This window comes from Pseudonocardia sp. TRM90224 (assembly GCF_021245725.1).
In the GTDB taxonomy this organism is placed as follows: domain Bacteria; phylum Actinomycetota; class Actinomycetes; order Mycobacteriales; family Pseudonocardiaceae; genus Pseudonocardia.
Genome location: NZ_JAJGSX010000041.1, coordinates 1 through 57362, shown reverse-complemented (window position 1 = coordinate 57362; position 57362 = coordinate 1). Strand labels below are relative to the sequence as shown.

Annotated in this window: 51 protein-coding genes, 1 pseudogene and 1 riboswitch (1 of these 53 running past the window's edge); of the genes and pseudogenes, 29 read left to right on the top strand and 23 right to left on the bottom strand. The window is 71.9% G+C overall.

The features are described from left to right. Positions 1-368 carry the 5' end (the start) of an FAD binding domain-containing protein gene (locus LL648_RS35820; protein ID WP_232667275.1) on the bottom strand. 523 nt of this gene lie to the left of the window's left edge, so only the first 368 of its 891 coding nucleotides appear in the window; the start codon lies at positions 366-368; its stop codon lies beyond the left edge, outside the window. A gap of 165 nt (positions 369-533) precedes the next feature. Here LL648_RS35820 and LL648_RS35815 point away from each other — a divergent pair, with 165 nt between their 5' ends. Beyond that, on the top strand, positions 534-1184 hold the full coding sequence (locus LL648_RS35815) for a GntR family transcriptional regulator (RefSeq protein ID WP_232667274.1): 651 nt from the start codon (positions 534-536) through the stop codon (positions 1182-1184). A 75-nt stretch (positions 1185-1259) separates the two neighbouring features. Here LL648_RS35815 and LL648_RS35810 read toward each other — a convergent pair whose 3' ends face one another. Beyond that, positions 1260-1958 carry a ribonuclease activity regulator RraA gene (locus LL648_RS35810; protein WP_232667273.1) on the bottom strand — a complete coding sequence of 233 codons (699 nt, stop codon included), beginning with the start codon at positions 1956-1958 and terminating at the stop codon, positions 1260-1262. 94 nt (positions 1959-2052) lie between these two features. Between LL648_RS35810 and LL648_RS35805 the strand changes: the two genes are divergently transcribed. Then, the gene (locus LL648_RS35805) at positions 2053-3357 is read left to right on the top strand and encodes an Nramp family divalent metal transporter (RefSeq protein ID WP_232667272.1); all 1305 of its coding nucleotides are present in this window, start codon (positions 2053-2055) and stop codon (positions 3355-3357) included. A 357-nt stretch (positions 3358-3714) separates the two neighbouring features. Then, entirely contained in the window at positions 3715-5436 is a 1722-nt protein-coding gene (locus LL648_RS35800) for a polysaccharide biosynthesis protein (protein ID WP_232667271.1), read from the top strand. Between the two features lie 133 nt (positions 5437-5569). Here the strand turns inward: LL648_RS35800 and LL648_RS35795 are convergent, their stop codons facing one another. From LL648_RS35795 to LL648_RS35775, 5 genes are all read right to left on the bottom strand, one after another. Next, entirely contained in the window at positions 5570-6367 is a 798-nt protein-coding gene (locus LL648_RS35795; RefSeq protein ID WP_232667270.1) for a polysaccharide deacetylase family protein, read from the bottom strand. Positions 6368-6464: 97 nt separating this feature from the next. Beyond that, on the bottom strand, positions 6465-6656 hold the full coding sequence (locus LL648_RS35790; protein ID WP_232667269.1) for a hypothetical protein: 192 nt from the start codon (positions 6654-6656) through the stop codon (positions 6465-6467). 217 nt (positions 6657-6873) lie between these two features. Then, complete coding sequence (locus LL648_RS35785; protein ID WP_232667268.1) at positions 6874-9843, bottom strand: BTAD domain-containing putative transcriptional regulator; 2970 nt, start codon at positions 9841-9843, stop codon at positions 6874-6876. Between the two features lie 41 nt (positions 9844-9884). Continuing rightward, positions 9885-11048: an MFS transporter gene (locus tag LL648_RS35780; protein ID WP_232667267.1), complete on the bottom strand. Its 1164-nt coding sequence runs from the start codon at positions 11046-11048 to the stop codon at positions 9885-9887. A gap of 81 nt (positions 11049-11129) precedes the next feature. Next, positions 11130-11693, bottom strand: coding sequence for a dihydrofolate reductase family protein (locus tag LL648_RS35775; protein WP_232667266.1), 564 nt, complete (start codon positions 11691-11693; stop codon positions 11130-11132). Between the two features lie 128 nt (positions 11694-11821). On the opposite strand from LL648_RS35775, the gene LL648_RS35770 reads away from it, so the two are divergent. Both LL648_RS35770 and LL648_RS35765 read left to right on the top strand, forming a co-directional pair. Further along, a complete protein-coding gene (locus tag LL648_RS35770) occupies positions 11822-12817 on the top strand; it encodes a sigma-70 family RNA polymerase sigma factor (RefSeq protein ID WP_232667265.1) in 996 nt (331 codons plus the stop codon). Positions 12818-12821: 4 nt separating this feature from the next. Beyond that, positions 12822-13361, top strand: coding sequence for a putative immunity protein (locus LL648_RS35765; protein WP_232667264.1), 540 nt, complete (start codon positions 12822-12824; stop codon positions 13359-13361). A gap of 9 nt (positions 13362-13370) precedes the next feature. Here LL648_RS35765 and LL648_RS35760 read toward each other — a convergent pair whose 3' ends face one another. Continuing rightward, positions 13371-14240 (bottom strand): sigma-70 family RNA polymerase sigma factor, encoded by an 870-nt coding sequence (locus LL648_RS35760; RefSeq protein ID WP_232667263.1) that lies wholly within the window; start codon positions 14238-14240, stop codon positions 13371-13373. 83 nt (positions 14241-14323) lie between these two features. Between LL648_RS35760 and LL648_RS35755 the strand changes: the two genes are divergently transcribed. Together LL648_RS35755 and LL648_RS35750 are read left to right on the top strand one after the other, a co-directional pair. Then, on the top strand, positions 14324-14773 hold the full coding sequence (locus LL648_RS35755) for a carboxymuconolactone decarboxylase family protein (protein ID WP_232667262.1): 450 nt from the start codon (positions 14324-14326) through the stop codon (positions 14771-14773). A gap of 96 nt (positions 14774-14869) precedes the next feature. After that, complete coding sequence (locus tag LL648_RS35750; protein WP_232667261.1) at positions 14870-17581, top strand: ATP-binding protein; 2712 nt, start codon at positions 14870-14872, stop codon at positions 17579-17581. A 155-nt stretch (positions 17582-17736) separates the two neighbouring features. Here the strand turns inward: LL648_RS35750 and LL648_RS35745 are convergent, their stop codons facing one another. Next, positions 17737-18885 carry a GDSL-type esterase/lipase family protein gene (locus LL648_RS35745; protein WP_232667260.1) on the bottom strand — a complete coding sequence of 383 codons (1149 nt, stop codon included), beginning with the start codon at positions 18883-18885 and terminating at the stop codon, positions 17737-17739. Positions 18886-18953: 68 nt separating this feature from the next. On the opposite strand from LL648_RS35745, the gene LL648_RS35740 reads away from it, so the two are divergent. Continuing rightward, positions 18954-19502, top strand: a complete 549-nt coding sequence (locus LL648_RS35740) for a YdeI/OmpD-associated family protein (protein WP_232667259.1) — start codon at positions 18954-18956, stop codon at positions 19500-19502. Between the two features lie 202 nt (positions 19503-19704). Beyond that, on the top strand, positions 19705-20634 hold the full coding sequence (locus LL648_RS35735) for a TIGR04222 domain-containing membrane protein (protein WP_232667258.1): 930 nt from the start codon (positions 19705-19707) through the stop codon (positions 20632-20634). A gap of 3 nt (positions 20635-20637) precedes the next feature. Here LL648_RS35735 and LL648_RS35730 read toward each other — a convergent pair whose 3' ends face one another. Next, positions 20638-21300, bottom strand: a complete 663-nt coding sequence (locus LL648_RS35730) for a GntR family transcriptional regulator (protein WP_232667257.1) — start codon at positions 21298-21300, stop codon at positions 20638-20640. A gap of 56 nt (positions 21301-21356) precedes the next feature. Between LL648_RS35730 and LL648_RS35725 the strand changes: the two genes are divergently transcribed. From LL648_RS35725 to LL648_RS35690, 8 genes are all read left to right on the top strand, one after another. Then, positions 21357-22598: an ABC transporter substrate-binding protein gene (locus tag LL648_RS35725; protein ID WP_232667256.1), complete on the top strand. Its 1242-nt coding sequence runs from the start codon at positions 21357-21359 to the stop codon at positions 22596-22598. A gap of 1 nt (position 22599) precedes the next feature. Next, entirely contained in the window at positions 22600-23541 is a 942-nt protein-coding gene (locus tag LL648_RS35720) for a carbohydrate ABC transporter permease (RefSeq protein WP_232667255.1), read from the top strand. Then, positions 23531-24373, top strand: a complete 843-nt coding sequence (locus tag LL648_RS35715) for a carbohydrate ABC transporter permease (protein WP_232667254.1) — start codon at positions 23531-23533, stop codon at positions 24371-24373. Before LL648_RS35720 ends, LL648_RS35715 begins: the two co-directional genes overlap by 11 nt. Then, positions 24363-25478: a mandelate racemase/muconate lactonizing enzyme family protein gene (locus LL648_RS35710; RefSeq protein ID WP_232667253.1), complete on the top strand. Its 1116-nt coding sequence runs from the start codon at positions 24363-24365 to the stop codon at positions 25476-25478. The genes LL648_RS35715 and LL648_RS35710 overlap by 11 nt, the downstream gene beginning before the upstream one ends. A 62-nt stretch (positions 25479-25540) precedes the next feature. Continuing rightward, positions 25541-26356: a hydrolase gene (locus tag LL648_RS35705; protein WP_232667252.1), complete on the top strand. Its 816-nt coding sequence runs from the start codon at positions 25541-25543 to the stop codon at positions 26354-26356. A gap of 94 nt (positions 26357-26450) precedes the next feature. Beyond that, entirely contained in the window at positions 26451-27662 is a 1212-nt protein-coding gene (locus LL648_RS35700) for an MFS transporter (RefSeq protein ID WP_232667251.1), read from the top strand. Then, positions 27662-28465, top strand: coding sequence for an amidohydrolase family protein (locus LL648_RS35695; protein WP_232667250.1), 804 nt, complete (start codon positions 27662-27664; stop codon positions 28463-28465). The genes LL648_RS35700 and LL648_RS35695 overlap by 1 nt, the downstream gene beginning before the upstream one ends. A gap of 14 nt (positions 28466-28479) precedes the next feature. After that, a complete protein-coding gene (locus LL648_RS35690) occupies positions 28480-29472 on the top strand; it encodes a lactonase family protein (RefSeq protein WP_232667249.1) in 993 nt (330 codons plus the stop codon). 91 nt (positions 29473-29563) lie between these two features. On the opposite strand, the gene LL648_RS35685 is transcribed toward LL648_RS35690, so the two are convergent. Both LL648_RS35685 and LL648_RS35680 read right to left on the bottom strand, forming a co-directional pair. After that, the gene (locus tag LL648_RS35685; RefSeq protein ID WP_232667248.1) at positions 29564-30010 is read right to left on the bottom strand and encodes an SRPBCC family protein; all 447 of its coding nucleotides are present in this window, start codon (positions 30008-30010) and stop codon (positions 29564-29566) included. Continuing rightward, on the bottom strand, positions 30007-30339 hold the full coding sequence (locus LL648_RS35680; RefSeq protein ID WP_232667247.1) for an ArsR/SmtB family transcription factor: 333 nt from the start codon (positions 30337-30339) through the stop codon (positions 30007-30009). Before LL648_RS35680 ends, LL648_RS35685 begins: the two co-directional genes overlap by 4 nt. Before the next feature lie 67 nt (positions 30340-30406). Here LL648_RS35680 and LL648_RS35675 point away from each other — a divergent pair, with 67 nt between their 5' ends. Together LL648_RS35675 and LL648_RS35670 are read left to right on the top strand one after the other, a co-directional pair. Continuing rightward, positions 30407-31135 carry an amidohydrolase family protein gene (locus LL648_RS35675; protein WP_232667246.1) on the top strand — a complete coding sequence of 243 codons (729 nt, stop codon included), beginning with the start codon at positions 30407-30409 and terminating at the stop codon, positions 31133-31135. After that, complete coding sequence (locus tag LL648_RS35670) at positions 31132-31887, top strand: amidohydrolase family protein (RefSeq protein WP_232667245.1); 756 nt, start codon at positions 31132-31134, stop codon at positions 31885-31887. The genes LL648_RS35675 and LL648_RS35670 overlap by 4 nt, the downstream gene beginning before the upstream one ends. Before the next feature lie 104 nt (positions 31888-31991). On the opposite strand, the gene LL648_RS35665 is transcribed toward LL648_RS35670, so the two are convergent. The 5 genes from LL648_RS35665 to LL648_RS35645 all read right to left on the bottom strand — a co-directional run bounded on the left by LL648_RS35665 (position 31992) and on the right by LL648_RS35645 (position 39444). Then, positions 31992-33098 (bottom strand): acyltransferase family protein, encoded by a 1107-nt coding sequence (locus tag LL648_RS35665; RefSeq protein WP_232667244.1) that lies wholly within the window; start codon positions 33096-33098, stop codon positions 31992-31994. After that, a complete protein-coding gene (locus tag LL648_RS35660; protein ID WP_232667243.1) occupies positions 33095-33739 on the bottom strand; it encodes a TetR/AcrR family transcriptional regulator in 645 nt (214 codons plus the stop codon). The genes LL648_RS35665 and LL648_RS35660 overlap by 4 nt, the downstream gene beginning before the upstream one ends. Before the next feature lie 224 nt (positions 33740-33963). Continuing rightward, positions 33964-35037 (bottom strand): ribonucleotide-diphosphate reductase subunit beta, encoded by a 1074-nt coding sequence (locus LL648_RS35655; RefSeq protein ID WP_232667242.1) that lies wholly within the window; start codon positions 35035-35037, stop codon positions 33964-33966. Then, positions 35034-38003: a ribonucleoside-diphosphate reductase subunit alpha gene (locus LL648_RS35650; protein WP_232667241.1), complete on the bottom strand. Its 2970-nt coding sequence runs from the start codon at positions 38001-38003 to the stop codon at positions 35034-35036. The genes LL648_RS35655 and LL648_RS35650 overlap by 4 nt, the downstream gene beginning before the upstream one ends. A 40-nt stretch (positions 38004-38043) precedes the next feature. Further along, positions 38044-38295: riboswitch (cobalamin riboswitch) on the bottom strand. 123 nt (positions 38296-38418) lie between these two features. Beyond that, positions 38419-39444 (bottom strand): hypothetical protein, encoded by a 1026-nt coding sequence (locus tag LL648_RS35645; RefSeq protein ID WP_232667286.1) that lies wholly within the window; start codon positions 39442-39444, stop codon positions 38419-38421. 174 nt (positions 39445-39618) lie between these two features. Between LL648_RS35645 and LL648_RS35640 the strand changes: the two genes are divergently transcribed. Beyond that, positions 39619-41157, top strand: a complete 1539-nt coding sequence (locus LL648_RS35640) for a flavin-containing monooxygenase (protein ID WP_232667240.1) — start codon at positions 39619-39621, stop codon at positions 41155-41157. Positions 41158-41385: 228 nt separating this feature from the next. Here the strand turns inward: LL648_RS35640 and LL648_RS35635 are convergent. Beyond that, positions 41386-41712, bottom strand: a pseudogene (locus LL648_RS35635) (histone-like nucleoid-structuring protein Lsr2); the annotation flags it as partial. A 194-nt stretch (positions 41713-41906) separates the two neighbouring features. On the opposite strand from LL648_RS35635, the gene LL648_RS35630 reads away from it, so the two are divergent. Then, a complete protein-coding gene (locus LL648_RS35630) occupies positions 41907-43064 on the top strand; it encodes a serine hydrolase domain-containing protein (RefSeq protein ID WP_232667239.1) in 1158 nt (385 codons plus the stop codon). 11 nt (positions 43065-43075) lie between these two features. After that, the gene (locus LL648_RS35625; RefSeq protein ID WP_232667238.1) at positions 43076-43699 is read left to right on the top strand and encodes a VOC family protein; all 624 of its coding nucleotides are present in this window, start codon (positions 43076-43078) and stop codon (positions 43697-43699) included. A 75-nt stretch (positions 43700-43774) separates the two neighbouring features. Here the strand turns inward: LL648_RS35625 and LL648_RS35620 are convergent, their stop codons facing one another. The 5 genes from LL648_RS35620 to mptB all read right to left on the bottom strand — a co-directional run bounded on the left by LL648_RS35620 (position 43775) and on the right by mptB (position 50682). Then, entirely contained in the window at positions 43775-45811 is a 2037-nt protein-coding gene (locus LL648_RS35620) for a prolyl oligopeptidase family serine peptidase (protein WP_232667237.1), read from the bottom strand. A gap of 41 nt (positions 45812-45852) precedes the next feature. Then, complete coding sequence (locus tag LL648_RS35615) at positions 45853-46824, bottom strand: quinone oxidoreductase family protein (protein WP_232667236.1); 972 nt, start codon at positions 46822-46824, stop codon at positions 45853-45855. A 534-nt stretch (positions 46825-47358) separates the two neighbouring features. Beyond that, complete coding sequence (locus LL648_RS35610; RefSeq protein ID WP_232667284.1) at positions 47359-48075, bottom strand: ABC transporter permease; 717 nt, start codon at positions 48073-48075, stop codon at positions 47359-47361. A 65-nt stretch (positions 48076-48140) separates the two neighbouring features. Then, positions 48141-49070, bottom strand: coding sequence for an ABC transporter ATP-binding protein (locus tag LL648_RS35605; RefSeq protein ID WP_232667235.1), 930 nt, complete (start codon positions 49068-49070; stop codon positions 48141-48143). A 37-nt stretch (positions 49071-49107) separates the two neighbouring features. Next, positions 49108-50682 (bottom strand): polyprenol phosphomannose-dependent alpha 1,6 mannosyltransferase MptB, encoded by a 1575-nt coding sequence (gene mptB / locus LL648_RS35600; protein ID WP_232667234.1) that lies wholly within the window; start codon positions 50680-50682, stop codon positions 49108-49110. A gap of 292 nt (positions 50683-50974) precedes the next feature. Here mptB and LL648_RS35595 point away from each other — a divergent pair, with 292 nt between their 5' ends. From LL648_RS35595 to LL648_RS35565, 7 genes are read left to right on the top strand one after another with little or no spacing between them, the layout of a single operon-like run. Further along, positions 50975-51628, top strand: a complete 654-nt coding sequence (locus LL648_RS35595; RefSeq protein WP_232667283.1) for a helix-turn-helix transcriptional regulator — start codon at positions 50975-50977, stop codon at positions 51626-51628. Further along, a complete protein-coding gene (gene sufB / locus LL648_RS35590; protein WP_232667233.1) occupies positions 51625-53052 on the top strand; it encodes a Fe-S cluster assembly protein SufB in 1428 nt (475 codons plus the stop codon). The genes LL648_RS35595 and sufB overlap by 4 nt, the downstream gene beginning before the upstream one ends. Next, a complete protein-coding gene (gene sufD, locus LL648_RS35585) occupies positions 53049-54233 on the top strand; it encodes a Fe-S cluster assembly protein SufD (protein WP_232667232.1) in 1185 nt (394 codons plus the stop codon). Before sufB ends, sufD begins: the two co-directional genes overlap by 4 nt. Positions 54234-54262: 29 nt before the next feature. Beyond that, the gene (sufC, locus tag LL648_RS35580; protein WP_232667231.1) at positions 54263-55021 is read left to right on the top strand and encodes a Fe-S cluster assembly ATPase SufC; all 759 of its coding nucleotides are present in this window, start codon (positions 54263-54265) and stop codon (positions 55019-55021) included. Beyond that, positions 55021-56301 (top strand): cysteine desulfurase, encoded by a 1281-nt coding sequence (locus tag LL648_RS35575; RefSeq protein WP_232667230.1) that lies wholly within the window; start codon positions 55021-55023, stop codon positions 56299-56301. Before sufC ends, LL648_RS35575 begins: the two co-directional genes overlap by 1 nt. Further along, a complete protein-coding gene (gene sufU / locus LL648_RS35570; RefSeq protein WP_232667229.1) occupies positions 56301-56762 on the top strand; it encodes a Fe-S cluster assembly sulfur transfer protein SufU in 462 nt (153 codons plus the stop codon). Before LL648_RS35575 ends, sufU begins: the two co-directional genes overlap by 1 nt. Continuing rightward, positions 56755-57156 (top strand): metal-sulfur cluster assembly factor, encoded by a 402-nt coding sequence (locus LL648_RS35565; RefSeq protein WP_232667228.1) that lies wholly within the window; start codon positions 56755-56757, stop codon positions 57154-57156. Before sufU ends, LL648_RS35565 begins: the two co-directional genes overlap by 8 nt. The last annotated feature ends 206 nt before the right edge of the window (positions 57157-57362 follow it).

Genomic DNA, 57362 nt, shown 5'->3' with positions numbered 1-57362 from the left:
GGCAGCTCGGCAGCAGGATCGGCGTGGGCGAGCGAACCGCACACCGTGCCGCGGGTGCGGATCTCGACGTGCCCGATCCGGGCGAGGCAGCTCCTGATCAGCGGGTGCACGCCGGGATCCGTCTCCAGCGTGCGGGTGGTCACGGCGGCGCCGACGGTCACTCCGCCGTCGTGCACCTCGTGGTGGCGCAGGTCCGCTGCCGTGCTGATGTCGACGAGCACCTCCGGCACCGACATCCGCAACGCCATGAGCGGCAGGAGGCTCTGGCCGCCGCCGAGGACCCTGGCCTCCGGCCCGTGCACGGCCAGCGCATCGACGGCGTCGGCGAGCGAATCCGCGCGGTGGTAGGCGAAAGCGGGCAGCTTCACGACACGCGTCCTCCTTGACGGGTCTCGCTGTGTTCGAGATGCGGAACAGCGTGCGGCGTTTCGAACGGGAGGGAGTCTTTGGGAGACCTGGTTGCGGAGTCAACCGACCGGGCGGTCGAACCTGTCCGTCGGGTGAGGAAACGGACGAGTGGTATACCAATCGACGTGTCGCTCTCCCTGCCGCCGCTGGGCCGGTCCACCACCCGGTCCGATCTCGTGGCGGCCTCGATCCGCACGGCGATCCTGTCGGGGCAGCTGAAGCCCGACGAGGTGCTGGTCGAGCGCAAGCTCGCCGACCTGCTGGGGGTCTCGAAGACGCCGGTGCGGGAGGCGCTGATCGCGCTGACGTCGTCGGGGCTGCTCACGCCCACCCGTGGCCGCGGGCTGGCGGTGCGCCGGCTGGAGGACGCCGATGTCCGGCGGGTCTACGAGATGCGGGTGCTGCTGGAGCCGTGGGCGGCCGGGCGGGCCGCGGAATCACCGACCACGGACGTCGAGGAGGCGGCGCGGGCGCTCGACGAGGCGGCGCGCTGCGCGCAGGCGGGCGACCGGCTGGGCCTGATGCTGGCCAACCGCCGGTTCCACCGGCACCTCTACGCCGGGTGCGACAACCCGCTCGTCGTCACGGCGCTGGACGACCTGCAGGATCTCACCGCGCTCGGCATCGTCACGCTGCTCTGGGAGCAGTGGCCGACGTGGCAGGTGGAGGCCGGCGAGCACCGCGACATCCTCGCGGCAGTGAAGGACCACCGCCCGGAAGCGGCGGAAAAGCTGCTCCGAGAGCACATCGAGAGCTCGATCAAGCGCCTGGCCTGACCGGGTAGACCGTCGACAACGACGTTCTGGTCGTTTGTTAGCGCTAACAACAGCCAAAACGTCGTTGTCGACGCTTCAGCGGGTGCGGTACTCGCGCAGCGTGTCGGCGTCGGGCGGGTAGGTGCCGCGCAGCGGGGCGCCCGCGTCGATGCGGTCGAGAACGAACTCCTCCAGCCGTTCCTGCTCGACGGCGTCGGCGGCGACCTCGTCGGCGAGGTGGCGGGGCACGCAGACCACGCCGTCGGCGTCGCCGATCATGATGTCGCCGGGGTAGACGGGCACCTCGGCGCACCCGATCGGCACCTGCATGTCGACGGCGTGGTGCTGCGCGAGGTTGGTGGTCGCGCTCGCGCCGGCGGCGAACGAGGGCAGGTCGAGCGCCGCGAACCCGGCGCTGTCGCGCACGGCGCCGTCGGTGACGACCCCGGCGGCGCCGCGGCGCAGCAGCCGGGTGGCGAGGATGTGCCCGAGCGACGCCGCCCTCGTCCGGCCGCGGGCGTCGACGACGAGCACCTGTCCGGGCCCGACCGACTCGACGGCTTTGCGCTGCGGGTGGTCGTAGTCCTGGAACACCGAGAGCACGTCGAGGTCCTCGCGCGACGGGATGCAGCGCAGCGTGAACGCCTCACCGACCATCCGCGCGCGTCCGGGGTTCAGGGGCGTCAGGCCGTGCAGGAACGTGTTGCGCAGCCCGCGGGCCATCAGCTGTGTCGTGACGGTCGCCGTGCTCACCACGGCGAGCCGCTCGAAGGTTGCGGGGGAGAGCGGTGTCATGGGGGTGCCTCGCACTTCTGGTCTCGCGTGTTGTCGACAACTTTGGTATACCAATACACCAAGATACCGCAGACCTCGACGGCGAGGAGTGACGATGAGCGACCCGGCGCGTCCCGAGGCACCGGCAAGCGCCCCACCGGCGGCGAGCTTCCTCGGCTACCTGACGGCATTCGGGCCCGGCATCGTCGTGGCGCTGAGCTGGGTCGGGACCGGCGACCTGATCGACAACTCGGTCGCGGGCGGCAACTACGGCTACGCGCTGCTCTGGGTGCTGCCGCTCTCGCTGGTGTTCCGGTACGTGTTCGTCAACGCGCTGGGCAAGTACCCGCTCTACAACGTGCAGCGCGACCCGAGCATCGTGCGCGGGATCGCGCGGGCGCACCCGGCGTTCGGCTGGCTGATGCTCGTCTCGTTCGTGATCTACACCCACATCCTGATGGCCTTCACGCTCAGCGGCGTGGGAGTGGCCCTGGAAGGGCTCTTCGGCGGGCTGCCGTCGTTCTGGTGGGCCGTCGTGGGCGCGCTCTCCGTGTTCGCGGTGACGCTCAAGGGTGCGTACCTGCTGGTCGAACGGATCTTCAAGGTCATCCTCGTGGTGATGGTGCTGACGTTCGTAGTCGGCATGATCATGGTGGGGATCAACTGGGGCGAGCTGGTCAAGGGATTCGCGTTCGAGCTGCCGGCGCAGCAGGGGCTCTTCGACTCGGGGCTCGTGGCGTCGAGCCTGGTGCTGGCGACGCTCGGCTCGATGGCCAACCTGTTCTACCCGGAGTTCCTGCGCGAGAAGGGCTGGACGACCCCGGCGCACCGCAAGGTCCAGCAGTACGACCTGCTCTTCGGCACGGTCGTCGTGCTGTTCCTCGGCGTCGCGATCTGGGCGATCGGAGCCGAGGTGCTCTTCGGCAAGCAGGGCGTGAGCGACGCCGGCGACATCGCCGGAGCGCTCGGCACGGCCGTCGGCCCGGTCGGTCCGTACATCTTCTACCTCGGCCTGCTCGGCGCTGCGTGGACGACGGTCGCCGGCTCGATCTTCGCGCTCGGCAAGATGGTGGTCGAGTCGCTGCACGTCGTGCGCCCGCACCGTGCCGAGCGGTACCCCGGTGCCCCCGCGAAGGACCCCATCTACCGCTGGATGATCGTCTGGGGCCTGGTCGCGGTGCTGTGGTCGCTGCCCGGCGCTCCGGGCTTCATCGCGCTCGTCGTGGTCTCCCACGTCCTCACGTCACCGTTCCTGCTGCTCATCGTGATCGCGCTGATCGTCGTGCTGAACCGCGCCGACATCATGGGTGTGCACCGCAACAGCTGGAAGGAGAACGTCGGGCTCGGGCTCGTTGCCCTGTTCGTCGCCGCGGCCGCGGTGCAGGGGATCACGAAGGCCATCACGACGATCGCGGGCTGATCACCCCGCGCCCATTCCGGTCGGTGTCGGAAGAGACACCCAGAGTGGTCGCTAACGCGCGTCCGCGCGGAAGCGACTCTCCACACGGGCCGGGAAGAGGCACCCCCGCACGGGGCCGCCGCAGCAGTCGTATGCGGCGGGCGGGGCGAGGAGGGGAACGTCCGTGTCACTTGCGGGCAGATCGGATGGCGCTTGTTGTACTCCTTCGACCATGCGCCGCTGAGGCGTCGCTACCGCGAAATTCTGTTGCCTGCACTTGACGCCGTCACCTGGGCTGTTGCCCTATTCGTCGGCACCTGGTCGCGATTCGACGGCGACCTTTCCGCGATCGATCTCAACGCAATCCTGCTGGCATTGGTGATCGCTGTTCCGGCCCAATGGGCGGGCGGTGTGCTGTCCGGCGCCTACCGCGGGCGGCACTACCCGGGCAGCGCCGAGGAGGCCGTCACGCTCGCGCTCGTCGCGGCCGGCGTCGCCGTCGTGCTCACGGCCGTGGCGGTCGCCGCACCGCTGCAGCTGCCCCGATCGGTGCCCTTTGCCGCCGCGCTGGTGATGATCCCGCTCGCCGTCGGGGCGCGGGTGCTCTGGGTGATGGCGAAGGAGGTGCGTGGCCGCAGGGCCCGCACGCCGATGCGGCCGGTGATCGTGTTCGGGGCCGGCGACGCCGGCCGCCAGCTGATCCGGGCGATGCACGCAGACCCGCGAGGCAGCTACCGACCGGTCGCCGTGCTCGACGACGACCCGGCGCTGCGCCACCGCAAGGTCGCGGGCATCGCGGTCGGCGGCGGCAGAGCGGACATCGCGGAGGTCGCCGCCCGGACGGGAGCCGGGCGGTTGGTCATCGCGATGCCCAGCGCCGATCCGTCCACGGTGGCCGAGATCGCGGAGGCCGCCGCGCAGGCCGGGCTCGGCGTGCAGGTGCTGCCACCGCTGAAGGAGCTGTTCAAGGACTGGGTCGGGCTCAGCGACCTGCGCGACCTGGACGTCACCGCGCTGCTGGGCCGCCGGCCCGTCGACACCGACGTCAGCGCGATCGCCGGCTTCCTGCGGGGACGCAAGGTGCTCGTCACCGGGGCCGGGGGCTCCATCGGGTCCGAGCTCTGCCGCCAGATCGACCGGTTCGGGCCGGCCGAGCTGATGATGCTCGACCGCGACGAGTCCGCCTTGCACGCCGTGCAGCTCTCGATCAAGGGACGGGCGCTGCTGGACACGTCCGACGTCGTGCTCGCCGACATCCGCGACATCGGCGCACTGCACGACATCTTCCAGCTCAGGCAGCCGGACGTGGTGTTCCACGCCGCCGCGCTGAAGCACCTGCCGATGCTGGAGCAGTACCCGGAGGAGGCGTGGAAGACCAACGTGCTCGGCACGCAGAACGTGTTGGAGGCGGCGCTCGGCGCCGGTGTCGACCGGTTCGTGAACATCTCGACGGACAAGGCGGCCGACCCGATCAGCGTGCTCGGGCGGTCGAAGCGGGTCGGCGAGCGGCTCGTCGCGAGCGTCGCGACCTCGACCGGCCTCCCGTACATGTCCGTGCGGTTCGGCAACGTGCTCGGCAGCCGCGGCTCGGTGATCACGACGTTCGCGGAGCAGATCAGCAGCGGCAAGCCGCTCACGATCACCCACCCCGACGTCACCCGCTTCTTCATGACTATCCCCGAGGCCGTCGAGCTGGTCGTGCAGGCCGGTGGGATCGGCCGCCCCGGCGAGGTCCTCGTGCTGGACATGGGTGCGCCGGTGCGGATCGTCGACCTCGCGGAGCAGCTGATGGCGCTGGCCGGGCAGACCTGCCCGATCGTCTACACCGGACTGCGCGTGGGCGAGAAGCTGCACGAAGACCTCTTCGGGGCGGGCGAGCAGGACCTGCGCCCCCTGCACCCGGCGATCTCCCACGTCGACGTGCCGGCACTGGACCTCGACGAGATCGCCGGACTCCCGATGGTGGGCGACCCGTCCGGTTCGATGATCGAGCTGACCGGTGGGCGGCAGCCACACAGGCCCCGGCTCGCAAGCGCCGGCGGCGGCTCGGGCAGGGCGGGCTCGGGCGGGGCGGCCGCACACGCGGAAGCGGCGCCGTAGCCGGCCGAGCGCGGCGTCGACGACCAGTAGAAGGTCCCCACCGTTTTGCCAACTTGCACACCCGCAGGGGCGTGCAGGTTGGCAAAACGGTGGGGAAGTTCGGGCTGTTCCTGCGGCACGACGTGGTGCGCCGCTACGCGGTCTTGCCGAGCACCCGCTTGACGCCTTCGAACGTGTGGTAGCGGAGTCGGGCCCGCAGCGGCCCGACCCCGGACCAGGTGACGAGCGCTCGGAACTGCTCCGTCGAGGTCTGGCGGGTGATCGCGATCCGCTCCAGGCAGGCGCCTTGCTCCCAGCGCCGGTTGGGGCCGGGGAGCGAGCCGAGCACGTGCGTGTAGCCGGTCCGCAGGGCGGCGAGGTGCTCCCGCTGGCGGCCGCGCCCTTCCGGGAAGGACACCGCGGTGACCCGGCTGCCGGCCCACTGCTGCAGCACCTGCCGGCTGGTGACCAGCTCGTCCCGCAGTTCGTCCGGGGTGAGGACGGTCAGCGGCCGGTGCGTGCGGGTGTGGCTCTGCACACCCATCCCGGCTGCGCTGAGCACCGCGCCGTCCCCCGGGCCGACGCGGCCCACCGTGCCGATGAGGTCGGACACCACGAAGAACTCCGCGACCATTCCGCGCTCGACCAGCATCGGCAGCACGACCTCGACGTTCGAGACGTCGCCGTCGTCGAACGTGAGGACGATCCGCTTGTCGGCTGCCGGTCCGTCCACCTCGTCGAGGCGCCGGGTGCGGTACCCGGCCTCGGAGATGGCGTCGAGCTGCCGCGCGAAGTCGTCGCGCCGGACGCTGGTGACGGGATGGAAGTGCCCGCGCTCGGCCGGCCCTTCGGGGTCGTCGTGCACGCCGTGGTAGAGCAGGACGGGCGTTGCGGTCGCGCGTTGACGGCGAGTCGTCGCCCCCCACGCTCCCGGCGCCCGGTACCCCTCCACACGCCCCCTCCTCGCTCTGCGCGGTGGCGACGCCTCACCGTCGACGGGTAACTCGCACCGAACTGCGGCCGGCGTTAACGACGGCGACGGTGATTTTTCAGCTCGTCGACTCGAGGAACGTGAATCCCGTATGGCAATCGTGCGTGCATTTGTCGACGGGTCCGATGTGGTCGAGCCACCAGTGCCCGCCGCGCCAGACGAGCCGTTCCCGCCAGCAGAGCCGGCACCATTCCTCGGGGATGGTGGGGCCCAACGTCCCGTCGGGGGCGTCGGCGGGAGGGGGTGCCACGCGGGCGAAGTCAGCGGGTCGAGGCGAGGTCACAGCACCGTGCTCCCGTCACCGTCCATCTCACCGACCGCCAACCCGATCGCTACGTAGAGTGGTCGCGAGGAGAGTACAGCAGCTCGAACAGGTCGGCCCGGCCAGCAAACCTTGACACCCGTCCAGCCCATCCGTTTCACCCGCGTTGGGGACGTCGTCCCTCGAACGAGGTTCGGGACGTAGGTCAGGAAGCGGGGGTCCCGGCGCGCGCCGCCAGCATCGCCTCCACCTCGTCGAGCCGCTGCGCGTAGCGCGGCCACGCGAACCCGCTGCTGGTGAACGCCGCCCGGGTCTCGGTGGCGATCCGGCGCGCTTCGTCGACGTCGCCCGAGGCCAGCGCGAGCGCGGCCGAGACGGGGCGCGCGGTGAACCACGACGTCGTGCCCGGTTGCAGGGTGCGGTAGGCCTCGTCGAGCAGCTCACGCGCCTCGCCGAGCTCGCCCTTCATGATCAGGACGTCGGCCAGGTCGGGGGCACCCGCTCCGGAGCCCGGCTCGCTGGTGGTGACGGCGGTTCGGCCGTGCGCCTCGGCGTCGTCGAGGCGTCCTTCGGCGATGGCGACGCTCGCCCTGACCATGGCGTTGGTGGGCATCACCTGGTGGTCGTCGATGCGGCGGGCGTACTCGTCGGACTCGTTGGCGAGCCGCAGCGCCTGTTCGTGGTCGCCGGTGCCCAGCAGCGCCTGCGCGAGGTTGCAGAGGCTCACGGACAGGCGTGGCTCGTCGCCGCGCTCCTTGTCGATCGCGATCGCCACGCGGTACTGCTCGGCGGCCCGTTCCGGCTCGCCGGAGATCAGGTACGCGGTGCCGAGCGCGTCGGCGAAGGTCGCGGCCCTGCGCAGGAGACCGGCCGCTCTCGCCAGCTCCTCGCCCGGCGCGAGCGCGGCGATGGCGGCCGCGGGCCGGCAGCGTTGGATGTCGACGAACCCCAGGTAGTAGCGCACGGCGAGGGCGAGCTCGGGGTCGTCGATGGTCGCGGTGATCTCGGCGGCGGCGGCCAGCAGCTCCGCCGCCTCGTCGAGGCGCTGCGCCTGCAGCGCGTGGTAGCCGTGGGCGCTGAGCGCGCGGGCCTGCTCGGCCGGCGCGAGCCCGGGCGCGCCCGACAGGCGGGCGAAGTGCCGGACGGCCTCGCGGAACCACCCGCGCGCCACCCACGGCGTGTGCAGGGCGTTCGCGAGCCGTAGCGCGTCGGTGGCCCGCTCGGTGCCGGCGGCCAGCTCCAGCGCCGAGAGCAGGTTGGGCCACTCGGCGAACACCGCGGTTACGGCTCCGGGGGAGGCGAAGTCGTCCTCGCCCAGCTCACGGACGTACTCGAGGCACCACCGCAGGTGCCGCGCGCGCATCGCGTCGGTCTCGTCGCTGCCCGCCAGCTGCGCGAGCGCGTAGTCGCGCACCGTCTCCAGCAGGGTGAACCGCTGCCCGCCGGTTGCGGTGCTGCCCACTGCTGTGACGAGGCTCCGGTCGACGAGGTCGGCCAGCGCCGGCGCGACGTCACCCGTCTCGTCCTCTGCCAGCGCCGCGACGAACTCGGCGGCTTCGAGGCTGAACCCGCCGGTGAAGACGCCGATGCGGCGCAGCACCGTGCGGCTCGGCCCGTCGAGCAGCTCGTGGCTCCAGTCGAGCGCTGCGCGCAGGCTGGTGTGGCGCCCGGCCGCGTCCCGGCGACCACCGATGAGCAGCCGCAACCGGTCGCTGACCCGGCCGGCGAGCTGGGTGACCGAGAGCGTCCGCGTGAGGCCGGCGGCCAGCTCGATCCCGAGCGGCAGCTCGTCGACGGCGGCGCAGATGGTGGCGACGGCCTGTTCGGTGGTGGCGGGATCGGCGGGGAACGCGTCGGCCGACGCGCGGTCGGTGAACAGCGTCATCGCGGCCTTGCGGGGCAGGGGCGAGACTCGGCGCTGGGACTCCTCGGCCAGCAGCAGCGGCCGCTGCGACGTCACGAGCACGGTGAGGCCGGGTGCCGCGGTGCGCAACGCCTTCACGGTGGCGCTGACCTGCTCGACGAGGTGCTCGGCGTTGTCGATCAGCAGCAGCGCGCCGTCGATGGCGGACGCGACGGCGCGGATCGCGTCGCCCGCGCCGGCGTCGACGCCCGCGGCGGAGTTCAGCGCTGTCGCCATCGCGTCCTCGCGCTGCACGGGGCCCAGCTCGACGACGACGACGTGCCGGCCCTGCTCGGCGATGCGGGCCGCGGCCTCGATCGCGAGCCGCGACTTCCCGCTGCCCGGCCCGCCGACGAGCGTCACCACACCGGGCTCCTGCAGCTGGGCGGCGAGCGCGGCCAGCTCACCGTCGCGGCCGAGGAAGCTGGTCGACGGCGCGGTGATCGGCGGCCGGGCCTGCGGTGTCGCGGGTGGCACCGTCGCAACAGCCGAGATGGGTGCGGTGGCCACAGGTGTCGCGAGCAGGCCGGGGTCCTGCCGCAACAGGCGCAGCTCCAGCTCGGCGGTGTCCGGCGCCGGGTCGACGCCCAGCTCGTCGGCGAGCGCGCGGCGCAGCTTGGCGAGGCGGTCGAGCGCGTCCGCCTGCCGGCCGCTGCGGTAGAGGGCGTGGGCGAGCAGCCCGGCGATCGGCTCGTGCAGGGGGTACTCGCCGGCGAGCGTCGCGAGTTCGGCGATCAGCTCGCCGGCACCGCCCAGGGCGATCTCGGCGCGCAGCCGGTGCACCGTGAGCTCGACCCGCCACGCGTCGAGCCGTTCGGACTCCATGGCCGCGAACGGCACAGTGCGCAGGTCGCCGAGTGACGAGCCGCGCCAGCAGGCCAGGGCGGTTCGCGCGGCCTCGCGGACGGTGTCGTAGGCCCCCGCGCGGGCGGCCGCGTGCATCCGGTCGGCGGCGGCCTGCGCCGCGACGAGGTCGCTGGTGTGCGCCGCGGCCTGGTACCCGGCCGGGGAGCGGGAGATGGTGGCGGCGTGCTCACCGAGCGTCGCGCGCAGCCGGGACACCACGACCCGCAGCCGCGCGGTGAGGCGGTGCGGTTCGAGGTCGCCCCACAGGTCGGCCGCGAGCCGCTCGTCGGGGACGGGATTCCCACCGGCGATCGCGAGCCGTGTGAGCACGGCGCGTTCGAGCATCCGGTCGACCGTGAGGGCGTTCTCCCCGGCCATGATCGACGTGGGACCGAGCACGAGAACGTCGAGGCGGGGCTTCGGCACGGATCAAGGATGACACCACGCGCCCGTTTGATACCGGAGGGTCAACGCACCGGGTGGCGGCGGTCCCGCAGGGCGGGCAGGAGCGCGGCAACGACGATCGCGGTCGTCAGCCCGAACGCGACGGGGTAACCACCCGCCCCGGCGACGGCACCGAACCCGGCCGCACCCGCTCCGTAGCCAGCGTCATACCCGAGGTTCCACAGCGCGCTGACCGTGCCGTACGCAGTGGCGGGCGCGCGGTTGTACATGATCATCATCGAGGCGCTCTGCGCGACGCCGAACCCGGCCCCGAAGAGCAGCATCCCCGCGACGGTCGCGACCGGCGACCCCACCAGCAGCGCACCCGTACCGACGGCGACCGCGAGCACCCCGGGCACGAGCAGCCGGGCCGGGCCGTGCCGGTCGCCGTAGCGCCCGGCGAGCCAGCGGGCGACGGTCGCCGTCACCGACTGCCCGAGCAGCGCGATCGCCGCGATCTCGCCGACCGCCAGCGGGAGGAACGTCGCGGTGATGCCGGCAGCGGTCGCCGTCGCCGCGAAGATCAGCGCGGGCCGGCGCAGGCCCGGGCTGCGCAGCGCCGAGCCGAGGCTGCTTTCCTCGTTGCTGCCTTCGTCGTTGCCGCTCCCGTTGCCGATCACGGCCGGCACCCAGCGCAGCGCGGCGATGCCGGCGAGCGCGGCCAGCCCGCCCCCGACGAAGACGGCGGTGTAGCCGACCTGCGCGACCAGCCAGATCCCGGCCGGCAGCGCGACGATCGCCGGGATCCCCGCAACGATGCCGTACAGCCCGAGGCCTTCCCCGCGCCGCTCCGCCGGCATCAGCGAGGCGGCGACCGCACCCGCGACGACGACCACGATCGCGAAGCCGACGCCGCGGGCGAGGCAGATCAGCAGCACCGCGGTGAGGTCCGAGGCCAGCGGCAGCAGCAGCGCCGGCGCCCCGAGCAGCACCAGCCCGAGCCCGAACGCGGTGCGGTAGCCGATCCGGGACACCAACCACGCGGTCGCGAACTCCGCGGTGACGGTCGCGAGCATCATCACGCCGGTGGTGAGGCCGGCGCCCGCCTCGCCCGCCCCGACGACCCCGGTGAACATCGGGATCGTGGAAAGCAGCAGGTAGAAGCTCACCAGCGCACCGAAGTTGGCGGCGAAGACCGCCGCGAGCGGGCGGGACATGATGCCGGTGCGGACCGTCGATGTGCTCATGGGAAGAGCCTGATCCGGATCGGGCCCCGCGGAATCGGGGCGGACCACGGACGCACCACGGACCGGCTACGGAAACCACGGTCACGGCCTCCGGTACGTCAGGAGGGCCAGCGCGCCACCGACGGTCCGGGCGTCGACCAGCTGCATCGGCAGCTCGCCGGTCACCCCGGCGAACAGGCCCGCGCCGGACCCGAGGACGACCGGGCAGACCATCAGCCGCAGCTCGTCGACGAGGTCGACGTCGAACAACGTACGGACGAGCCGTCCGCTGCCGTAGACGACGATGTCGCCGTCCACGTCCGCCTCGAGGCTCTTCAGCCCTGCGCTGTCGACGACGGTTGTGTTCTCCCACGTCGGGGCCCGGAGATCGGTGGCGACGACGTGCTTGGGCAGGGTGCGCAACCGGTCGGCCCAGGCGCCCGTCCGGCTCGGCCAGCCGGCGCCGACGAACCACTCGTAGGTGCGGCGGCCCATGAGCAGTGCCGCGGCGCGCACCGCCTCCTCGTGCAGGACTGCTGCCCACGCCTCCCGGTCGAGGCCGGGCAGCCGGTTGAACCAGCCGCTGTGGTCGAAGGCGCTCTCACCGATCGGGTCCTGCACAACCCCGTCGATCGTGACGTTCTCGCTGACGATGATCTTCCCCATGCTGGTTCTCCTGTGGTGTGGTCGGCTTCCACCGGTATGGACACCGCAAGACGCTCATTGGGGCCGTTCGGGAGGAGCGCCCCCTTCGCGGGCCGGCCGGTGTCGGTACGGGAAGGAGGTGAGCGGCGATGGGCGAGGTGGCCCTGATCGCGCGGGCGCGGGCGGGCGACGACACCGCGTTCCGCGAGCTGACCGAGCCGTATCGCCGGGAGCTGCTGGTGCACTGCTACCGGATGCTCGGGTCGCTGCAGGACGCCGAGGACGCGCTGCAGGACACCCTGCTCGCGGCCTGGCGCGGCCTCGACGCGTTCGAGGGCCGGGCGTCGATGCGCACCTGGCTGTACAAGATCGCCACCAACCGCTGCCTCAACCTGCGTCGATCCGCCGGCCGGCGGCCCGCGAAGGGGTGGGACGTGCCCGGTGTCGAGCCGCCTGCGCCGACCCGGCACGGCGACGTCGTCTGGCTGGAGCCGTTCCCGGACGTCCTGCTCGACGAGTTGCAGGGCCCGGAGGCCCGCGCGGAGCGGGCCGAGTCGGTGACTCTGGCGTTCGTGACGGCGCTGCAGGTGCTGCCGCCGCGCCAGGTCGCCGTCCTCGTTCTGCGTGACGTGTTGGGGTTCCCGGCGGGCGAGGTCGCCGGGATGGTCGGTTCGAGCGTCGAAGCGGTCAAGGGGGCGCTGAAGCGGGCGCGGGCGGGCCTGCGGCAACGGTTGCCGGCCGACGCGCGGGAGCCGGCGCCGGCGGTCGGCTCGCCCGCCGAGAACGCGGTGGTGGCGCGGTTCGTCCGCGCGTGGGAGGCGGCCGACCTCGACGCGCTGGTGGCGCTGCTGACCGACGACGTGTTCATGTCGATGCCGCCGATCCCGTTCGAGTACGAGGGCCGCGACGTCGTCGCCCGGTTCTGCGCCAGCATCTTCCGCGCGGGCCGGCGGTTCGACCTCGTCGCGACGCGGGCGAACGGGCAGCCGGCGTTCGGCGCGTACCTGCGCTCGCCGTCCGGGGTGAGCCGCGGCGCCGGCCTGTACGTCCTGACGCTGTCGGGCGACCGTGTGAGCGCCATGACGCGGTTCGAGAACGGGGTGCTGCCGAGGTTCGGGCTGCCGCGCTCGATCGGGGGAGGATGACGCCATGGCGAACGGCTCCCCGGAGATCGACCTCAGCGTGGGCGACCTGCAAGCGGTCACCGGCTTCGCGGTGACGTGCGCGACGACCGCGCTGGCGATCTTCGAGGAGGTCCGGCCCGACGACGGGCGCCCGCGGACCGCCATCGAGGTCGCGCGCGCGTTCGCGGACGGCGGCAGGCGGACGAAGGCGATCCGGGACGGTGCGTGGGCTGCGCACCGGGCGGCGCAGGAGGCCCGCGACGACGAGCAGGCCGCGGCGAGCGCCGCCGCGCGGGCGGCGGGTCACGCGTGTGGGGCGGCGTACCTGCACCCATTGGCGAAGGCGACGCAGGTCGGGCACATCCTCGGGTCGGCTGCCTGCGCCGCGCCGGCGCGGGAGCTCGTTGCCGGCGACGACCCGGCAGTCGCCGCCGAGCACATCGCGCAGGCCGTGGCGCTCGCGCCGGCGGTCGTGGTGGACGTCCTGCGCCGGTTCCCGACGGCGCCGTCAGGTGGCGGGCGGGTCGGGGAGCTGATCCGGGAGCTGGATTCGGCGCTCCGCTAGCGCACCGGCTCACAGGTTGATCATCGCGAGCTTCGCCGGGTCGGTGGTGGCGGATATCGCGGTGATGCGGCCGTCGACGACGGTGAACGCGAGCACCGAGAGCGGTGTGCCGTCAGCGCGCCACGCGACGAATCCGGGACGGCCGTTGATCAGCGCGGCCCGTGCTCCCGCGGCCCCGCCGGCGGCGATCCGGGCGCCGGCGCCGGTGGCGACCTTGGTGGCGCCGATGACGACGACCGCGCCCTCGGGGCGGTCGATGGTCAGCTTCACGTCGGGGTCGAGCAGCCGCAGGAGGCCGTCGAAGTCGCCGTCGCGGGCTGCGGCCAGGAACGCCTGGACCACATCCCGCTGCTCCCGGGTGGCCCGTGCCGGCCGGTCGGTGGCCTGCACCTTCTTGCGCGCCCTGCTGGCCAGCATCTTCGTCGCGGCGGTCGAGCGGCCGAGGATCCGGCCGATCTCGTCGAACGGCACGGCGAACAGGTCGTGCAACACGAACGCCAACCGCTCGCTCGGCCCGAGCGACTCCAGCACGACGAGCAGCGCGAGCCCCACCGAGTCGGCGAGCGCGACGTCGTCGTCGGGGGTGGGGGAGTCGTCGAGGGTCACGACGAGGTCGGGGAGCCGGTCGTCGTAGGGCGACTCGGGGTGGGTGCGGCGCGACCGCAGGACGTCGAGGCTGATCCGCCCGACCACGGTGGTCAGCCAGCCGGCGAGGTTGTCGATGGCCGCGTCGTCCTGGCGGGAGAGCCGCAGCCACGCCTCCTGCACGACGTCCTCGGCGTCGGCGTGCGAGCCGAGCATGCGGTACGCGACCGCCCGCAGCCGGTCGCGCTGCGCCTCGAACGCCGTCGCCGCGTCGGTCGGGCTGGTCTCGGTCATGTTGTTACCTTCCTCGGCTCTGCTCCGTCGTGGGTGATGACGAGCCCGGAAGGGCACAGGTAACCGATGAGGGAGAACCACCCGTGCAAGCACGCATTGACGATTCCGCCAACCCCGACGTCACCGCCGCCGTCCGGCTCCTCTACAAGGCGATCCACTCGGGCGGCGTGGACGGGCGCCTGCTGGAGCTGGTGCACCTGCGCGCCAGCCAGATCAACGGCTGCAGCCCGTGCATCTTCGCCGGCACCCACGCGGCGAAGAAGAACGGCGAGACCGACGAGCGCCTGCACACCGTGGTCGCCTGGCGCGAGGCCCCGTTCTTCAGCGACGAGGAGCGCGCGGCGCTCGCCCTGACCGAGGCGGCCACCCGGATCCAGGACGGCGCCCCGGGCGTGACGGACGAGATCTGGGACGCGGCCGCCGACCACTTCGACGAGAAGCAGCTCTCCGCGATCATCCTCAACATCGCGGTGACCAACTTCTTCAACAGGATCAACCGGGCGGTGCGGACACCGGCGGGCACGACGTGGTGACCGTCGACAACGACGTTCTGGCGGTTTGTTAGCGCTAACAACAGCTATAACGTCGTTGTCGACGTCAACCTCGGGCCGGTGGGACATCATGTTCGCGTGAGTAGCCGCGTTGGTCCCGTGTCCGAGCGGGAGGCCGAGGTGCACGTTGCGCTCGGCGAGCACCTGAGCAACGCCGAGATCGCGCACCGCCTGTTCATCTCGGTGCGCACGGTCGAGAGCCACGTCTCGTCGTTGCTGCGGAAGTACGGGGTGTCCGACCGGCGTGCGCTGGCGGCGCTGGCCCCGCAGCCGCAGGAGCAGGGCGGCGGTGCGCCGGCGCCGCAGCCCGGGCGGCTGGGTGGGCTGCCGGCGGCGCGCACGACGTTCGTCGGGCGGGCGGAGGAGCGCACGGCGATCCTCGAAGCACTGCAGGCCGAGCGGCTGGTGACGCTGGTCGGGCCGGGTGGGGTGGGCAAGACGCGGCTGGCGGCCGTCTCGGCCGAGGCGGCGGCTTCGACGTTTCCGTTCGGTGGTGCGTTCGTGGACCTCGTACCGGCCCGCGACGGGTTCGTCGAGCAGGCGGCGGCCGCGGCGCTGGGCGTCGTGCCACGCGCGCAGGAGGAGCTGGCCGGCGCGGTGGAGGAGCGGCTGCGCCGCGGGCGTTCGCTGCTGGTTCTGGACAACTGCGAGCACCTGGTGGAGGCCGCGGCGGCGTTCACCGAGCGGATCCTCTCGGCCTGCCCCGAGACGACCGTTCTCGCGACGAGCCGCGAGCGGCTCGGCATCCCCGGCGAGCGGATCGTGCCGGTGGCGCCGCTGCCGCTGGCGTCCGACGCGGAGGCGCTGTTCCGGGACCGCGCCGGCGCGGTCGACCCCGGGTTCGCGGCCGACCCGGACGTCGTCGCGCAGCTGTGTGCCCGCCTCGACGGCATGCCGCTCGCGATCGAGCTGGCCGCGGCGCGCAGCGGCTCGCTCGACGCCGCCGACCTGCTCGCCGGGCTCGACGACGCCCTGCGCCTGCTGGCCGGCGGGCGCGGCACGGACGAGCGGCACCGCTCGCTGCGCGCGGTGATCGACTGGAGCTACTGCCTGCTCGCCGACGACGAGAAGGAGATGTTCCGCAGGCTCGCGGCGTTCGTCGGCGGGTTCGACCTCGACGCCGTGCTCGCCGTCGCCGCGCCGCAGCCCGCGCAGCGGGGTGCCGCCGCCGATGTGCTGGGCCGGCTGGTCGACAAGAACCTCGTCGTGCGCAGGCGGTCCGGCGGGTGGCGGCTGCTGGAGACGGTGCGGGTGTTCGCATCGGAGCTGCTGGCCGGCAGCCCCGAGCTGCCCGCGGTGCGGCAGCGGCACCTGGGCTGGGCGGCGGTGACCGCTCGCGAGCTGGAACGCCGTGATGACGGGTGGACGGCCCGGTTCGACGCCGCCGCCGACGACCTGCGCAGCGCGCTCGTCAGCGCACAGGACGAGGGCCAGGACGAGGGCGGGGCGCACGGGCTCGCCCGCTCCCTCGCCACGCTGTGCTTCGCGCGGCGGTTCCTGATGGAGTCGCTCGACCACTTCCGGACCGCCGCCCGGCTGGCCCCGACACCGGCCGACGCGGCCGTGGACCTGCGGGCCGCCGCCGACTGCGCGCACGTCGCGACCGCGTCCCAGCTCGCCTTCCAGCTGCTGGTGGACGCCGCGGAACGGGCCCGGGAGAGCGGCGACGGCACGGCGTTCGCGATCGCGCAGGCCCGGGTGGTGGAGCTGGCCGACCGCTTCCACACCTTCTTCGACACCGGAATCCCCGTCGACCGGCTGCGGATGATGCTCGCCGAGGCGACCGCCGCCGCGGGCGACGACCCGACCCCGATTGCGCGGGCGCGGCTCGCGATCGCGGCCGCGTGGACCGCGGGTCCGGAGCGGATGACCCCCGACCCCGAGCTGGCGACGGCCGGGCTGGCCGCGGCCCGGGCGGTGGGCGACCCGCTCGTCATGAGCGCCGCGCTCGACGCGGTGATCTCCGCCGCCGCGCACGCCGGTCACCTGCGTGAGGCCAACCGGCGCAGCGGGGAGCGGCTGGCCGTGCAGGCGACGCTCGACCGGTACGAGCCCGCGGCGGCGCCCGAGATCGAGGACGCCTTCCACGTCGGCGCGGTGTGCGCGATCGCGGCGGGCGACCTGCCGACCGCGGTGCGCATCGCCACCCGGGTGCGCGACGACGACCTGGTCGGCGAGCACCCGTACATCTCGGCGAGCAACATCGTCCCTGCGCTGGTGCTGACCGGCGACCTCGACGAGGCACTGCGCTCGGCGACGACGATGTGGGAGTTCTGGGAGCGCGCCGGCCGGCCCGCCGCGGCGTGGATGGCCTCGGTCGTGGCGTTCGCGGCGCTCGGCTACGGGCTGCACGGCGACCACGCGGGGTTCGTGCGCTGGCGGGCCCGGGTGGCCGAGGTGGCGAGCGCGAGCACGGCCTCGTCGTCGCGGAACCTCGCCCCGGCCGCGGCGTTCGCCGACGCCCGCTACGCCGTGCACACCGGGGACCTCGCCGATGCCGCAGGCCAGGTGCAGCGCGCCTTCGCCGACCACAGTCGCAGCAACTACTGGCCCTACACCCTGGCCGCCGGTGCCGAGCTGGCCGTCGTCGCCGGCCTGCCCGACGCCGCGGAACGGGTCGCCGGCGCCGCAAGCGCGGCGGCGGAGAACGACTGGGCCGCCGCGGCCGTCGCCCGCGCCACCGGCCGCCTCAACGGCGACCGGGCAGCGCTCCAGACCGCCCTGGACGGCTGGGACCGCATCGGCGCCCGCTTCGAACACGCGGCAACGCTGGCGCTGCTCGACGGCTGACGCACGCCGCCCGCACACGGGAGACGCCACGGGGTCCCGGGGAGGGCAGCAAAGCCACTTTCCTGCCCTCACAGGGCCTGAAAGTGGCTTTCCTGCCCTCGCGTGCGGAACGTACGCATCCCCGGCCCGGCCCGGTTGGCTTCCGCGCGGGACGGTCAGCCGACCAGCAGACCCCCCGGCCCCAGCGCCAGCTTCGCGAAGCGTTCCCCGATCCGGCGGTGGGCCGCGGTGTCCGGGTGCAGCTGGTCGGGCAGCGGCAGCTCGGCGGCGTCGGCCTCCCCGTAGAGCTCGCGCCCGTCGAGGTAGGACAGGTGCGGGTCGGCGGCCGCGCGCTCGGCGGTGATGCGGGCCAGCTCCGCCCTGACGACCGTGAGCGTGAGCTTCCCAGGGCCGGGCTCGCCCGTCGCCCGGAACTGCGGCGCGCCCGTGCTGAGGTCCATGACGCACGGGCCCGGGGTGTCCTCGTGGATGGGGCAGAGGATCGGCGAGACGACCAGCAGCGGCGTGCTCGGGTGGCCCTCGCGGATGGTGTCGAGGAACCCGTGGACGGCCGGGCCGAACGCGCGCAGCCGCATGACGTCGTGGTTCACCACGTTGATGCCGATCTTGATGCTGATCAGGTCGGCCGGGGTGTCGCGCATGGCGCGGGCGGTGAACGGGTCGAGCATCGCGCTGCCGCCGAAGCCCATGCTGACCAGCTCGACCCCACCGTGCGCGGCCGCCACCGCGGGCCACGTCGAGGTGGGGCTCGCGGCGTCCGAGCCGTGGCTGATCGAGCTGCCGTGGTGCAGCCACACCCGGCGGCCGCGGTCCGGGATCGGCCCGACGGGTGTGTCGGTGCGCAGCGCGACGAGCTCCGTCCGCTCCCGGTGCGGCAGCCAGATCTCGACGTCCTTCTCCCTCACCGGCAGGTCGGTGAACCGGACGGTGGTGACGGGGCCGGGCTGCAGCTGCGCCGCACCGGTCGTCACATCGACGGTGAGGACGTTCCCGCCGTCCGCGACGGCGCTCGCGGTGGGGACGCCGTCGACGAGCAGGTCGTACACGCCGTCGGGCCGCGGCGCGACCCCGGCGTAGGCGAGCTTGGTGGGCAGGACGTCCAGCTCGACGGCGGTTGCCGCCGTGCGCATCGCCAGCCGCACGCCGGAGGGCTGCGCCTCGACCATGGCGAGCTGCGGGTCGGTGTTCTGCGCGCGGGCGCGCGCCGGTAGCCGGTGCGGCAGCAGGCCGTGCTCGGTGCGTTCCAGCTCCGCCGCGCCGCGCAGCAGCCGCTCGTCGAGCGGTGTGGTGATCCAGCTGTCCATGAGCAACAGCATGCCCTTCGCGGAAAAGTGCTCATGAGGTGAGCACTTCAACCGGGAGGATGTGACCCATGGACATCGTGGAATGCGCGGACGCGACCGAGTTCGAGCGCTGGCTGGAGCAGCACCACGACACCGCGAAGGAGGTGTGGCTGGCGATCGCGAAGAAGGGCGCGCCCGTCCCCACGGTCACCCGGGACGCAGCGCTCGACGTCGCCTTGTGCTTCGGCTGGATCGACAGCCAGACCCGAACCATCGACGAGCACCGCTACGTCCAGCGGTTCTCGCCCCGCCGCAAGGGCAGTCCCTGGTCGATGATCAACGTCGGGAAGGTCGAGGAGCTGGAAGCGGCCGGCCGGATGCGGCCGGCGGGCCGTGCCGAGGTCGCGACCGCCCAGGAGGACGGGCGGTGGGCCGCCGCGTACGCCTCCCAGAGCACCGCGACCGTCCCGGACGAGCTCGCCGCGGCGCTCGCCGCCGACCAGGCAGCCGGAGCCGCGTTCGAGGCGCTGTCCCGCAGCAAGCGCTACGAGCTGCTGCTGCCGCTGCTGAAGGCACGCACGCCGGCCGGGCGCACGAAGTGTGTCGAGCGGATCGTCGGCAGGCTAGGAGCGCCCTGAACGACTGGGACCTACTGCGCGGCGCCCAGGCGGCGCCCTCGCGGCGTTGCGCGGATACGTCGGTACAACAGCGGTATCGCCGTATCCGCGCGCCTTGCGAGGACACCGCCTGGACGTCGCTCGCTACGGCCCCAGTCGTTCAGGACCCTCCTGGAAACGCCCGTGCGACGCCCGTGAGAGGCCGCCGGAGGAAGCTTGCAGGGTGCTGACGCTGATCTACCTGGTGGTCGCCGCCGCCGCGGTGGCGCTCGCCTGGCTGCTGCGACGCCGGGTCGCCGCCGGCCGCGCGGGCAACCGCCCGCCCCAGGCGTTGAGCCCGGTCGAGGTGGGTCATCTGGCCGGCGGCGACGTCTTGGCGCTGACCTGCGCACTCGCCGCGCTGCGATTGCAGGGCCTCGTCGCGACGGCCGGGCGGGACGTGCTCGTGGCGATCGGTCCGACTCCCGCGCAGGCGCCGCCGCTGCAGCGCGCGGTGCACGCGGCCGTCGCGGCCGGGACGGATCGCCTGCCGGCGCGCCCGACCATCCGCGCCGCCGGGGTGCTCGGCCGGCTGCCCGGCGACCAGCGCGTGCGTGCGGCACTGGACGCCGTCGAGGACGGGCTATGCGCCGACGGCTACCTGCTGACCGCCGCCGACCGGGAGACGGCGCGGCGGCCTGCGTTCCTGCCGCTCGCCGCGATCGCCGCGGGCCTCGTGCTGGCGGCGTTCGCGGTGCTGACCGGCTCGTCGACCGACGGCATCTTCACGATCATGGTCGGGTTGGTGGCCGCGGTCGGGTGGCTGCTGGTCGTCGTGCCGAGGCGCACGCGGCTCGGCACCCGCACGTTCACCGAGGTCCGCGCGAGGCTCGATCACCTCGCGCCGCGCTGGGAACCGTCGTGGCCGCTCTACGGGCCGGTCGCCTACGCCATGGCGATCGCGCTCTTCGGCGGCGCGGTGGTGTGGCGGGCCGACCCGGGCTTCGCCGCCGACGCCATGCTGCCGAAGTCCCGCCTCGACGCACAGGGCAACGTGATCCGCAGCGGCTCGGGCTCGGGCTCAGGCTCGGGCTCATCGAGTGGGAGCGAAGGCGGGCTCAGCTGTGGGGGCGGGGACAGCGGCGGCGGCAGCAGCTGCGGGAGCAGCAGCTGAGACTCACCCGTGCATGCGGTGCAGCCGCTCCCGGGCCAGGTCGAGGTGCTGGCGCATCGCTTCCGTCGCGGCCGTGGCGTCGCCGGCGGTGAGCGCCTCGACGAGGTCGCGGTGCTCGTTGATCGCCTCGTTGCCGGTGCGCCAGCCGTAGTAGAGCCGGTAGAGGTGCAGGTGGGCGTGGGTGCGGTCGAAGGCGGCGCGGACGGCTTCGTTGCCGGCCAGCTCCAGCACAAGGTCGTGCAGGCGTCGGTCGTGCGCGGCGAGCGCCCGGTAGGCCTCGTAGCCGCTGTCCGGTGGGGCCTGCTCGCACGACGCCAGCTCCGCGCGCAGGCGTCTCGCGCCGTCGGGCGTCATGCGTTCGGCGGCGCGGCCCGCACTGGGCGGCTCCAGCATGAGGCGCAGCTCGTACAGCTCGTCGACCTGGGCGGGGGAGAGCAGCGGCGTGCAGACGTACCCGCGGCGGGGCAGCTTCACCACGAGCTCGTCCGATTCGAGCCTGGCCAGCGCCTCGCGCAGCGGGGTGTGCGAAACCCCCAGGTCACGGGCCAGTACGTCGATGGTGATCTTCGAGCCGGGCGCGATCGCGTTGTCGAGGATCAGCGCCTTGACGCGCTCGTAGACATCGGACGACTTGGCGAGCACCGCCTTGACATCGTGCACACGCACCAGCATATCCTATACAAAACCCTATAGGATTTGCAGGCAGTCCAACGGAGGAGCCGATGCGGGTGTCGTACCGGAAAGGGCTGGCCAAAGCGGTCGCCACGATCGCTGCCGTGGCGGGGCTCGCGGCGTGTGGGGGAGGCGGCGGGACCGCCGCGCCCGACGGGACGATCGCGCTGTTCACGTGGGTCGGCAGCGAGAACGACCGTGCGCAGTGGCAGGAGTTCGTCGCGGCCGGCCAGAAGTCGAAGCCCGACCTGAAGGTCTCGATCGACGGCCCCAACTTCGAGGACTACTGGACCAAGGTCAAGACGCGGCTGTCGGGCGGCGACCCGCCGTGCCTGCTCACCACCCAGTCGGCGCGGGCGCAGGAGCTGGCCGCGCTGCTCACCCCGCTCGACGACCTCATGGCCACGCACAACATCAAGAAGACCGACTTCGACCCTTCGATGATCGAGGGGATGACCGTCGACGGCTCCGTGCGCGCGATCCCGTACGACGCGGAGCCGATCGTCGTGTTCTACAACGTCGACAAGTTCACGCAAGCCGGGCTGACCCCGCCTGGCGCGACCTACTCCCGCGACCGGTTCGTCTCCGACGCGAAGGCGCTGACCAGCGGCGGGAAGTTCGGGCTCGGGATCTCGCCGGGCCTGTTCCCCGCGCTCGCGCACGCATCCGCCGGCGGCAGCACGTGGCTGGCGAACGGGCAGCTCGACCTGACCAACCCGGCGTTCGTGAACGACATGCAGTGGTACTTCGACCTCGCGAACGTGCAGAAGGTCGGGCGCAGCCCGGAGGCGTCTACGAAGTCCGACGAGATCCACCAGTCCTTCATCAACGGGGACGTCGCGATGATCACCGAAGGCCCGTGGAACTACGGCGACTTCGCCAAGGCCGTGCCGTTCCAGCTGGGCATGACGGTGGTGCCCAGCCCGTCGGGCGCGCCCCGGGCGATGACCGCGGGCTCGGGGTTCGGGATCGCGGCCAACTGCGCCGACAAGGACGCCGCCTTCGCCGCGATCGTCGCGATGACCAGCGTCGACGCGCTCGGCACGGTCGCCGGCTCCCGCGGGATCGTCCCCTCGCGGGCGGAGTCGCTCCCGGCGTGGTCGCAGGGCAAGACACCCAGCGCCACCGCGGTGATCGAGGCATCGCTCGGCAACGCCGTGGCGCAGCGCACCACGCCGACGTGGAACCAGGTGGAGACGCTGTTCACGCGCTACATGTCCGAGGGCTTCACCGGCCAGCGCACGGCGGCGGACATCCTGCGCACGATCCAGGGCTCCGTGTCGGGTGGCTGACGTGAGCACCCGGACCGCCGAACGCCCGACCGTGGCAGAACCCGTTCCCGTCGCCGTCGCGCCACCCGCGCGGCGGCGGCAGGACGGGCGGGTCGCGGCGCTGTTCCTCGCTCCCGGCATGGCCGGGTTCGTCGTGTTCATCGTGGTGCCGCTGGTCGGCTCGCTGGTGATCAGCCTGTTCGACTGGCCGCTCTTCGGCACGCCGGAGTTCGTCGGCGTCGCCAACTACGTGCGGATGTTCAGCGCCGACCCGTCGTTCTTCACCGTGCTGGGCAACACCGTGCTCTTCGCGGTCGTCTACACGGTGCTGAACCTGCTCGTGGCGCTGGCGATGGCGCTGTGGCTGAGCAGCGGTGTCGCGACGAGCGGCTTCTTCCGCGTGGTCTTCTTCCTCCCGGTGATCACCCCGATGATCGCCAACGCGCTCGTGTGGCGGCTGATGCTCACCGACGACGGGCTGGTCAACGGTGTGCTGGCGGGCTTCGGCATCGACGGGCCGAACTGGCTCGCCGACGGCAACTGGGCGATGGCGTCGGTGATCGCGATGTCGGTCTGGCAGAGCTTCGGCTACAACGTGATCGTGCTGGGCGCCGGCATCGCGGCGATCCCCAAGGAGATCGTCGAAGCGGCCAGGGTCGACGGCGCCGGCGCGTGGCGACGGCTGCGCACGATCGTCGTCCCGATGATCTCGCCCTCGCTGTTCTTCGCCAGCATCATGACGATGATCGGCGCCTTCCAGGTGTTCGTGCAGCCGCAGGTGCTCACCGCGGGCGGGCCGGGCGAGGCGACCAACACGATGGTCCTGCACCTGTACCGCAACGGGTTCTCGTTCGACATGCTCGGCTACGCGTCGGCGCTGGCCTGGGTGCTGTTCGTGATCGTCATGCTGATCACGGCGCTGCAGTTCGTCGGCCAGCGCCGGTGGGTGAACTATGACCAGTAAGCGGACCAGTAGGCGATCGATCAGGTCGTGGCTGAGCACTGCCGCCCTCGCCGTGGTGGCGTTCGTCTTCACCATCCCGTTCCTGTGGATGCTGCTCACGGCGCTGAAGCCGCGCAACGAGGTGTTCACGCAGACTCCGCAGCTGTTCGGCAGCGAGATCCTGTGGTCCAACTTCGCCGCGGCGTGGACGGTCGTGCCGTTCGCCCGGTTCGTGATCAACGGGTTCGTCGTGGCGGTGCTCGGTGCGCTGCTGTCGGTCGTCGTCGCGGTGCTCTCGGCGTACGCGTTCTCACGCCTGCGGTTCCGGTTCCGCGACCGGCTCTTCCTGCTGTTCGTCGGCACGCTCGTGCTGCCGCAGGAGGTGCTGGTGGTGCCGCTGTTCATCATGATGAACGAGCTGGGGCTGGTGGACACCTACGTCGCGCTGATCGTGCCGTTCGCGTTCACGGCGTTCGGCACGTTCCTGATGCGGCAGTTCTTCCTGACCGTGCCGGTCGAGTACGAGGAGGCCGCGCGGATCGACGGCGCCACGCGGCTGCGGACGTTGTGGAGCGTCCTGCTGCCGCAGCTGCGCGCGCCGCTCTCGGTGCTGGGCGTCTTCTCGTTCATCGGCTACTGGAACAGCTACCTCTGGCCGCTCATCGTGATCAACTCGCAGGAGCTGGCGACGATCCCGCTCGGGCTCTCGATGTTCACCGGCGAGCGCGGCACGGAGTGGAACTACGTGATGGCGGCGTCGACGATCGCGGTCGTGCCGAGCGTGCTGATCGTCGCGCTGCTGCAGCGGCAGCTCGTCAAGGGAGTGAGCATGGGGGGATTCGGTGGGCGCTAGTGATAGCGGGGGGAGCGACGGCTGCATCGTCGAGGCGTCGGCGTGGCTGTGCGACATCCCGGTCGAGACGGTCCGCACCGACGCCGTGCAGTCGTTCGTCAAGCAGGAGACGATCTTCGTGCGGGTCAGGACGAAGGGCGGCACGGAGGGCGTCGGCTACAGCTACACGATCGGCAACGGCGGCGCGGCCGTGCTCAGCCTGCTGCGCACGCAACTGCTGGAGCTGCTCGTCGGGCTCGACGTCGACCGGCCGGAGCATGTGTGGTCGACGCTGTTCAGCAGCACGCGGGCCACGACGGTCGGGGTGCTTACCTCGCTCGCGCTCGCGGCCGTGGACACCGCGGTGTGGGACGCCCGGTGCCGGCGCGCGGACGTGCCGCTCTGGAAGGCGGCGGGCGGCGCGCGCGACCGGATCCGGCTCTACGACACCGAGGGCGGCTGGCTGCACCTCGGCACCGACGAGCTGGTCGCGCATGCGCTCGCGACGAAGGAGCGCGGCTTCTCCGGCGTGAAGCTGAAGGTCGGCAAGCCCGGCGCGCACGAGGACCTGGAACGGCTGCGGGCGGTGCGCGCGGCCGTCGGGCCGGGGATGGATCTCATGGTCGACGCGAACCAATCGCTGACCTCGGCCGAGGCGATACGCAGGGCGGCGCTGTTCGAGACCGTCGACGTGATGTGGTTCGAGGAGCCGCTGCCCGCCGAGGACGTCAGCGGCCACGAGCGGCTCGCGGCGTCGACGAGCGTCCCGGTGGCCGTCGGCGAGAGCATGTACGCGATCGGGCAGTTCAAGGAGTACCTGCACCGGGGCGCGGCGGGGATCGTGCAGGTCGACGTCGCGCGCATCGGCGGGATCACGCCGTGGCTCAAGGTCGCGCACCTCGCGGAGGCCTACAACGTGCAGGTCGCGCCGCACTTCCTGATGGAGCTGCACGTCTCGCTGGTGTGCGCCGTGCCCAACGCGCTGTACCTGGAGCACATCCCGCAGCTGCGCGCGGTGACCAGCGCCGAGATCCGCATCGAGGACGGGCACGCGCTGGCGCCCGACGCGGCCGGCATCGGGATCGCGTGGGATCCGGACGCGTTGGAGGCGCATGCGGTCATGTGATCGATGAGGCTTGCCCCGGGGCGGTAACGTGCCCCGCGGTCTGCCGAGACGAGGAGGGGCTCGTGAGCGTCCTGATCTGCCGCACATGCGCGGTCGAGCACAGCGAGAAGGTCGACGTCTGCAAGATCTGTGCCGACGAACGCCAGTGGGTGCCAGCGGAGGGGCAGGTGTGGACGACGCTCGACGAGCTCGCCGACGCCGGCTACCGCGTCGAGCTCACGGAGTTCGAGCCCAACCTCTACGGCATCTCCAGCACGCCGAACTCGGGGATCGGGCAGTACTCCAAGCTGGTGCGCACGCCGGCCGGGAACCTGCTCTTCGACCCCATCGGCTACCTCGACGACGAGGGCGTGCGCGCGGTCCAGGAGCTGGGCGACGTCGTGGCGATCATGGCCAGCCACCCGCACATGTTCGGCGTGCAGGTCGAGTGGAGCAAGCGCCTCGGCGACGTGCCCGTCTACGTCTCCGAGCCGGACCTGGAATGGGTGGCCCGCCCCGACCCGGTGATCCGCCCGTGGAGCGGCACGCTCGAGCCGCTGCCCGGCGTGACGCTCTCGCAGCCCGGCGGGCACTTCCCCGGCAACTCGGTCGTGCACTGGGCGGCGGGCGCGGGCGGCAAGGGCGTGCTGCTGGCGAGCGACACGATCTTCGCCAACCCCGACCGGACGTCGGTGAGCTTCATGCGCAGCTACCCGAACCGGATCCCGCTCTCCGGGGCCGTCGTCGAGCGGGTCACCGCGCACGTGGAGCGCTACGAGTTCGACCGGCTCTACGGCAACTTCGCCAACATCATCGACCACGACGCGCGCGCCGTCGTCCGCCGCTCCGCCGACCGCCACATCGCCTGGGTGAACGGCGACAACGACCACCTGACGTAGATCCCCCGAAGTTTGCGTTCCGGTGGGGTCACTCGTCTGATAGGAACGCACGATGCACACTGAGGCGGTTGGTGCACGGTCGTGGTTCCGGTCGATGACGGGCAAGGAACGCCGGACGTTCTGGGGTTGCTTCGGCGGCTGGGCCGTCGACGCGATGGACGTCCAGATCTTCAGCCTCGTGATCCCGGTGCTGATCGCGACCCGGTTCCTCGCGGACAACACCCAGGCCGGCCTGATCGCGACGGCCACCCTGCTCAGCTCGGCGCTCGGCGGCTGGCTCGCGGGCGCGCTGGCCGACCGGATCGGCCGGGTCAGGGTGCTGATGCTGACCGTCATCTGGTTCTCGGTGTTCACGTTCCTCTGCGGGCTCGCGCAGGACTGGACCCAGCTGCTGATCTTCCGGGCGCTGATGGGCTTCGGGTTCGGCGGCGAGTGGGTCGCCGGTGCCGTGCTGATGGGCGAGACGGTGCGGGCGCAGTTCCGCGGCCGTGCCGTCGGCAGCGTCCAGTCGGGATGGGCGATCGGGTGGGGAATGGCGGTGCTGCTGTTCGTCGTCACCGACCAGCTGTTCGCCCCCGAACTGGCGTGGCGCGTGCTGTTCTGCATCGGCGTCCTGCCGGCGCTGCTCGTCCTCTACATCCGCCGGCACGTCCAGGAACCGCCCGTCTTCCACGCGGCCGATCGGGTCGCGCCGGCGAGGTTCCTGGCGATCTTCGCGCCGTCCCGGCTGCGGGTGACGTTGCTGTGCGCGCTGGTCGGCGTCGGCGCGCAGGGCGGCTACTACGCGCTGACGACGTGGCTGCCGAGGTTCCTCGCCGACACCCGCGGCCTGCGGATCTTCGCGCTCGGCGGCACGCTCGCGCTGGTGATCGTCGGCGCGTTCTGCGGCTACCTGGCCGGGGCGTGGCTGTCGGACCGGCTCGGGCGGCGCTGGGCGATCGTCGTGTGCTCGGTGCTCGCCGTGGTGATCGTCATCCCGTTCACGATCGCCGACCTGCCGGGACCGTTGTTCACGATCCTGTGCTTCCCGCTCGGCTTCTTCAGCGCCGCGTACTTCGGCGGGCTGGGCGCGTTCTTCACCGAGCAGTTCCCGACGGAGCTGCGCGGCTCGGGCCAGGGTTTCGCGTACAACTTCGGGCGCGGGGTCGGCGCGGTGTTCCCGCTGCTGGTCGGTGTGCTCGCCGACGCGCTCTCGATCGGCGTCGCGATCGCGCTGTTCGCCGGCGCCGCCTACCTGGTGATGGCCGCCGCGGCGCTGATGCTGCCCGAGACCCGCGGAACCGTGCTGGCCGGGGAGGCCACCTGATGATCGGTGGCGCGGTCGACGTGCACGCGCACGTGCTGGAGGCGCCGCCCACGCCTTTCGAGAACGTCGCCTACCAGCCGTTCGCCGCGCCCGTCGCGGACTACCTGACCCACCTCGACGACCTCGGGTTCGCCAGAGGCGTGCTGGTCAACCCGAGCGCGTACCACGGCGACCACACCGTGCTGCTCGCCGCGCTGCGCGCGCACCCCGACCGGCTGCGCGGTGTTGCGGTGCTGCCATCGACCGTCGACGACACCGTGCTCGACGAGCTGCACGACGCCGGCGTGCGCGGGATCCGCGTGCAGGACCGAATGCGGGGCGGGCTGGCGATCGACGAGCTGCCGCGCTGGCTGCCGCGGCTCGCCGAGCGCGGCTGGCACGCCGAGGTGTGGACCGACCTCGAAGAGCACCTCCCCGCCGTCCGCGCGGCCGTCGAGAGCGGGGTGGCGCCGGTCCTGCTCGATCATCTGGGCAACCTGCCGCCCGGCGGTTCCGGCACGGCCACGCTGCTGGAGCTGCTGCGCGCCGGGCCCAGCTGGGTGTGCCTCTCGGGTGCCTACCGGCTCTCGCCGGGGGCGGCGGAGGCCGACGCGGCGGCGCCGCTGGTCGACCGCGTGGCCACGATCATCGAGACGGCGCCGGACCGGATAGTGTGGGGATCGGACTGGCCCTACGTCGCGCCGCCGGGGCCCCGCCCGACCCTCGCCGACCACGAGTCGGTGCTGGCGCGCTGGCTCCCCGAGCCCGACGTGCGCGAACGCGTCCTCGCCACCAACCCCGCACTTCTCTACGGATGGACATGACGACGACTCGGCCCGTGACTCGGCTCTGGATCGGCGGCTACGCCGACGGCGACGCTCCCGAAGGCATCTGGCGGGTCGACCTCGACGTGGACGGCGCGACGTTCGGCGACGCCGAGCTCGCCGCGACCGTCGCCGCGCCCTCGTTCCTCGCGCTGCACCCCGCCGGCCACACGCTCTACGCGGTCTCCGAGACCGGGCAGGGGCAGGTCAGCGCGTTCGTGGTCGACGGCGCCACGCTGACCCCGCGCGGCGAGCCCGTCCCCTCCGGCGGGTCCGGGCCGTGCCACCTGCTGGCCACCGCCGATGCGGTGCTGGTGGCCAACTACAACGACGGCGTCGCGGCCGAGCTGCCGCTGCTCGCCGACGGTGGTCTCACCGGCGAGGTCAGGACGTTCCCGCACAGCGGCACCGGGCCCGACCCGGAGCGCCAGGAGGGCCCGCACGCGCACTTCGTCGGCACGGTCGGCGGCGCCAGGTGGGTGGTCGACCTCGGTACCGACGAGCTGCGGCTGCTCGAAGGCGGGATCGCCGCCGACGTGCCGCCGGGCACCGGCCCGCGGCACTTCGTCGAGGTCGCGGGCGGCGTGGTCGTGGCCGGTGAGCTCGACTCCACCGTGCACGTGCTCGTCGCGGAGGGCGGGAAGCACCGCGCGGTCGAGCAGCACCCCGCCACCGCGACTCCCGCGCCCGACGGCGGCCGCAACTACCCCTCGCACATCACGGCCACCGGCTCACGTGTGATCGTCGCGGTCCGCGGGGCCGACGTGCTCTCGACGTTCACGGTCGGGTCCAACGACGGCGCTCCGGTGCTGGCGCACCTGGCCGACACCCCGACGGGCGGGGCGTGGCCGCGGCACTTCGCGGTGCTCGACGACCTCGTGGTGGTCGCCAACCAGAACTCGTCGGAGCTGACGCTGCTGCGGCTCGACCCCTCGACCGGCCACGGCACGGTGCTGGACCGCCGCCCGCACCCGGCCCCGGCCTGCGTGCTGCCCGACCCGCGCTGACCGGCCGCGCGCAAGGGCAGCAAAGCCACTTTCCGGCCCTCACAGGGCAGGAAAGTGGCTTTCCTGCCCTCCCGGTCACCTTGCGGACCGGTTAGACGATCTTCTCCAGCCGTGCGATCCACTCGTCCCAGCCGGCGCGCAGCGCGGTGTAGCCCGACTCGGTCTCCTCCGGCCCCGTCCAGGTGTTGGTGATCGACACCTCGGTGCGGCCCGGCTCGACCTCGCGGATGGTCACGGTCACCTTCTCGTCGCTGATCCGGTGGTCCGGGGTCTGCAGCGCGCTGACGAACGTGAAGGCGACCGTCTCGTGGGGTTCGAGTGTCAGGTACTCGCCGGTGAAGCCGTAGACGTTCCCGTCGTCCTCGTGGTTCTCGATGCGGTACCGGCCGCCGACGCGGACGTCGGCCTCGACGACCGTCGCGAACCACTGGCGCATCCGGTCGGGCACGGTCCATGCCGCGTAGAGCGTCTCCGGGGATGCCGGCAACGTCCTCGCGACCGTGATGCTGTGCTGGACGACGGCGCTGGTCTCGCTCATTCGGGGTCCTCCTCGGGTGCCGGGGTGACGAACGCTTCGAGGGCGTCGAGGCGTCCGGTCCAGAAGCGCTCGTAGAAGCGCAGGTGGTCGCTGGCCGCCGCGAGCGGTTCCGCTACGAGCCGGCAGACGTGCTGGCGGCCCCGCACCGTGCGCTGCACGATCCCGGCCCGTTCCAGCACCTTGATGTGCTTCGAGGCGGCGGCGAGCGAGATCGGGTGCGGTGCGGCGAGCTCGCCGACGGTCCGGTCGGCACCGGCGAGCGTCCGCACCATCGTCCGGCGCGTGGGGTCGGCGAGGGCATGGAACACGGCGTCCAGTTGCTTAACCACATGGTTGACAATAGACGCAGAGTGACCGGATCGTCAACCGATCGGTTGACGGTTGGAGAATGGCGGGGTGATCGATTTCCATACCCGCGCTTCCGGTGTGCTGCCGGAAGCGTCCGAGTTGCTCGCCGCCATGGACGCCGCCGGCATCGAGGCCGTCGTGGTGCAGAGCGTGCACAGCTCGAAGAGCACCGACGGCCAGAAGGGCAACGACGAGCTCGCGGCGTTCGTCATGACGGACCGGTCGCGCATGGTCGGTCTCGGCACCGTTCACCTGGGCGGCTCCGGCGCGGTCGACGACACCCGCTGGGCCGTGAACGAGCTGGGGCTCGCCGGGCTGTGGCTCGACCCGGCGCGGCAGGGGACCACGATGCACGACCCGATGCTGGGCGCGGTGTGCGAGACGCTCGCCGAGTGCGGCGGCATCCTGCTCGTGCACGACGCCGTCCCGGCCACCTCGCCCGGCCAGGTGGCCGAGCTGGCGCGCCGCTTCCCGCAGCTGCGGGTCGTGCTCGGGTGCTGCGGCGGCCCCGACGGGTGGCGCGAGGCGCTCGCCGCGGCGGCCGTGACCGACAACGTGCACCTCTGCGTCAACGGCCTGCCCGCCTACGCTGCGCGGCACGTCGTCGAGGCGGCCGCGCCGGGGCGGGTGGTGGTCGGCTCCGGACTCCCGGTGACCGATTCCGCCGGGGTGGCGGCCGCGCTCGCCGCCGTCGACGACTGGGGGATCGACAGCAGCCTGCGGGAGAACCTGCTGGTCCACAACCCGCGCGCGCTGCTCTGGGGGAGTGCCGGATGACCGCGATGATGCCGAAGGTGATCGACGCGCACGTCCGGCTCGGTGCGGGCCGCGAGGTGTCGCTGGAGACGGCGGCGCTCCTGGGGGCGATGGACGAGCTCGGGATCGAGCACGCCGTCATCGCGCCGGGGGAGCGGTGCACGGTGCTCGACGAGCCGGCCGGCAACACCGCAACGACGACGGCGGCCGGGGAGTCCGCCGGGCGGTTGCGGGCGTGGGCCGTGGCGAACCCGTGGCGGGGCAGGGACGCGCTGGTGGAGCTGGCCCGCGCGGCCGAGCTCGGCGCCGTCGGGCTGGCCGTCGACCCGCAGTTGCAGGGCTTCGACCTGCACGACGGCCTGCTCGACCCGCTGCTGGAGCTCGCCGACGACCGCGACTGGCCGGTGTACGTCCGCGGCGGGGTCGCGGCCGCGCCGCTCACGCTCGCGCTGCTCGCCGCCCGCTACCCGGACGTGCCGTTCCTGCTGGGCGGGGCCCGGCACCCGGCGGACGTCGTGGCGGCAATGCGGCACGCGCCGAACCTGAGCGCCGACACCACGTCGTCGGCCGTCCTCGACGCCGTGGCCGCGGACCCGGACCTCGCGAACGCCAGGCTGGTGTTCACGAGCGACAGCCCGTACCGCGTGGCGGGCGCCGAGCTGGCCAGGGTGCGTGAGTGGGCCGGCGACGACCCGTCGCGCGCCGGCGTGCTCGGCGCCAATCTGGACGCCCTGCTGCCCGCGCCAACTTCCACGCCCGCCGACCTCACGTAGAAGTTCCCCACCGTTTTGTGCACCTGCGCACCCCCTGCGCGCGCAAGTGCCCAAAACGGTGGGGAAGTTCGCGGCCTTGCAGGATCTGCCCTGAAGGATCTGCCCTAAAGGATCTGCTTGGCCCCGGGGATCGCGCGGACGGCGGCGGCGAGCGCCCAGCAGGCCGGCACCGCGATGACGGCGACGACCAGGAACTTCACCGCGGCCAGGGTGTGCAGCCCGATCAACGCGTAGCTGATCGAGACCAGCACGATCGGGTGCAGGACGTACACGGCGAACGCGTTCCGGGAGAGGAACCGGCCGAGGCGTCCCTGCTTGTTGAACCGCTCGCGGAACAGCACGGTCAGCCCGATCGCCATCGACACGGCGAAGATCGCCTCCCAGAGCGGGATCAACGGCGAGGAGACGTCGCCGCTGAGCATGCCGGAGAACGGCAGGAGGACGACCGTGGCGACAGGCGCGACGGTCAGCGCGATCGGCGCGGCCTTCCGCGGCAGCGCGGCGAACCAGCCCTTGCGATGGGCCACGACACCCACGGCGAACAAGCCGACGTACTGGGGCATGTAGCTGACGCTCGGCAGGCCCAGGTAGGGGATGTACGTGCCCGACGGGAAGACGAACCGCCACGCGTACGTGACCGCGGCGAGCACGAGGACGAACCCGGCGATCGCGAGCAGGCCGGGCGCCTTCGGCTCGGTGATCGGCGCCGGTGCCGGCCGACGGCCCCGGAAGGCGGCGTAGACCAGCGTGAACACCAGCAGTACCTCGACGAACCACAGCGGCCCCGGGTCCCAGCTCGCGATGTAGTACTGCCAGTAGGGCAGGCCCGACTCGATCGCGCTGGGGATCGTCAGCAGCGGGCGGATCAGGAGCGCGAACAGCAGCAGCGGGACGCCCAACCGGAACAGCCGGTCCTTGACGAACCTGCCCTGGCCCTTGCGGTCGTACGAGGCCGGCACGAAGAAGCCGGAGACCATGAAGAAGAAGCCCATGAAGAACGTCTGGTTCAGGACGACGAGCAGGTCGAGCAGCAGGCCCGACTCGTCCTGCGCGGTCTCGACGTAGTACCAGACCGGGATGTTGCCGTAGGTCACCGCGACGTGGTGCAGCACCACGAGCACGGTGAGCGCAACACGCAGGTTGTCGACGTAGAACAACCGTGGAGCTGCGATCTCGACGGACGCCGGTTGTTTGCCTTCTGGCCTGGTCATGTGGTTCCCCCCTCGGAAGTTTCGGCGCGTGCGGCCCGGACGAACGCCTCCGCGAGCTGCGCGGCGTGTGCTTCGAGGTCGTGTTCCGGGCGGGCCGACCAGTAGGCGAACATCCCGTCGACGGCCGCGGAGTGGCTCACGGCCATCACCCTCGGGTCGAAGTCGCGGAACTCGCCGGTGCGCTGCCCGAACCGGTAGATGTCCTCGATGGACATGAACACCGGCTCGTTCGCCTCGACCCCGAAGCGCGGCATGCCGTCGGGCTTGCGGAGGTTTCGGAAGATCTCGCCGAGCGCCATCAGCTGCGTGCGGTGCCCGCGCATGTACGCGGCCACCCCGGTGATGTGCGCTCGGACCAGCGCGGTGCCCGTCTCGGCGCCCTCCATGCCGGCGAGGACGCTCGTGCCGATGTCGCCGTAGACGTGCTCGACCGTCTTCTCCATCAGCTCGTCCTTGCCGGCGAAGTGATAGGAGATGACGCCCTTGCTGATGCCCGCGTGCTTCGCGATGAGCGCGAGCGACGCACCCGCGAACCCGACGTCGGCGATGACCTCCACCGCCGCCTCGATGATCTGCGCCCGCCGGGCCTCCTCGATGAACGAGCGAGGTCTTTGGCCGTCGGGCTGAATTTCTGGCCGCACGGCCAGAAAGTAGCACGCGGGGTCAGGCAGCCACAACGGCGAACGGCATTCGCCGGCCACCCGGGCCGGTCGGGGTGCCAGGAAAGTGGCTTTCCTGTCCTGTGGCGCCAGGAAAGCCACTTTCCTGGCACTGCTGACGCCTCTGGGGTGCGCGACCTGACTGCTCAAACCGGACGGCCCGCCCGTCCACCAGGTGGACGGACGGGCCGTTGTGGCACCTCCGTCTAGTCCCAGTCGAGCGCCCCGCCCGACTGGTACTCGATCACCCGCGTCTCGAAGAAGTTCTTCTCCTTCTGCAGGTCCATGGCCTCCGACATCCAGGGGAACGGGTTCTCCTGCTCGCCGAAGATCGGCGCCAGCCCGATCTGCTGGGCGCGGCGGTCGGTGATGAAGTGCATGTACTGCTCGCACAGCTCCGCCGACAGCCCGAGCACCCCGCGCGGCATGGTGTCGCGCGCGTAGGCGACCTCCAGCGCGCACGCCTCCAGGAGCATGCCGCGCACCTCCTCCTGGAACTCCGGCGTCCACAGGTGCGGATTCTCGATCTTGATCTGGTTGATGCAGTCGATGCCGAAGTTCAGGTGGATCGACTCGTCACGCAGGATGTACTGGTACTGCTCGGCGATCCCGACCATCTTGTTGCGCCGCCCGAGCGACAGGATCTGCGCGAACCCGGTGTAGAACCACATGCCTTCGAACACGACGTAGAACGCCACCAGGTCGCGCAGGAAGTGCTGGTCGGCCTCCGGTGTGCCGGTCGCGAAGTCGGGGTTCTCCAGGTTCTGGGTGAACCGCAGCGCCCACGCGTCCTTGTCGGTGATCGAGGGCACCTCCCGGTACATGTTGAACAGCTCGCCCTCGACGAGCCCGAGGCTCTCGCAGATGTACTGGAACGTGTGGGTGTGCACGGCCTCCTCGAACGCCTGCCGAAGGAGGTACTGCCGGCACTCGGGGTTGGTGATGTGCCGGTACACCGCGAGCACGATGTTGTTCGCGACCAGCGACTCCGCGGTTGCGAAGAACCCGAGGTTGCGCTTGAGCATCGTGCGCTCGTCGTCGGTGAGCCCGTTCGGCGACTTCCAGAGCGCGATGTCGGCCTGCATGGACACCTCGGTGGGCATCCAGTGGTTGTTGCAGGCCGCGAGGTACTTGTCCCACGCCCACCGGTACTTCATCGGCAGCAGCTGGTTGACGTCCGCGCGGGCGTTGATCATCCGCTTGGAGTCGGCGTCGATCCGGCCGGCGCCGCGGTCGATCGTGCCCAGCCCCGTCGCGTCGGGAGATTCGGTAGTCGTCACTGGCAGGCCTCGCAGTCGGGGTCGTCGATCCGGCAGGCCGCGCCGTCGACAGCGGTGAAGTCGACGTCAACTGCCGGGAGCTCCTGCGGAACAGCCGGAGCCGTCTGCGGCACCGCCGGGACGGCAGCCGCGGGGGACGGGGCCGGCGACGGTGCCGTCACCACCGGTGCCGGTGTGGGAGCCGGAGCGGGTGCCGCCGGAGCCGCGGCCGCGACGGCGTTGAGCTTGCCGTCGGTGCCCTGCAGGGTGCTCTTCTCCACGTGCGTGGCCGACTGGGCACGCAGGTAGTAGGTGGTCTTGAGCCCCTTGTGCCACGCGTACCGGTACAGCTCGTCCAGCTTGCGGCCGCTCGGAGCCGAGATGTACAGGTTGAGCGACTGCGCCTGGTCGATCCACTTCTGCCGCCGCGACGCCGCGTCGACCAGCCACTTCGACTCCACCTCGAACGCCGTGGCGTACAGCGCCTTGAGGTCGGCCGGCACGCGGTCGATCGAGCCGAGGCTGCCGTCGAAGTACTTCAGGTCGGAGACCATCACCTGGTCCCACAGCCCGCGGTCCTTGAGGCTGCGCACGAGGTGGGGGTTGATCACGGTGAAGTCGCCCGACATGTTCGACTTGACGAACAGGTTGCGGAAGAGCGGCTCGATGGACTGCCCGACCCCGCAGATGTTGGAGATCGTCGCGGTCGGCGCGATCGCCATCACGTTGGAGTTGCGCATCCCGACGGTCCGCACGCGCTGGCGCAGCGGTTCCCAGTCGAGCGTCGTGGACATGTCGACGTCGAGCGCGTCGCCCTGGCGGGCATCGGCGAGCAGCCGCATCGAGTCGATCGGCAGCACGCCCTGGCTCCACAGCGAGCCCTCGAACGTCGAGTACGCGCCGCGTTCCTGCGCGAGGTCGGCCGAGGCCGAGATGGCGTAGTAGGAGATGTGCTCCATGCTGCGGTCGGCGAACTCGACGGCGGCGTCGCTCGCCATCGGGATGCCCAGCTCGAACAGCGCGTCCTGGAAGCCCATCAGCCCCAGCCCGACCGGCCGGTGGCGCAGGTTGGAGCGGCGCGCCTCCGGGATCGTGTAGAAGTTGATGTCGATCACGTTGTCGAGCATCCGGACCGCGGTGCGGACGGTCCGCTCCAGCAGCGCGGTGTCGAGGCCGGCAGGCCCGACGTGCTTGAGCAGGTTGACCGAGCCGAGGTTGCAGACCGCGACCTCGGCGGACTCGCCGGCGCTGGTGTTCAGCGTGATCTCGGTGCACAGATTGGACGAGTGCACCACCCCGACGTGCTGCTGCGGCGAGCGCAGGTTGCACGGGTCCTTGAACGTGATCCACGGGTGCCCGGTCTCGAACAGCATCGTGAGCATGCGGCGCCACAGCTCGACCGCGCGGACCCGGCGGAAGACCGTGATCTCGCCGCGGTCGGCCGCCTCCTCGTACTCGCGGTAGCGGCGGGCGAACGCCGTGCCGTAGAGATCGTGCAGGTCAGGGGTCTCGTCGGGGGAGAACAGCGTCCACGACGCATCGGCCTCGACCCGGCGGAGGAACTCGTCGGGCACCCAGTTCGCGGTGTTCATGTCGTGGGTGCGGCGGCGGTCGTCGCCGGTGTTCTTGCGCAGGTCGAGGAACTCCTCGACGTCGATGTGCCACGTCTCCAGGTACGCGCACGCCGCGCCCTTGCGCTTGCCGCCCTGGTTGACCGCGACGGCGGTGTCGCTGGCGATCTTGAGGAACGGCACGACGCCCTGCGACTGCCCGTTGGTGCCCTTGATGTGGGCGCCGAGGCCGCGGACGGGGGTCCAGTCGTTGCCGAGCCCGCCGGAGTACTTCGCGAGCAGCGCGTTGTTCTTGTACGCCTGGAAGATCGAGTCGAGGTCGTCGTCGACGGTGGTGAGGAAGCACGACGAGAGCTGCGGCCGGGTGGTGCCGGAGTTGAACAGCGTCGGTGTGGACGCCATGAAGTGGAACGTCGAGAGCAGCTCGTAGAACTCGATCGCGCGCGCCTCACGCTCGCTCTCGCGAACCGCGAGCCCCATCGCGACCCGCATGAAGAACGCCTGCGGCAGCTCGTAGCGGGTGCCGTCGTGGTGCAGGAAGTACCGGTCGTACAAGGTCTGCAGCCCGAGGAAGCCGAAGTCGAGGTCGCGCTCGGGGTGCAGCGCCGCGGTGATCCGGTCGAGGTCGAACGTCGCGAGCTGCGGGTCGACCCGCTCCAGCTCGATCGCGCGGTGCAGGTAGTCGCGGAAGTACCCGGGGTAGCGGACGCCCATCTCGGCCTGGCTGGCCTGGACGGGACGCCCGTCGAGGTAGGTCAGGGCCTCGCCGCGCAGCTTGTCCAGCAGGAGCCGCGCGCTCACGGAGGAGTACTCCGGCTCCTGCTCGACGAGCGTGCGCGCCGCCATGATCTGCGCGAGCGCGAGCTCGTCGGCGGAGATCCCGTCGTAGAGGTTGCGGCGGGTCTCGGCGAGCACCGGCTCGGCCGACGTGCCCTCGACGCCGTCGACGGCCTCGCCGACGACGCGGGTCACACGCTCCCAGTCGAGCGGGCGCAGGGTGCCGTCGGCGTCCTTGACGCTGATGACACCGGCCGCCGGCTTCGGCTTGGCCTCCTCGCGGGCGCGGGTGCGCTCCTCGCGGTAGAGCACGTAGTCGCGGGCGACCTTGTGGTGGCCGCCGCGCATCAGCGCGAGCTCGACCTGGTCCTGGATCTGCTCGATGTGCAGCGGCGCGTCGGGCCCGGCGTGGCGCAGCAGCGCGGCGCGCACCTGCGTCGTCAGGTCGTCGACGAGGTGGTGCAGGCGCGAGGAGTTCGCCGCGTCGTCGCCCTCGACGGCGAGGAAGGCCTTCGTCATCGCCACGGAGATCTTGGTGGGGTCGAAGTCGGACGTGGCGCCGTCGCGGCGGATCACGCGCACGGCGCTCTCGGTGGCACGGGTTGTTTCAGGGATGGGCGTACCCAGTGTTCGGGTCAAGGCTCTCTCCTCGCGAGCTCGACGGCCAGTGCCGCGCGCCGGTGGCGCGTGGGCCGGGGCAGGTGTTCGGACTCGCGGGCGGGACGGGCCCCGGGTGATCGGACCGGTGCCCGTCGGACCTACTGGCCGTCGCTTCCCAGGCTGGCTGCCCAGTGCTTCCACCGACCCTCCGTCGAGGGCGGTCACGGCGTTCGTTCCCGCTTACCGCTGCGGGGCAGTCCCGGGTTCGCACCGGGTTCCCTCTTGCGTCACGCTCCTTGCGGGGCGTGAACCTCCAGCGCCATGGAGACTACATCTTGTGTCCGACAATCCGCGGAGCCCCTACATGTGCGGCGCGTCTCGTTCCGAATCGGTTTCGGAGCGTGACGGAACAACCCGACTGTGACGCCGGGGAGCGCCTCGGGAACCGATCTGATCAGCGCAGGACGACGGAGCGTGCCATCGTCTGGAACGCCGGCACCTGGTCGGGATGGACCTTGGAGTCGAAGCTCCCGGCCAGCACGAGCGACCAGTCGCCCGCGAACAGCACGACGAGGTACACCGACAGCCCCGGGCCGCGGTCGAGCATCTCCCAACCGGTGAGCCCGGACACCTCGATCGGCGTGGCGGAGTCGTAGGCCTTCTCGCCGGTGAGCGACTCCAGCTGCTGCTCGGCGAAGATCTTCCGATCGGCGGCCGCGATCGGCGCCTGGATGTTGGGCGCGCTCGCGACGAGCAGTGGCGCACCGGGCGCCGTCGAGCCGTCGAGCGACACGGCGATCGTCGTGCTGCTCGGCAGGCGCTTGAAGCCGGCGGCCGGTGTCAGGTCGAAGCCGAGGCTGCCGGCGGCCGCGACGTCGAGCCAGCGCGCATCGAGGAGCGAGGTGAGCAGCGCGGCGGGGGTGAGCGGGTCGCCCGGCGCGATCGTGCCGTCGAGCAGGACGATCGAGTCGTTGCTCACGATCGAGACCATCGCGCGCCCGAGAATGCCCTCCTGCACCGCCTGCGTCGCCTCGACGGCGACCGCCGGGAAGCCCGCCACCTGCACCTCGCGGATGCTGGCGACCTTCAGGTCGGCGAGGTTGGCCTGCGCCTCCGAGCGGTACCCGCCGGCGACCTGCTCCACCACCTTCGGGGCCGGTTCGTTGGGATCGCGGGCGGTCTCGATCACCCGCACGGTCGTCGCGACGTCGGTGCGGGCCAGGCCGGGCAGGGTCTCGTCGACGACCATCCCGTCGGGCGGCTTGATCGCGACCCGGGTGCGCGGGATCGGCAGGTGCCCGGTCGACGGGGCGGAGGTCGGGGGCGGCCCCAGCTGCAGCGATGGTGCCGGTGGGCCGACCGGCGGCGGGGGCGGCGGGGGCATCGGCGGTGCGGAGCCGCAGGCGGCGAGCAGCAGTGCGCCTGCCACGGCGATCGCCGTGAACCTGACGATCGCAGGGGTGATCGCAGGGATGATCACCGGGCCCGCCGTCGGCCGCCGGCCGGGACTCCTGCCGCACGCTGCCGACATGGCGCTCAACCTAACAGCGAACACGAATGGACGAACATCGTGTTCCGTCTGCTCTGGTGATCGGCGGAAACGAAAGTTACTGTCGGTAGGTTCCGGAAGTCGGGGCGCACCTGGAGGCGCGAAATGTCGGAGAACCACGTCGACGTCCTGATCGTCGGGGCCGGGCTGTCCGGCGTCGGCGCCGCCGTCCACCTGCGGCGGGAGTGCCCCGAGCGGTCGGTGGCGATCCTCGAGGCGCGCGGCGCCATGGGTGGCACGTGGGACCTGTTCCGGTACCCGGGCATCCGGTCCGACTCCGACATGCACACCCTCGGGTACCGGTTCACCCCGTGGCTCGCCGAGGACTCGATCGCCGACGGACCCTCGATCCTCGACTACGTGCGGCGAACCGCGCGCACGTACGGCGTGGACAAGCGCATCGGCTACCACCGCAAGGTCGTCTCGGCGGCCTGGTCGAGCGCCGAGCAGCGGTGGACCGTCGACGTCGAGCACACCGACACGGGCGAGCGTGAGCAGTTGACCTGCGGGTTCCTCTACCACTGCTCGGGTTACTACAACTACGACCAGGGCTTCACCCCGACGTTCCCGGGCCGGGAGAAGTTCGCCGGGCAGATCGTGCATCCCCAGCACTGGCCCGCCGACTTCGACTACGCAGGCAAGCGGGTCGTCGTCATCGGCAGCGGCGCGACCGCCGTGACGCTCGTGCCCGCGATGGCAGCCGACGCCGGGCACGTGACGATGCTGCAGCGCTCGCCGACGTACTTCGTCTCGATGCCGCGCCAGGACCCCCTCGACCAGCTGCTGCGCAAGTTCCTGCCGGTGAAGGCGACCTACCCGATCGTGCGCTGGAAGAACGTGCTGATCCAGGCGGCGTCCTACCAGCTCAGCAGGCGACGCCCGGCGAAGATGAAGGAGATCCTCCGCAGGGGCGTCGAACGTCAGCTGCCGGCCGGCTACGACGTAGACACCCACTTCACGCCGCGCTACAACCCGTGGGACGAGCGGCTGTGCCTCGTGCCCGACGGCGACTTCTTCGAGGCCGTCAGCAACGGCTCGGCGTCGATCGTCACCGACGAGATCGACACCTTCACGGAGAAGGGCATCCGGCTGCGGTCCGGCGCCGAGCTGGAGGCGGACATCATCATCACCGCGACCGGGCTGAACCTGCAGCTGCTCGGCGGGGCGCCGGTGACCGTCGACGGTGTGGAGGCGAAGCTCGCCGACCGGCTCACGTACAAGGGCCTGATGCTGGAGGGTGTGCCGAACCTCGCCTACACGTTCGGCTACACCAACGCGTCGTGGACGCTGCGGGCCGACCTGGTGGCGGAGTACGTCTGCCGGCTGCTCAACCACATGCGGGCCGGTGGGTTCGCGGTGGCGGCGCCGAAGAACACCGACTCCGCGATGCCGACGAAGGCGCTCTTCGACTTCCAGCCGGGGTACGTGCGGCGTGCGCTGGCGACGCTGCCGAGGCAGGGCGCGCGCCGGCCGTGGCAGGTGCGGATGAACTACCCGCTCGAGCTGTTCCAGCTTCGCCGCGGGCCCGTGACCGACGGGATGCGGTTCGAGCACCCCGTGTCGGCGCGCCCGCAGATCGCGCAGCCCGAATCCGTCACCGAAACCGACATGGCAGCCGAACCCGCCCGCGCCGCCGGCTCCTGACCGAACTTCCCCACCGTTTTGCCAACCTGCACACCCTCGGAGGTCTGCAAGTAGGCAAAACGGTGGGGAAGTTTTCCGTCAGCCGGCCTGGTTGACCGCGAACGGGTTGGCGATCTCCGGGCGGGAGCGGGCCTTCGGCTCCTCGGCGGGCGCTTCGGCGGGGGTCGCAGCGGGCTCTTCGGCCACCTTCGGGGCCGCCTTCGGGGCTTCGGCCGGGGCGGCGGCGGCATTGCGGTTCAGGTATGCCTCGACGACGTGCGCGGGCACGCGGCCGCGCTCGGAAACGGTGACCCCGTTCTCGCGGGCCCACTGGCGCACGGCGGTCGCGTCGGGGCCGGCGGCCGGCGTGGACGCCCCGCCACCTGCCGGTTTGCGGGCCGAGCCGACGCGGCGCGCCGCCGCGACGTAGTCGGCGACAATGCCGCGCAACCGCGCGGCGTTCTCGCTGGAAAGATCGATCTCGTACTGCCGGCCGTCGAGTGCGAAGGCGACCGAATCCGTCGCCTCCGATCCGTCGAGGTCGTCAACCAGTTTCACGTCGACACGCTGCGCCACGGGGTTTTGTCCGTTCGATGCTTGATGGATAGGGGCGAAGGCGGCGAGCGCACTTCACCGGGGACGTAACACGCAGGGTAACCGGAGGCCGTCGACGGTTCGACGGATGCCACGCCGCATCATCGTGATCGGTGCTCGGAATACGGGGCGGCCTTCGACGGCTATCCGCCTACGAGTCCTACAGAGGGGGAGACATGCCGGAGATCAACGGAACTGTCGAGGACGGCTTCGAGTCGGTGCGCGAGGCGTTCGCGGCCGTCGCGCAGCAGGAGGGCGGCGACTACGCCGCGCAGCTGGTCGCCTACCGCGACGGCGAGCGGGTGGTCGACCTGTACACGGGCCCCGGGATCGGGCCCGATTCGGTGACGGGGGTCTTCTCCTCCACGAAAGGTGCCACGGCGCTGGTCGTCGCGCTGCTCGTGCAGGACGGCGTGCTCGACCTCGACCAGCGGGTGAGCCACTACTGGCCGGAGTTCGGCGCCGAGGGCAAGGGTGCGCTCACGCTGCGCGAGCTGATGTCGCACCGGGCCGGTGTCGTGGGTGCCGAGGGTGGGTTCCTCGTCGAAGAGCTGGCCGACGACCAGGTGGTGGCCGCCCGGATCGCCCCGCAGCGGCCCTACTGGCGCCCGGGCACGGCGTTCGGCTACCACGCGCTGACGATCGGCGCGCTCGCCAACGAGGTCGTGCGCAGGGCGACGGGCCGCTCGATCCAGGAGTTCTACGAGGAGCGCGTGCGGGCGCCGCACGGGCTGGACTTCTACATGGGCTTCCCCGAGGAGCACGAGCCGCGCTTCCTCACGACGCTGCCGATGCTCCCCACCCCCGAGCAGCAGGCGCTGCTGGAGGCGAACGCGTCGGGACCGACGAGCATCAGCGGTATCGCGTTCAACCGCAACCACCCGGAGGCTGCCGACCTGCAGGAGCTGCCGAACGTCCGGGTCGTGCGGGAGAAGGGACCCGCCTCCGTCGGCGGGATCGGCTCGGCGCGGGGCATGGCGGCGATGTACGCGGCGGTGCTCGGTGGGCTCGACGGCGCCGAGCCGCTGCTCAAGCCGGACACGCTGGCCGAGGTGGGGCAGATCCACTCGGTGGGCACCGACCTCAGCACCCGTGGCCCGAACGCGTTCGGTGTGGGCTTCTCGGTGGTCTCCGAGGACTACCCGGTGCTGGGGCAGGGTGCGATCGGGCACAGCGGCGCGGCCGGCTCGATGGCGTTCGCCGACCCGCGCGGCGGGTTCGCCTACGGCTACAACCGGCGCCGGTTCGCGTTCCCCGGCGGTGCGGCGCCGGAGAACGTGCTGCTGGTGAGCGCGGTGAACTCGGCCGTCCACCGCAGCCGCCGCCGATCCTGAAAGATCAAGGCATGACCTGCACGCGGCTCGGGCCGCCCGACCCCCGCCTCGACCACCTCGTCTACGCCACCCCGGAGCTCGACGCCGCGGTGGCCGCGTTCGCGGCCGCGAGCGGCGTGGAGCCGGTGGAGGGCGGCCGGCACGTCGGCCGGGGCACCCGCAACTACCTGGTCGGGCTCGGGCCGACCAGCTTCCTGGAGATCATCGGGCCGGACCGGGACAACCCCGTCGAGCCGGGGAACGTGCCCTTCGGGATCGGCACGCTCACCGGGCCGCGGCTCGTGACCTGGGCGGTCGCGCCGGCAGACATCGACAAGGCCGTGGCGGCGGCCGGCATCGGCCCGATCGAGCCGATGGCGCGCCGCACCCCGGCCGGTGCGCTGCTGGAATGGCGGCTGACGTCGTCCGAGGCGTCGCCGCCGGGTGTGCCGTTCCTGATCGACTGGGGCACGACACCGCACCCGGCGGCCGCGCTGCCGCGGATCGGGCTGACGGGCCTGGGCGCCACGGTGCCCGAGCCGGCGGCCGCGGCCGAGCTGCTCACCGCTCTCGACGTCACGCTCCCCGTCGAGGCCGGCCCGCAGTCGCTCGTCGCGCTCCTCGACACCCCGCGCGGCCCCGTCACCCTCACCTGACCGAACCTCCCCACCGTCTTGGGTGGATGCGCGCCAAATCGGCGCGCATGTGCCCAAAACGGTGGGGAAGTCGGCTCAGCAGAGCAGCTCCGGGGTCTCCCAGTCCTTGCCCAGCACGTGGTGGTCGAGGAACGCGGTGACGGTCTGGTACCAGACGACGGCGTTGTTCGGCGTCAGGATCCAGTGGTTCTCGTCGGGGAAGTACAGGTAGCGGTGCGGCAGCTCGTCCGGCGGGCCGTCGTGCCGCGACACCAGGTCCCACCAGAGCCGCAGCGCCTCGCCGACCGGCACCCGGTAGTCCTTGTCGCCGTGGATCACGAGCATCGGTGTGGTGATCGCGTCGGCGTGCAGGTGCGGGCTGTTCGTCGCTGCCATCTCGGGCGTCATCTCGTGCAGCCAGTACGCAGCGTCGTCGGTGGTGCCGCCGAACTGGTCGAGCGCCCACAGGCTCGCGTGCGTGACGATCGCGCGGAACCGGTCGGTGTGGCCCGCGACCCAGTTGGCCATGTACCCGCCGAACGAGCCGCCCATCGCGGCCGTCCGGTCGCCGTCGACGTCCGGGCGGGCGATCGCGGCATCGGTGATCGCCATCAGGTCGGTGTAGGGCTCGTCGCCCCACGCGCCCCAGCCGCGCCGCACGAAGTCGAGCCCGTAGCCGGTGGACAGGCCCGGGTCGGGCAGCAGCACCGCGTAGCCCCGTGCGGTCATGAGCCACGGGTTCCAGCGCCACTGCCACGCGTTCCAGCTGCCCAGCGGCCCGCCGTGGATCCACAGCAGCAGCGGTGCGGGCGCGTCGGGTGACGCGTCCGGCGGCAGCGCGAGCCACGACCGCAGCGGGGTGCCGTCGAGTGCCGTGGCCTCGACCTCGACGAGCGTGCCCGGCACCACCGGCACCGGGGCCGGCGCCAGGAGCAGCACGGGCTGCTGGTCGGGCACGGCCGCGTCGAGCCGGACCGGGGCGGGCGGTGTGTCGATGGCGCTGCGCAGCGCGTAGACGTGCTGGCCGTCGGGCGCGACGACGACGTCGGTGTACGCGCCGTCGTCGCCGGTGAGACGGGTGACCTCGCCGGACGCGAGCTCGATGCGGAATACGGGGGAGCGGCCCAGCTCGTCGGCGATGACGATCAGCGCGGAGCCGTCGGGCGTCCAGGCGACCTCGTTGGCCCATCGGTCCCACCCCTGGGCGACCTCGCGCAGCTCGCCGCTGCCGATCGGCAGCACGACGAGCCGTAGGTCCGGCGGCTCGGTCGGCGCGGGGATCCGCTCGCGGATGCAGGCGATCTGCCGCCCGTCAGGGCTGATCACCGGGCCGTGCAGGTCGAACCGCTCGTCGTCGGCGATGACCTGCCGTTCCCCGCTCGTGGTGTCGATCGCGACCAGCTGCTGCCGCGACCCACCGCCGGAGACGGGCGTGCGCCACGACGTCACGACGGTCGAGCCGTCCGGGGTGACGTCGAAGCTCGTCTCGTGCAGGCCCTTGCCCGGGGTGGGGGTGAGGTCGCGCCACTCCGCCGCCCCGTCGCCGTCGAGAGCGGCGACGACCAGCCGGTCCTCGTCGGGGCCGAGGTCCTGGTCCCAGTGCCGGACCGGCAGCCCCGCGTGCAGGATCCCGGTCACCTTCTTGTCCTTCCGGACCTTCCGGCGGGCCTCGTCCTCGGCATCGGTGACGGACGACGGCAGCACGGCGGTCGTCGCGACGACGACGGCGGCGGCGCGGGCGGCGACCACGACGCCGATCCCACCGGCGCGGGTGCCGACGACCTCGGCCTCACCGGCCACCGGGAGGCGCCACAGCGCGGCCGGAGCGTCGTCGGACTGGCCGGTGCGGTCGGGGTCGGGCCTCGACGAGGTGAACAGCAGGTCGCCAACAGCGGTGAAGGCGGCTCCCGACTCGCCCTTCGACCCGCGGGTGAGGCGGCGGGCCGGCCGCTCACCTGCGGGGTCGACCTCCCACAGCGCCGCGCGGAACCGCGTCCCTTCGGCGTCGATCGCGGACACGGCCGTCACCAGCCGCCTCCCGTCGGGGGAGAGAGCGAGGCCGCTCAGCCGCGGGAGGTGCTGGTAGGCGGACAGGTCGTGGAAAGGACGAAGATCGTCCGGGGATGCCGTCACCCGCCATATCTAGCACGATCGGACGGCCCTCCGGCCACGATTCAGGGGATCAGCAGAACCTTGCCCGTCGTGCGCCTGCCCTGCAGGTCCTCGTGTGCTGTGCGGGCCTCCGCAAGCGGGTAGGTGCGCCCGATCCGGACATTCAGCCGGCCCGCGACCACCTCGCCGTAGACGGCCGCGGCCCGCTCGACGAGCGCCTCCCGCGTGGCGATGTGGTGGAACAGCGTCGGACGGGTGAGGAACAGCGAGCCGCCCCGGTTGAGCACCTGCGGGTCGAGCGGCGGCACCGGACCGCTGGACGCGCCGAACAGCACGAGCATGCCGCGCATGCGCAGGCTGGCGAGGCTGGCGTCGAACGTGGTGCGCCCGACGCTGTCGTACACGGCCGCGACGCCCTCGCCACCGTTCAGCTTCTTGACCTCGGCCGCGAGGTCGTCCACCTCGGTGTAGCGGATCACCTCGGCGGCGCCCGCGCCGCGCGCGAGCTCCTCCTTCTCCGCCGTGGAGACCGTGCCGATCACGCGCGCGCCCTTCGCGGTGGCGAGCTGCGTGAGCAGCAGCCCGGCACCGCCCGCCGCGGCGTGCACGAGGACCGTGTCGCCCGGCTGGACGGGATAGGTGTCGTTGACGAGGAAGTGCGCCGTCATGCCCTGCAGCAGCGCACCGACCGCGACCTCGTCGGAGATGGCATCGGGAACCGCGACCGCACGCGCCGCCGGCACCACCGTGAGCTGCGCGTAGCTGCCGAGCGCCTCGGCCCACGCCACCCGGTCGCCCACCGCGAAATCGCTGACCCCGGCCCCGAGCGCCCGCACCCGCCCGACACCCTCCATGCCCGGCACGTACGGCAGCTGCATCGGGTAGGTGCCGTCGCGCTGGTAGGTGTCGATGTAGTTGACCCCGGCTGCGGCGACCTCGACGAGCAACTGCCCCTCGCCCGGCTCCGGATCGTCCACCTGGGACGGAACGAGCACATCGGGCCCACCGGTGACAGAAACCTGAACAGCAAGCATGACCCGATCATGCCCCTGGGCTCTGTGCGGCCGCGAGCGGGTGATGCTCGGGGAAGGTCAGGAAAGCCACTTTCATGCAACCACGTTGCATGAAAGTGGCTTTCCTGACGCCCCGTGGCGGGGGGTGGCTGTTGTTCGGTCCGGCCAGGCCGGGATCGGACGACCAGGCCCTGGGGGCGCGCCGGCATGCGTGTGATCCGCACGCGAGGGCAGGAAAGTCCGCCATGGCCCTCCGGGTCGCCACGAGGGATGAGAATCCGTGCCGGGTGCGGCTCCGGGTACGCGACCGCAGACCGGGGTGGGTGCCCGAACAGGGCGCGCGACCCGCGGCCAGGGGCGGGGCTGTGGTGGCCGGCCGGGGTGTGTGCGTTGCGCACGCGAGGGCAGGAAAGCCACTTTCCGGTCCTCACAGGGCAGGAAAGTGGCTTTCCTGCCCTCCACGAGCGACCCACCTCCCGGCGCCTCGGGGTGCGTAGCGCACACCCTGCGTCCGCCACTGCCCGGCGACGCTTGCCGGCCGTCTTGTCGGGTGGCTCAGCGGAGCTTGACGGTGCGGGTTGCCAGGGCCGTTGCCGTCGCTGTCCAGGCCACCAGGACCAGCACCGGGCCCCAGCCCGGGGCGTGGCCGTCGGCCAGCGCGCCGCGCAGTCCCTCGGCCAGCGCGCCGGACGGGAGGGCGCTCGCGACGGCGGCGAGGGGGCCGGGGAGCTGGGCGATGGGGAGCGCGATGCCGCCGGCGAGGAGCAGGACGAACCAGACCAGGTTGGCGACGGCGAGGGTGATCTCCGCCCGCAGCGACCCGCCGAGCAGGATCCCGAGCGAGCCGAACGCGGCGCAGCCGAGCAGTACGAGCAGCACCGCCCAGCCGATCCCGGCGCCGGCCGGCTGCCAGCCGAGCAGGGCGGCGAGGGCGCACAGCAGCACCACCTGGATCACGACGACGCCCAGCAGTGCCGCGAGCCGGCCCGCCACCAGCAGCCACCGCGGCAGCGCCGTTGCGGCGAGTCTGCGGATCACGCCGTAGCGCCGGTCGAAGCCGAACGAGATCGCCTGGCTCGTGAACGCCGTCGACATCACCGCGAGCGCCAGCACCCCCGGCGTCACCGCCGCCACCCGCGGTTCCGGCAGCGGCACGACGTCGAGCAGGCTCAGCCCGACCAGCAACGCGACGGGGATCAGCAGCGTGAGCAGCACCTGCTCGCCGTTGCGCAGCGCGAGCCGCAGCTCCGTCAGCGCCTGCGCGCGCAGCATGCGCAGCGGCGCGCCCGGGCCGGGCCGTGGGGTGAAGGTGCCGGTCTCGAACCGCGGCTCGACGGTCACGGGCGCAGCTCCCGCCCGGTCAGCTCCAGGAACACGTCCTCCAGGCTGCGCCGCGCCACCTGCACGTCGTCGGCGAGCGCGCCCTGGCCCGCGCACCACGCGGTGATCGTGGAGAGGATCCCTGGGTCGATGCGGCCCTGCACCAGGTAGCGGCCGGCCTTCGTCTCGGCCGCCCGGTACTCGGCCGGCAGCGCCGCGGTGAGCCCGGCGAGGTCCATGCCCGGCTTCGCCCGGAACCGCAGCTCCTGGTGGGTGCTGCAGGCGGTCAGCGCGGCCGGGCTGCCCTGCGCGACGACCTTGCCGTGGTCGACGATCACGACCTCGTCCGCCAGCGCCTCCGCTTCCTCCATGAGGTGCGTGGTGAGCAGGACGGCGACGCCGTCGCGGCGCATCGCGTCGATGAGGTCCCACACCAGCCGCCGGCCCTGCGGGTCCATCCCGGCGGTCGGCTCGTCGAGGAACACCAGCTCGGGCCGGCCGACGATCGCGCAGGCGAGCGCGAGGCGCTGCTGCTGGCCGCCGGAGAGCCGCTTGAACGGCGTGCGTGCGCAGCTCTCGAGGCCGAGCACCCCGATCAACCAGCCGACGTCGAGCGGGTGCGCCGAGCAGGCCGCGACGACCCGCAGCATCTCGGCCGCGTGCACCCCGGGATAGGCGCCGCCGCCCTGCGGCATCACGCCGATCCGGGCGCGCAGCGCGTCGGGCGCACCGGCCGGGTCGACGCCCAGCACGCGCACCTCACCGGCGTCGGCGGTGAGAAAGCCCTCGCACACCTCGACGGTGGTCGTCTTGCCGGCACCGTTCGGCCCGAGCAGCGCCAGGACGCTGCCCGCGGAGAGGGCGAGGTCGAGCCCGTCGACGGCCGTGGTGCGGCCATAGCGCTTGACGAGGCCGCGCACGTGCACGGCAGGTGGCGGCGGGCTCACGGGCCGGATTCTATGGGCGCCGGCCACCGGGCCTGGGCTACGGGGCAATGGAGTGCGGTCCCCGCCCGGGCAGCGAGTCGATGTCGTAGCCGGTCTGGCCGGTGATCAGCCGGCGCTGCACCAGCAGGACGATCGCCAGCATGATCAACCCGGCGAGGATGGCCATCGGCAGCTGGTACACGCGGAAGTTGAAGTCGGCTCCGGTGGGCGGCACGAGCAGCGCCAGCACGGCCGAGGCCGCGAGCACCCAGCGCCGGTATCGCGGCAGGCCCTGCGTCGCGGCCAGCGGCACCACCGACCAGAGCAGGTACCAGGGGTGCACGATCGGGCCGAGCAGCACGACGGCGGTGAGCCCGCCCGCCATGCCGGTGACGACGTCGAGCTTGCCGCGCAGCGTCGCGAAGAGCAGAACGACGACGAGCGAGGCGCCGATCGCGAGCCCGAGCGTGCGGGTGACGCCCAGCACGGCCTCGGTGTGCTCGCCCAGTCCGAGCAGCACGCCGAGCTGGCCCGCGAAGATGCCGGAGTTGGTGGAGATCGACATCCAGCTGTTGATCAGTTGTGGGATGTTGAGCGTGGTCGTCCACCCGAACCCGGTGCCGGTGGCGAACCCGAGCCCGGTGAAGATCCCGCCGGCGATGATGCCGAGCGTCACGGCGGCGATCGCGACGTCCTTGATCTTCGCGCCGCGCCGGCGCGCCCACTCGATGCCGAGGAAGCCCAGCGCCACCAGCGCGGGCGCCTTGACGGCCGCGCCGGCGACGATCAGCAACGCACCGATCATGAACCACTTGTCGAACAGCCGCCGCCCGCTGCGCAGCCCCAGCTCCATGCCGGTGAGGGTGAGCCCGAGCATCAGCGCCTCGTTGTGGATGCCGCTGACCAGGTGGAACAGCACGAGCGGGTTGGCGACGCCCAGCCACATGGCCAGCCCGGTGTCCAGGCCGCAGCGGCGGGCGAGCTTCGGCAGCGCCCAGATGATGAGCGCGAGCCCGGCCAGCGCGAGGATCCGGTGCAGGAAGACGCCCAGCACGACGTCGTTGCCGGAGAGCGCGGTGATGCCGCGCCCCAGGATGAGGAACAGTGGCCCGTACGGGGCGCCGGTGTCGCGCCAGATGTTCGGGATCGAGCGGACGAGCGGGTCGTCCACCCCGAACGCCTCCGCCGGCCCGAGCGTGTACGGGTCGAGGCCGCGCGCGAGCGTCGCGCTCTGCGCGATGTAGCTGTAGACGTCGCGCGAGAACATGGGCGGCGCGGCAGCCAGCGGGATCGCCCACAGGACGGCGGTGCGGGTGAGCTGCCTCGGTGTGGGCGCCGGCTCCTTCGCGCCGTACCAGCGCAGCATCTTGCCGATCCACAGCCACGCCAGCACCACGAGGAAGAGCCCGGTGTAGGCCAGCGCGATCGAGATCGTGGCGTTGCGCGCCGGCAGTCCGAGCAGCCGCATGCCGAAAAGCGGGTTGGGGACGGGCAGCGCGCCGGAGCCGAGCGCGCCGATCGCCATCAGGAGGCTGCCGGTGAGCCCGAGCCGCCTGGCCACCCGGCTGGGGTCGCGCGGCGGTGGCACGTCGAGCGTCGACGGGCTCTTGCCGTCGAGCGTGGATGCCACCATGCCCGCAGCGTAGCGAGGCCCTTCCGGGCGACGGCGACCCGTGGTCGTCGGGCCGGTCCGCGTACCGTTTTGCCTACTTGCACGCCCTTTCCGGCGTGCAAGTAGGCAAAACGGTGGGTGACTCGGCGGAGTGTGACGGACGCTACGTCGGCCCACACGGTGCAGATGACCACCCCCCGTTGCCCGCTCAGGGCATATAAGCAACACTGGTGTTGTGAAAACAGGAGAGCCGTCCGTCGAGGTGCACTCGACCGGTGACGGCCGCACGCGGGAGGCGGTGGCGCGCCTGCTCATGGAGCAGGGGCCGGTCACCGCCGCCGCCGTCGCGGCCGCGCTGCGGCTCTCCGCCCCCGCTGTCCGCCGCCACCTCGACGCGCTGATCGCCGACGGTGAGGCGGAGGTGCGGCAGGCGTCGCGCCGCGGCCCGCGCGGCCGCGGCCGCCCGGCCCGCCAGTACCTGCTCACCGACGCCGGCCGGGCGCGCTTCGGCCACGGCTACGACGAGCTGGCCGTCGCGGCGCTGCACTACCTCGCCGAGCACGGCGGCGACGACGCGCTCGACGCGTTCGCCCGCAGCCGCGTCGAGCAGCTGCTCGGCCCGTCGGCGGCGCAGGTCGCCGCGGCCGGGACGCCCGACGAGCGGGCCGGCGAGCTGGCGAAGGTGCTCACCGCGCGGGGTTACGCGGCGCAGGCGCGGGAGGCCGGCACCGGCGTGCAGCTGTGCCAGCACCACTGCCCGGTCGCCCACGTCGCGGCCGCGTTCCCGGTGCTGTGCGAAGCTGAGACCAAGGCGTTCGCAGAGCTGCTCGGCACCCACGTGCAGCGGCTCGCGACCATCGCGCGTGGCGACTCCGCGTGCACCACACACGTTCCGCTGGACCTTCCCGAGGCCCGGCGGCACTCCGTCACCACCACAACGATCCCGACAGGGAGGCAGTCCGAATGACGACCACTCCTGAGGCGCTCACCCAGGAGGAGACGCTCGCGACGCTCGGCCGGTACGACTTCGGCTGGGCCGATCCGGACGCCGCCGGTGCCAGTGCACGTCGCGGCCTTTCCGCTGACGTCGTCGCCGACATCTCCGCTTTGAAGAACGAGCCCCAGTGGATGCTCGACTTCCGGCTGAAGGCACTCGACCTGTTCGAGAAGAAGCCCATGCCGCGCTGGGGCGCGGACCTGTCGGGCATCGACTTCGACAACATCAAGTACTTCGTGCGCTCCACCGAGAAGCAGGCCGCCAGCTGGGAGGACCTGCCGGAGGACATCAAGAACACCTACGACCGGCTGGGCATCCCGGAGGCCGAGAAGCAGCGGCTGGTCGCGGGCGTCGCGGCGCAGTACGAGTCGGAGGTCGTCTACCACCAGATCCGTGAGGACCTCGAGGAGCAGGGTGTCATCTTCCTCGACACCGACACGGGCCTGCGTGAGCACCCGGAGCTGTTCAAGGAGTACTTCGGCTCGGTCATCCCGAGCGGCGACAACAAGTTCTCCGCGCTGAACTCGGCGGTCTGGTCGGGTGGGTCGTTCATCTACGTGCCCAAGGGCGTGAAGGTCGACATCCCGCTGCAGGCCTACTTCCGGATCAACACCGAGAACATGGGCCAGTTCGAGCGCACGCTGATCATCGTCGACGAGGGTGCCTACGTGCACTACGTCGAGGGCTGCACGGCGCCGATCTACAAGTCCGACTCGCTGCACTCGGCCGTCGTCGAGATCATCGTGAAGAAGGGCGGCCGCTGCCGCTACACGACGATCCAGAACTGGTCGAACAACGTCTACAACCTGGTCACCAAGCGGGCCAAGGCCGAAGAGGGCGCGACCATGGAATGGGTCGACGGCAACCTCGGCTCCAAGGTCACGATGAAGTACCCGGCCGTCTGGCTGATGGGCGAGCACGCCAAGGGTGAGGTGCTCTCGATCGCGTTCGCCGGCGAGGGGCAGCACCAGGACGCCGGGGCGAAGATGGTGCACCTGGCGCCGCACACGTCCTCGACGATCATCTCGAAGTCGGTCGCCCGAGGCGGGGGCCGCACGTCCTACCGCGGGCTCGTGCAGGTCAACCCGCGCGCGCACCACAGCCGCTCGACGGTGAAGTGCGATGCGCTGCTGGTCGACACGATCAGCCGCTCCGACACCTACCCCTACGTGGACGTCCGCAACGACGAGGTGTCGATGGGCCACGAGGCCACCGTCTCGAAGGTGAGCGGCGACCAGCTGTTCTACCTGATGAGCCGCGGGCTGACCGAGGACGAGGCCATGGCGATGGTCGTGCGCGGGTTCGTCGAACCCATCGCGCGCGAGCTGCCCATGGAGTACGCGCTGGAGCTGAACAGGCTCATCGAGCTGCAGATGGAGGGTTCGGTCGGATGACCGAAGTTGCTGGGTTGGCCCCTGAACTCGAGGGCGCCAAGAAGGGCCAGGGCGAGAGCCCGATCGCGTCGGCGAGCGAGCGATTCACGTCCTACGACGTCGAGGCGTTCGAGGTGCCGGGCGGCCGCGAGGAGAACTGGCGGTTCACCCCGCTGCGCAGGCTCCGCGGGCTGCACGACGGCACCGCGGCGTTCGACGGCACCGCGACGATCGCCGTGAGCGAGGCGGCGTCGGGGGTGCGGGTCGAGACGGTCGCGACGGACGACCCGCGGATCGGCCAGGGCGGTGTCCCGGCCGACCGGGTCGCCGCGGCCGCGTGGTCGGCGAGCAAGGACGCCACCGTCGTCACGCTCGACGGCGCGCCGGAGCCGGTCACGATCACCGTCACCGGTCCCGGTGAGGGCGCGACGGCGGCGGGCCACCTGCAGCTGCGCACCGCGCCGCACGCCGCCGCCACCGTCGTGGTCGAGTACCGCGGCTCGGGAGCGCTCGCCGACAACGTCGAGGTCGTGCTCGGTGACGGCTCGCGGCTCACGCTGGTCGTCACCACCGAATGGGCCGACGACGCCGTGCACGTCGGCGCGCAGCACATCTCGGTCGGGCGCGACGCCACGCTGCGCGCCACCGCGGTGGCGCTCGGCGGCGACCTCGTGCGGATCAGCCCGACGGTCAACTACCGCGGCCCCGGCGGCGACGCCGAGCTCGCGGGCCTCGGGTTCGCCGATGCCGGCCAGCACCTCGAACAGCGGCTGCTGGTGGACCACTCGGTGCCGAACTGCACGTCGAACGTTCTCTACAAGAACGCGCTGCAGAGCGCGAAGGGCGCCACCGCGCACACCGTCTGGATCGGCGACGTGCTGATCAGGGCGGCCGCGGAGAACACGCAGACGTTCGAGCTGAACCGCAACCTCGTGCTGACCGAGCACGCGCGGGCCGACTCGGTGCCGAACCTGGAGATCGAGACCGGCGAGATCGCCGGCGCCGGCCACGCCAGCGCGACCGGCCGCTTCGACGACGAGCAGCTGTTCTACCTGCAGAGCCGCGGCATCCCGGAGGACGTCGCGCGCCGCCTGGTCGTGCGCGGCTTCTTCGGCGAGATCCTCTCCCGCATCACCCTTCCCGAGCTGCGCGAACGCCTGGAAGCGGCGATCGAGGCCGAGCTCGCCGTCACCGGCGCCTGACCCACCACCCCATACGGAGCACTGACTACATGTCCACCCTGGAGATCAAGGACCTGCACGTCTCGGTCGCGACCGACGACGGTGCCAAGGAGATCCTGAAGGGCGTCGACCTCACCGTCCGCGCCGGCGAGACGCACGCGATCATGGGCCCGAACGGGTCCGGCAAGTCCACGCTCGCGTATGCCGTCGCCGGGCACCCGAAGTACGAGATCACCTCGGGTTCGGTCGCGCTCGACGGCGAGGACGTCCTCGAGATGACCGTCGACGAGCGCGCCCGTGCCGGCCTCTTCCTCGCCATGCAGTACCCGGTCGAGGTGCCCGGCGTGTCCACCGCCAACTTCCTGCGGTCCGCGGCCACCGCGGTCCGCGGCGAGGCCCCCAAGCTGCGCACCTGGGTCAAGGAGGTCAAGGAGGCGATGTCCGATCTGGACATCGACCCCGCCTTCGCCGAGCGCAACGTCAACGAGGGCTTCTCCGGCGGTGAGAAGAAGCGCCACGAGGTGCTGCAGCTCGCGCTGCTCAAGCCGAAGATCGCCGTGCTCGACGAGACCGACTCCGGCCTCGACGTCGACGCGCTGCGCGTAGTCAGCGAGGGCGTCAACCGCTTCCGCGCCTCCGGCGACGTCGGCGTGCTGCTGATCACGCACTACACGCGGATCCTGCAGCACATCACCCCCGACGTCGTGCACGTCTTCGCCGGTGGGCGGATCGTCGAGTCCGGCGGCCCCGAGCTCGCGCACGAGCTGGAGAAGAGCGGCTACGTGCGGTTCACCGGGGCAGCGGTCTGATGACCGCACTCGTCGAGGCACCGGACGTCACCGCGATCCGCGGCGACTTCCCGATCCTGTCGCGCACCGTGCGCGGCGGGCGCCCGCTGGTCTACCTCGACTCGGGCGCCACCTCGCAGCGCCCCCGCCAGGTGCTCGACGCCGAGCGCAGCTTCCTCGAGCAGCACAACGCGGCCGTGCACCGCGGCGCGCACCAGCTGGCCGAGGAGGCCACCGACGCCTACGAGTCTGCGCGGGCGCGGATCGCCGCGTTCGTCGGCGCCGACCCGGGTGAGGTCGTGTTCGTCAAGAACGCCACCGAGGGCGTCAACCTCGTGGCGTACGCGATGAGCAACGCCGGCGTCCGGACCGGGCTCGGCCCCGAGTCGGAGCGGTTCGCGCTCGGGCCCGGCGACGAGATCGTGATCACCGAGCTGGAGCACCACGCCAACCTCGTGCCGTGGCAGGAGCTGTGCCGGCGCACCGGCGCCACCCTGCGCTGGTACTCGGTGACGCCCGACGGCCGGGTCGACCTCGACTCGATCGAGCTGTCCGAGCGGACGAAGCTGGTCGCGTTCGCGCACCAGTCGAACGTGCTCGGCACCGTGCTGCCGGTCGCGGAGCTGGTGCGCAGGGCGAAGGCGGTCGGCGCGCTCACGCTGCTCGACGCCTGCCAGTCGGTGCCGCACATGCCCGTGCACTTCGGGAACCTGGGCGTCGACTTCGCCGTGTTCTCCGGCCACAAGATGCTCGGCCCGTCCGGCGTCGGCGTGCTGTACGGGCGCGCCGAGCTGCTCGACGCGATGCCGCCCTTCCTCACGGGCGGCTCGATGATCGAGCTGGTCCGGCTGGAGGGCTCGACGTACGCGCCGCCGCCGCAGCGGTTCGAGGCGGGCGTGCCCATGACGTCGCAGGCGGTCGGTCTCGGCGCGGCCGTCGACTACCTCACCGGCATCGGCATGGACGTCGTCCACGCGCAGGAGGCGCGGCTCACCGAGGCGACCCTCGCGGGCCTCGCCGGGATCCCGGGCGTGCGGGTCGTCGGACCGACGACGATGGTCGACCGCGGGGGAGCGGTGGCGTTCGTGGTCGAGGGCGTGCACGCGCACGACGTCGGCCAGGTGCTCGACGACCGCGGTGTGGCCGTGCGGGTGGGACACCATTGCGCATGGCCGTTGCACCGCAAGTTCGGGGTGGCCGCCACCGCGCGCGCGTCCTTCCACGTGTACAACACGCTCGACGAAGTCGAAGCATTGGTCGAGGGCGTGCGGGCGGCCCGAGAGTTCTTCGGGGTGAGCTAGTGCAGCTGGAACAGATGTACCAGGAGATCATCCTGGACCACTACCGATCGCCGCACGGCGCCGGACTGCGGGAGCCGTTCGACGCCGAGTCGTTCCAGATCAACCCGACCTGCGGCGACGAGATCACCCTGCGGGTGAAGCTCGACGGCGATACGGTCTCGGATGTCTCGTACGAGACGCTCGGCTGCTCGATCAGCCAGGCGTCCGCGTCGGTGCTGACCGATCTCGTGGTGGGGCGCAGCGTCGAGGAATCGATGCGGGTGCTCACGGCGTTCCAGGAGATGGCGCAGGGCCGCGGCCAGGTCGAGCCCGACGAGGACGTGCTCGGTGATGGCGTCGCGTTCGCCGGCGTCGCCAGGTACCCGGCGCGCGTGAAGTGCGCGCTGCTCGGGTGGATGGCGTTCAAGGACGCGGTCGTGCGGGCACCTGCTGCCGACGAGAAGGAGCACATCGATGGCTGACACCGAAACCTCCGAGGACGTCGTGCGCGGCGCGGCCGGGATGCCGGAGCCGCCGACGGCGGCGCCTGCGAGCGACGTCTCCGTCGACGACCTCGAAGAGGCGATGCGCGACGTCGTCGACCCCGAGCTGGGCATCAACGTCGTCGACCTGGGCCTGGTGTACGGGATCGCCGCCGAGGGCGGGGTCGCGACGATCGACATGACGCTGACCTCCGCCGCCTGCCCCCTCACCGACGTGATCGAGGAGCAGGCCCGCGCGGCGCTCACCGGTGGTTCCGACGGCGGGCTGGTGAACGACATCAAGATCAACTGGGTCTGGATGCCGCCGTGGGGGCCGGAGAAGATCACCGAGGACGGCCGCGAGCAGCTCCGGGCGCTGGGCTTCCGCGTCTAGCATCTCGCCCCACCGTCCCCGGGGACGTCAGGAAAGCCACTTTCATGCAACCACGTTGCATGAAAGTGGCTGTCAGGTGAATCGCCGCATGCCCTGGGTCGACGTTGCACACCGTCGACACACGTTGCACATGGCCGGCCATGTGCAACGCACACCCACGGTATGCAACGTCGACCCCACCCGGTCCCACGACGAGCGGTCGGCCA

Coding starts and splice junctions, on each gene's coding strand:
- LL648_RS35810 (WP_232667273.1), bottom strand. CDS start 1,958: ATGACACCGCTCTCCCCCGCAACCTTCGAGCGGCTCGCCGTGGTGAGC.
- LL648_RS35805 (WP_232667272.1), top strand. CDS start 2,053: ATGAGCGACCCGGCGCGTCCCGAGGCACCGGCAAGCGCCCCACCGGCG.
- LL648_RS35780 (WP_232667267.1), bottom strand. CDS start 11,048: ATGAGCACATCGACGGTCCGCACCGGCATCATGTCCCGCCCGCTCGCG.
- LL648_RS35775 (WP_232667266.1), bottom strand. CDS start 11,693: ATGGGGAAGATCATCGTCAGCGAGAACGTCACGATCGACGGGGTTGTG.
- LL648_RS35770 (WP_232667265.1), top strand. CDS start 11,822: ATGGGCGAGGTGGCCCTGATCGCGCGGGCGCGGGCGGGCGACGACACC.
- LL648_RS35765 (WP_232667264.1), top strand. CDS start 12,822: ATGGCGAACGGCTCCCCGGAGATCGACCTCAGCGTGGGCGACCTGCAA.
- LL648_RS35760 (WP_232667263.1), bottom strand. CDS start 14,240: ATGACCGAGACCAGCCCGACCGACGCGGCGACGGCGTTCGAGGCGCAG.
- LL648_RS35745 (WP_232667260.1), bottom strand. CDS start 18,885: ATGGACAGCTGGATCACCACACCGCTCGACGAGCGGCTGCTGCGCGGC.
- LL648_RS35740 (WP_232667259.1), top strand. CDS start 18,954: ATGGACATCGTGGAATGCGCGGACGCGACCGAGTTCGAGCGCTGGCTG.
- LL648_RS35725 (WP_232667256.1), top strand. CDS start 21,357: ATGCGGGTGTCGTACCGGAAAGGGCTGGCCAAAGCGGTCGCCACGATC.
- LL648_RS35715 (WP_232667254.1), top strand. CDS start 23,531: ATGACCAGTAAGCGGACCAGTAGGCGATCGATCAGGTCGTGGCTGAGC.
- LL648_RS35700 (WP_232667251.1), top strand. CDS start 26,451: ATGACGGGCAAGGAACGCCGGACGTTCTGGGGTTGCTTCGGCGGCTGG.
- LL648_RS35695 (WP_232667250.1), top strand. CDS start 27,662: ATGATCGGTGGCGCGGTCGACGTGCACGCGCACGTGCTGGAGGCGCCG.
- LL648_RS35685 (WP_232667248.1), bottom strand. CDS start 30,010: ATGAGCGAGACCAGCGCCGTCGTCCAGCACAGCATCACGGTCGCGAGG.
- LL648_RS35670 (WP_232667245.1), top strand. CDS start 31,132: ATGACCGCGATGATGCCGAAGGTGATCGACGCGCACGTCCGGCTCGGT.
- LL648_RS35665 (WP_232667244.1), bottom strand. CDS start 33,098: ATGACCAGGCCAGAAGGCAAACAACCGGCGTCCGTCGAGATCGCAGCT.
- LL648_RS35640 (WP_232667240.1), top strand. CDS start 39,619: ATGTCGGAGAACCACGTCGACGTCCTGATCGTCGGGGCCGGGCTGTCC.
- LL648_RS35630 (WP_232667239.1), top strand. CDS start 41,907: ATGCCGGAGATCAACGGAACTGTCGAGGACGGCTTCGAGTCGGTGCGC.
- LL648_RS35625 (WP_232667238.1), top strand. CDS start 43,076: ATGACCTGCACGCGGCTCGGGCCGCCCGACCCCCGCCTCGACCACCTC.
- LL648_RS35615 (WP_232667236.1), bottom strand. CDS start 46,824: ATGCTTGCTGTTCAGGTTTCTGTCACCGGTGGGCCCGATGTGCTCGTT.
- LL648_RS35610 (WP_232667284.1), bottom strand. CDS start 48,075: ATGCTGCGCGCGCAGGCGCTGACGGAGCTGCGGCTCGCGCTGCGCAAC.
- mptB (WP_232667234.1), bottom strand. CDS start 50,682: ATGGTGGCATCCACGCTCGACGGCAAGAGCCCGTCGACGCTCGACGTG.
- LL648_RS35595 (WP_232667283.1), top strand. CDS start 50,975: ATGGAGCAGGGGCCGGTCACCGCCGCCGCCGTCGCGGCCGCGCTGCGG.
- sufB (WP_232667233.1), top strand. CDS start 51,625: ATGACGACCACTCCTGAGGCGCTCACCCAGGAGGAGACGCTCGCGACG.
- sufD (WP_232667232.1), top strand. CDS start 53,049: ATGACCGAAGTTGCTGGGTTGGCCCCTGAACTCGAGGGCGCCAAGAAG.
- sufC (WP_232667231.1), top strand. CDS start 54,263: ATGTCCACCCTGGAGATCAAGGACCTGCACGTCTCGGTCGCGACCGAC.
- LL648_RS35575 (WP_232667230.1), top strand. CDS start 55,021: ATGACCGCACTCGTCGAGGCACCGGACGTCACCGCGATCCGCGGCGAC.
- LL648_RS35565 (WP_232667228.1), top strand. CDS start 56,755: ATGGCTGACACCGAAACCTCCGAGGACGTCGTGCGCGGCGCGGCCGGG.